The sequence below is a fragment of the Verticiella alkaliphila genome (assembly GCF_018904615.1).
GTDB lineage: Bacteria > Pseudomonadota > Gammaproteobacteria > Burkholderiales > Burkholderiaceae_B > Verticiella > Verticiella alkaliphila.
Genome location: NZ_JADCNH010000006.1, coordinates 115,344 through 172,151, shown reverse-complemented (window position 1 = coordinate 172,151; position 56,808 = coordinate 115,344). Strand labels below are relative to the sequence as shown.

The following is a 56,808-nucleotide window of genomic DNA, read 5'->3' as shown; positions in this document are numbered from 1 at the left end:
GATACGACAGCCCCCACAGGCCCAGGGCCAGCGTGGCATGGCTGGACGTGTCGCCACCAGCAATGCCGACGCGGCCCAACGGGGCACGTTCGGCCTGGCGGTGAACGACCTCTGCGATGAAATCCGCGCTCAGGCGCGCAGCGGTGGCTGCGGCGGTCGTATCCACGGCGGCCTCGGACGCGTCGCCGGTGTAGAGCAACACGTTCTGTCCCGCTTGCAGGCCGGCCAGGACGTCAGAGAGAAGCTCGGCGCGGTAGCTTGCCTCGGTCAGCCAGCGTTGCGGGTGGGCGGCCATGCGACGGTACCGGGTGGCGGCGTCGATCTGACGCGCCGTCACGGGAGACAGACTGCCGGCAAAGACGAAGACCGGCCCGCTGGCGGGCGCGAGTGCGTGAGATTCGGTTCGCGCACTGACGTGACCGGCGCGCGCCCGCAACGTCTGCGCCACTGCATGTACGACACTGCTGCCACCCACGGCCAAGAGCGAGCCCGCCGCCAGGCGCGCCGTCAACAGCCGCCCGATCACGTCGAGATCGTCGTCCGTCAGCGCGTCGAACAGCACCGGTTGCAGCGCGTCGGCGGGCAGGCGGGCCAACGCGGCGGCCAACGCCGCCTCCGGGTCTTCGCGGTACGCGGGGCAGTGCACGGCTGCGATGGGCGCGAGGCCAAGACGGCCGAAGTGCATCACCAGATCGGCCTCAAGCATCGGCGTCACCGGGTGACGGCTCATGGTGGGGTGCCGGTCGATGCGCCAGGTCTGGCCGTGCGCGCCCGCGCGGGCAAAGAGCTGTCCGAAGACGCAATGACGGCCGAGATTGGGCTGACCGCCGATGATGGGCACGAAGCGCTGCGCGACGTGCGGCGCGAGCGTCTCGATCGCCACGGCGATATTGCCCACCTGGGGGGCGCTGTCGAAGGTGGAGCACACCTTGTAGTGGAGTACCGGCACACCCAGGCCTTCGAAGAAACGGCCAACGGGCGCGAGCGCCGCGCGCATCGCCTCGGGCGACATGGCGCGCGCGCTGCCGGCGATGCCGATGGCGTCCAGCGGCCCGGCGCGCCAGCGTGGCGGCATCGGGCACGTCCAGGAACAGCAGGCTGCGCAGCCTTGCGCGGCCAGGGTGGCGAGCGTGTCCGTGGCGCCGGTGAAGTCGTCGCCGTACCAGCCGAAGACCGGCTTGCGCGTGTCGGGCATGATCAGTCCTTGCGGGCGGGCTTGCCGTGCGCCGCCGTCTTGCCAAAGAAGTCCAGGGCGCGCGCGAGCTCGGGTGCCTGGCTGGCCGCCTCGTTCACCGAGATGCCGTCGGCCGCGGCCTGCCAGGCCTGGCGGATACTCGTCACGCCGGCAGCCGCGCCGTCCGGATGGGCGAGGATGCCGCCGCCCGCCATGAACATCACGTCGTCGCGGCCCGCGGCATCCCACGTCGCCTGCACGGTGCCGGCCCACTGACCGGAGGACACGATGGGCATCACGACATCGTCGGAATCCTCGCCCAGCGGGCGATAGCAATCGGCGATGGCCGCCTCGACTTCGGCATCGGGCTGGGCGAATTTGCCCTGCAGACCGTGCACGTGCATGTGATCCACGCCGCCCAATCGCCACAGCGTCTGGTAGGCCTCCACCGAGATGCCCAGCAGCGGATGACGCGAGAGCGCGCCATAGCCGTTGCGGTGCCCGTGGATCGCGAGCGGAGTGTGGCGGCGCAATGTCTGCAGCCCGGCATGCCCGATCCAGTTCAGGCTCGCCATGACGCAGCTGCCGCCCTCGCGCGCGACCAAGTCGGCATGACGACGCATGGCATCGACTTCATCGGTGATGTTGAAGGCATACATCACCTGCTTGCCCGTGCGCTCGGCGTGCTCCCGGATCACGCGCATCACGGCCGGTACGCGGTCCGCCATCGGCGCATGCACGGAATCCGCGCTGACTTCGTCGTCCTTGATGACGTCGATGCCGGCGGCACACAGCTGGGCCACCAGCGCCGCCGTCTCCGCCGTGGTGAGGCCCACACTGGGCTTGATGATGGTGCCGACGAGTGCGCCGCGGCGCACACCGGTGGCCGCGCGGGTGCCCTCGATGCCCACCTTGGGCAGATCGAACTGGCGGCGGTAGCCGTCCGGCACGCGCACGGATTCCAGACGCAGCCCGGTCACTTCGCCCAGATCGTAGAGATTGCCGCACACCGTGGCCACGAGCGTAGGCAGGTTGGCGCGGGTGTTGGCCGTGGGAAACTGCAGGGTGACGCGGGCGCGATGCCAGGGCCCCCTGTTGCCCAGGCGCTCGAGCAGCGCGTTGGACAGGGACGGCGTATTGACCGTCTCCAGGTGTTCGACCGCGAGCGTCGAGGCACGGGCGCGGGCCCGTACATCGTCCGTTTCACCCGCGACGCGGGTGAACGTGCCGCAGGATTGCTCGCCCGCGATCACCTCGGCCACCTTGGCCGGATCGTGCGGAGTTTCGATGAGGTAGGTGGCTTCGAAGTGATCGGGACTCATGGCAGGGACCTGGGCGAGCGGGGCAGGGCACCGCCCGAAAGCGATGCCGGTGCCCGTTTACAGCGTGGAAAGATCGGGGAAAGGGCGCACAGGATCGCTGCCGTCCCACCCTTGCGAGGCCGCGCGGATGCGACGAAAGAGCTCGCCCTTGGGGCCCGCCACCTCGGAGAGCTCCACCACGGCGCCGGGGTGGTACTCCGTGTCGAAGTAGCAGAAGCGGCCGTTGCGACCGACTTCGCCACTCATCACGACGTGCAGGCCGTGGCTTTCCGCCTTGGCGAGCGCGTTGTCGTAGTCCTCCGTCCAGTAGGCGACGTGCTGCAGCCCGGTGCGCCCGGCGCGCAGGAAATCGCGGTACATGGAAGGCACGTCGTTGCGACACTGGATCAGCTCGACCTGCACGTCGCCCGAGTTGGCGAGCGCCACCGAGTTGTGCGGTACGTGGGTCTCGCCGCGGTAGCGGTAGTTCTCGATCGGCACCTGGGGGTTGTAGAACCAGGGGCCGACGCCCAGGGTCTTGCTCCAGTACGCCATCGCCGCTTCGATGTCCGGCACGACGTAACCCAGTTGGCGGATCTCGCCAAAAATTCTGCTCATGATGTGTTCCTGTGGGGCCGCCGTGCTTACTTCGCGCCCTGGACGATCTCGTCCGGGATCGGCACGCCGGCGTACTTCATGTGGATCTCGTTCAACTTGCCATTGGCAAGGTTCTTCTTGACCCATTCATCGACCCAGCCCTTGAGTTCAGGCTCGTTCTTGCGCAGCGCGATGCCGAGCTTGTAGGACTCGATCACGAACTTCACTTCGAATTCGCGGGCGGGATTGCGGTTGGCGATGGCCTGGATGATGGGCGGGGTGATCGCCACGATGTCCGCCTGGCCGCTCGCGGCCGCGGTGATCGAGGCCGCCTCGTCATCGAAGCGCACCACCTTGGCGTCGGGCGCGCGGGCAGAGATGAGCTTGTCCTGCGGGCCGCCGCGCGTCACGGCCACGGATTTGCCGGCCAGATCGGCCATGTTCTTGATCTCGAGGCTCTTGGGGGCGCCCACCGCCGCCTGGATGGCGCCGTAGGGAATCGAGAAGTCGACGGCCCTGGCGCGCTCTTCGGTGATCGACAGCGACGAGATCACCAGATCTGCCTTGTTCGACAGCAGGTTCGGGATACGGCCGGAGTTCGTGGTCTGCACGATCTCGAGCTTCACGCCCAGGTCTTGCGCGAGCAGCCGGGCGGCTTCGACGTCCGAGCCGATGGGCTGCATCTTGTCGTCGACGTAGCCGTAGAAGGGCGCGCCCAGATCGATGGCGACGCGGATGGTGCCGGCCTTCTTGATGTCGGCGAGCTCGGCCGAGGCGCCGGTGGAGAAGGCGCCCAGGGCAGCGGCGAGGAGAGTAGGCAGCAGGGTCTTGCGCAGGTTCATGGAAGTCTCCGTTCTTGTGGGTGTCAGTGCATCAGGGACTGCGTTCTAGGGTCGAGCGATCAGAGGCCGCCGGCGAGGAAGGCTTGCAGTTCCTCGGTCTGCGGATGGCGCAGCATGTCGCCCGTGCCGGTTTCCCAGACACGGCCTTCATGCATGAAGATGATGGTGTCGGCCACCTTGCTCGCGAACTCCATCTCGTGGGTCACGAGCACCATGGTCATGCCGTCGGCGGCGAGCTTTTCGATCACGCGCAGCACTTCGCCGGTCAATTGCGGATCGAGTGCCGAGGTCACCTCGTCGAACAGCATGACCTTGGGCTCCATGGCCAGTGAGCGCGCGATCGCCACGCGTTGCTGTTGGCCGCCCGAGAGCTGCTCGGGATAGGACTTGGCCTTGTCCGCCAGGCCCACTTGCGTCAACGTGCGCATGGCGATCGCGTGCGCATCGGCGCGGCGCATCTTCTTCACCACGGTGGGCGCGAGCATGATGTTCTCTTCCACCGTCAGGTGCGGGAAGAGGTTGTAGCTCTGGAAGACGATGCCGACATCCTGGCGCAGCACGCGCAGGTCGATCTGCGGATCGTGCAGCGCATGGCCGCAGACGTTGATGCTGCCGCTGTCGATCACCTCCAGGCGATCCATGCAGCGCAACGCGGTGCTCTTGCCCGAGCCGCTACGACCGATGATGGCCGTGACCTGGCCCTTGGCAATGGAAAAGGACACGCCCTTGAGCACGGCGTTGCTGCCGAATCGCTTGTGGACGTCCTTGAGTTCAACGACGGTGGACATGGAGAAGGCTCCTTCAGGCGTCGGCCGGCTGGCGGGTGGCGAAGTGCAGGCGATGCTCGAGCTTGCGGCTCCAGACCGACAGCGGATAGCACATGGCGAAATACAGGACGGCGATCAGCACGTACACGAGGAACGGCTGGAAGATCGAGTTGTTGATGAGCTGGCCGGCACGCACGAGCTCGACGAAGCCCACGATCGAGGCGAGCGAGGTGTTCTTCACGATCTGCACCATGAAGCCCACCGTGGAGGGCGTGGCGATGCGCACGGCCTGCGGCAGGATCACGTAGCGCAGGCGCTGGGTGCGGGTGAGCGCCAGGCATTCGGCCGCTTCCCATTGCGTCTTGGCGACCGATTCGATGCAGCCACGCCAGATCTCGCCCAGATAGGCGCTCACGTAGATGATCATCGAGATGCTGGCCGCGGCGATGCCCGGCAGCGAAAAGCCGAAGATGCTCAGCCCGAAGTACGACAGGAAGAGCAGCACGAGCAGCGGCGTGCCCTGCACGATCTGCACGTAGCCCAGCGCGATCCAGCGGATGGCCCTGACGGGGCTCACGCGGGCCAAGGCCACGACGCCGCCCGCCAGGCCGCCACCCACGAAGGCGATCAGTGACAAGGCGATGGTCCAGACGGCTCCCTGCAGGAGGAAGAGCCAGTGATCGAGGGTGAATCCGGAGTTGATCATGGTGTCAGCCTGCGGTCTTGAGCCGGCGCCGGCGGGTGAAGATGAGTTGCCCGAAGGCCCACAGGCCCAGGCGCATCAGCAGCGAGAGCGCCAGATACGCCACGGCGACCACGATGTAGGCCTCGAACGGGCGGAAGGTATCGGCCTGCACGTGGGCCGCCACCGCGGTGAGCTCTTCCACCGAGATCTGCGAGGTCACGGAGGACGCCAGCATCAGCAGCACGAACTGGCTCGTGAGCGCGGGATAGACGTTCTCCATGGCCGGCCGAAGGATCACGTGCCAGTACGCCTGTGCCTTGGTCAGACCCAGGCACTCCGCGGCTTCCACCTGGCCCTTGTGGATCGAATCCATGCCGGCGCGCATGATCTCGCAGCTGTAGGCGGCCACGTTGATGACCAGGGCGAGGAGGGCGGCAGAGAACGCCGACACCTTCCAGCCCAGCGTGGCCAGCCCGAAGAACACCAGGAAGATCTGCACCAGCAGCGGCGTGTTGCGGATGATCTCCACATAGAAGCCGCAGGCGCGGGCGATGAGGCCGGTGCCGCTGCGCCGGCCGATGGCCAAGAGCGTGCCGCAGATGAAGCCGATGATGGTGGCCGGAAAGGACAGCTGGATCGTGAGCCACGCGCCTTCCAGGAACTGCGGCCATTGCGCCAGCACCGTGGCGAAGTCGAATTGATACGTCATGCGGGGATCTACGCGGCGCGGCCAGGCACAGACGCCGCGCGGGGCGCGGGCAGCGGGACATACCCGAATGCAAGCAGGGGCAACGTCATGGCACAGTCTCCGTTCCGCCTCGTGAAGCTGAGGGGAAATGTTCTAGGTATGATGGAATTTGCAGGTGAATGATGGTGCAAATTCACTGTGATAGTATCCGCCCACTCCCATCGATGTCGATAACCAGAAATGATGGAATTTGAGTGATGAAGAAGGCCCCTCGCATTCACGATCTGGCTCACGAGGCCGGCGTCTCGGTCGCCACGGTGGACCGCGTGCTGAACCGCCGGCCCGGCGTGCGCGAGGTCACCGTGCAGCGTGTACTGGCCGCCGCGCGGCGCATGGATTACCCGATCCTGGAAGATGCCCCGGTCGAGCGCGCAGCGCCCTTGCGCGTGACGGTGCTCCTGCCGGCCGGCACCAATCGCGTCATCCAGATGTTTGGCGATGCCATCGATTATTCGCAGGATCAGTTCGCAGCGATGGGCGTGCGCTGCCGATGGGAGGCCATCGAAGGCTTCAATCCGCATGCCCTGGCCGAGAGCCTCCTGAAGCTGCGTGGAAAGACCGATGGCGTGGCCTTCATGGCCGTCGAACACCCTGTCGTGCGCGAGGCCGTCAATGCGCTAGCCGGGTGCGGTATTCCCACCGTGACGCTGATCTCGGACCTGAGCGGCTCCGAGCGCGGCGCCTATGTGGGTCTGGACAACGTCGCCGCCGGACGGTTGGCCGGGTTTCTGTTGGCCCGCCTCACCGGTGGCGCCAAAGGCAAGTTCGCCCGCATCGCCGGCAGCCTCACATACCGCGCCCACAGCGAGCGCGAGTTCGGCTTCACGTGCGTGATGGAAGAGCTGGGCCTGGCACGCAACGTGATCGGCGTGCGCGAAGGGCGAGATGATGCCGATACCAACGCCAAGCTGACACGCAGCCTGCTGGAACAGCATCCCGATCTGCTGGGCATCTACAACATCGGCGGTGGCGCCGAAGGTGTAGGGCAGGCATTACGGGAGGCGCGTCACGGACAGCGGGTGGTGTTCATCGGGCACGGGCTGACCTCGGATATTCGCGGGCTTCTGATCGACGGCACGATGGACGCTGCGATCGTCCTGGATCCGCAATCGGCCGTGATGAGCTGCGTCAGGATCCTGGGGCAGTTGCGGGAGGGGGGCGAAGGGGCGGGGCGGGTGAAGCCAGTGAATAGCGTGGTGATCTTCAAGGAAAACCTGCCGTAGATCGGCTCCTCAGGCCGCTCGCCGCTCACCAGGTTTCGGCTTTCCGTGCTTTCCGACCCTTCCAGGTCGAGCGCCAGATCCTTTCTTGGCTCATATGTCCCTTCTGATCGCTGTCGTTCTCTGCGTGTTCCTGCACACGTTCTCCATGGCCCTGGCGGGTGTCGCGATGGGCGTGACGCTGCGCGAGGTATCCATCGGCTTTGGGCCCACGCTCTTTCGTGCGGGCCGGTTGCGGGTAAGGCTCTTGCCGCTTGGCGGTTCCGTGCAGTTCAAGGATTCGCAGGTGGCCGCGCAGGAGCGACGCGCTGCCGCGGCATGGGCGCGCGATGCCCTGGATGAGAAGGAGAGCCATCTCGAGAAGCCGGACATCGAGGTGCCGGTGCTGGAGGCATCCGATAGCGGGGAGCCGGAGGACGGCGCCCTGGTTCTGGAAGCTTCGGATCTCGAGGGTGCGTTGGATCAGCGCCACGCCATTGTTCAGGGCCTGATCGGCCTCGCCGGATGTGCGGCACTGGTGATGCTGGCCGTGGCGATCTGGCAGGGAGCAGGCTTGCACGCGGTAGTTGCCGGATTCGGGCAGATCGTGGCGGGTGCCATCTCGCCACTCGATGAAGCGCAAGGCCTGATCGCACAGGCCGAGCAAGCGCTGGTCGGGCTGCCGTTGCTCGGCGTCCTGGGGTGGGTGGCAGCGAAGTTGGCGGCGTTCAATCTGCTGCCACTGCCGGCAGCCAATGGCGGGTTCGTCCTGGCCGCGCTGGGACGTGCGCTAGGCATCCAGCGGTACTGGCCGAGCGGGCTGACGATGCTTCTGCTGTTCGTCTACGTGGCTATCGCCATGTCGTGGCTGGTGGCGTTCGGCTCGTACTGGCTATCGTGATGTCATCCTGTTGCCGTCGAGCTGCTGAAGCCCGGGTTGCTCGTCGGCGACAAGGTCCGATGGATCTGCGTCGGCGTTAGCTCACCCCGCCGCGCCTTCGCCGCCCGGCGGGCGTTGCAGCATCGGTCGGTGAAAGATCTCGCCCAGGCCCGCGTAGAAGGGCCCGCCCAACCGCGCGATGGGTCGCAGCTTCTCGGCATCTACGCGCCGGCCATCGAAGACCTCGTGCGACAGATGGAAGGCCACCACTTCACCGATGTAGAGGGTGTTCACCCCACGGCCCAGCACGACGGCCTGGTCGAGCCGGCATTCCATGTGGATCGGGCTGGCCGCGAGTCGGGGCGCGCGCACATGGCGGCTCGGTAGCAGTTCGAGGCCAAGCGCTTCGGCCTCGCTCACGTGGGGTGGGTACTCTTCAGCGCTGCGGTGCGCGAGTTCCATCGTGGACTCGGTGGCCACATTGACCACGAACTCGCGCGTGAGCGCGATATTGCGCGCCGTGTCCTTGATGGCGCCATCGCTTGGGCGCAATGCGATGTTTACCGCCAGCATCGGAGGGCTGGTGGCGACGTAGTTATAGGAGCTGAAGGGTGCCGCGTTGACGCGACCGTCGGTGTCGATGGTGGTGATCCACGCCACCGGCCGGGGCACGACGCTGCCGACGAGCAGGCGATAGGCGGTCTCAGTGTCGAGCTGCGCGCCGTCCACGCAGGAGAATTGGGGTTCTGCCATAGGTCTTCGTCGTCCAGGGCGGGTACGACCCGCAGGGCTGAGGACTCATTCTAGGCGCTCTGCAGCGGCGTCACCATGATGACGGCCGCATACCTGATATGGTGTTGTTTGCGCAGACGGCCGCCATCGCCGTCTGCGCACCGCCCTTCCTCACACCACCCAGAGCCCGCCATCCGCAAACTGCGCGGCCACCACGTCGCTGTTCTGCACCCAGGCGGCGATCAGTTCGACCTGGCTGTGATTGGCCAGATAGGCTTCCCAGAACACCGGCGCACCCGCCGCGTCGCCATCGACGCCGGATTGCGCGTAGAGCGCCGCGACGAACTGCGCGTCGTTCAAGCCATCGAAGCGTTCCTTGAACTCAGCCGAATCGGCGAAGGCTTGCGCCAGGCCGCCGTCGTCCAGATCCTGCGCCACCCACCACTGCAGGCCGCCGAGATCGCTGGGGCGGTCAAAGAGCGTCTGGTAGAGCAGGGCTACCTGTACCACCGACGCAACGCTGTCGTGCGGCAGCGCGAGATCGACCGTGCCGTCGCTGAACTCGCCGCGGTCGATGCGGAACCACTGATCGACGTCGCCAGTGGCAGTGTCGATCACCTGCAGTTGGCCGCTTGCACCCAGGCGGAACTCGTACGCGCTCAGGCTGCCGTTGTAGACGGCGGTGTCGATGCCGTCGCCGCCCACGAGCGTGTCGTTGCCAGTGCCGGGCTCGAAGCGGTTGTCGCCCGCGTTGGCAAACCAGTCGTTTTCCTGTGCGAGGGTGCCTGTGGCGATCACGACGCCGTCGGCGAGCACGGCGGTGCGGTGTTCGTCGCTCAGGGCGATGGACTGCAGGACGTCGGCCCGGCTTGCGCCGTCGGACAAGGTCTGCGTCCAGTACGTGAGGCCCTGCGCATCGGGTGCGCGACCCAGGGCGTTCTGGTAGACGGCCGCCACGAAGGCGACGTCTGTCGTTGTCTCGCCTTGCGTGGCTATCCACTCGGCGGACTTCAGGAAGCTGCGCACCATCGCGTCCACGGGCAGGTCATCGCTCGCCCAGTAATCCAGCCCGCCCAGATCCGGGGTGCGTCCGAAGGCGGCGTGATAGATGAGGGTCAAAGATGCGAGCTTGGCCGTGTGCGCGGCGAGGAACGACAGACCCGAGGCGGAGGTGTCGAGTTCGGCCAGCGTCACCGTCTCGAAGACGCCGGGGTTGAACAGTGCGGTCTCATGGCGAGCCGATAGCGTGCCGTCGGCCGCCAGGTGGAACTCCCAGGCGCCCTGGCTGCTGCGTCCGCCCTGCATCAGGTCGTTGCCCGCCCCGCCCATCAGATGATCGTTGCCGATACCACCGACAAGGATGTCGTCGCCATCGCCGCCATCGATGGTGTCGTCGCCGCCTGCGCTGCCAATGATGTCGTCGCCGCCGCCTCCGGCGAGGTAGTCGTCGTCGGCGCCCAGGAAGATGTTCTGCTGGGCGTCGTCGCCCACGACCCAGTTGCGGCCTTCGCCACCGCGGATCGTCGCGGCCCCCACGATGGCTGCGAAGTCGACGTTGTTGAGCTGTAGCTGGGTGCCTCGTGGCAACGCCGTGGTGTCGACGACCAGGCTGATGGCCGTGGGGTTGAGGCTTCCATCCGGCTGGGACAAGGAACTGCCGTTGATCTGCACGATGGGCGGCGTCGAGAACTCGGGCGCTGACGAGAACACGAGGCTGGTGTGCTGGAAGACGGTGGACGGCGGAAGGCTCCCCTGGAACGCCGTGCCTTGGTCCGCCATGCCGCCCGCCGCGGACGTGCTCTGCTCGATCCGGTGAACGAGATCGATCACCGCCTGGGTGTTGGTCAGCAGCGTGGTGGGGCCCGTGGCCTGGAGGCCGATGCCGGTGGGCAGGCCAACCGTCAGCGCGGTGCTCAAGCCGCCCGGTCCTGTCACGCCCAATGGGATGTCGACGACCCGGCCGTCGCCTGGGGTGCCGGGAATCAGGGGCACGGTCAGTACGGTGTTGATGAGGCCGGTGATGGGGTCGGGGGGAAGGGTTTCGACCGTGACCGGCACGCCATCGATCACGCCGGGCACGATCGGGTTCGTCGGCGGTATGGTCGTGCGGACATCGTATGCCGGTGACACGGCGCTGCCGCTGCCCGGATTGCCGGCCAGGTCGGTCACCGCCAGCAGGTTCACCGACACCAGATTGGCCGTCGCCGTCGTGTTGGCTGCAGGCGTGAACGTCGCTTGCCAGGTGACGCCGTCGTCGTTCGAGGTGAATTCGCTCAACGTGCCGTTGGGCGCAGTCACGGCGTCACGGGTGAAGCCGAGCACGGCTTCGCTGAACGTCACGGTCACCAGCGCCGTCTCGCCGGGTCGCAGGTCCACGTCCGAGAAGGTGACGGTGGCAGTCGGTGCTGCCGTGTCCACGGCATACACCCCGCTGTCGACACTCCCGACACCGGCGTTCCCGATCACCGTGGTGAGGCCGGCATAGTTCAAGGTCAGCACGTTGGCGATACTGGTTGTCCCCTGCGCAGGAGTCAGCGTCGCCGTCCACGTGATGCCGCCATCGTTGGTGTCGAAGTCGCTGAGCACGCCGTCAGGCGCGGTGACGTCGTTCGCCGTCAGGGCATCGATGGCGCTCTCGAAGACGAACGTCACGGTGGCCACCTCGCCAATCGTCAGTCCGGTATCGGAGATCTCGATGGGCTGAGCGAGCAGGGGCAGGGCGGTCTGCACCGCATAGCTCACGCTGGTGCCCTGACCCGCCCCGACGTTGCCGGCGGCATCGACGATGGCCGTGTAGTCCACCGTGAGCGCGTTCGCCGCTGCGGAGACGCCAGCGGCAGGGGTGAAAGTGGCCGTCCAGGTGATGCCGTCGGTCGACGCAAGGTTGGACAACTCGCCGTTGGGCGCGTCCACGGCGTCGAGCTCGAAGGTCGTGATCGCCTTGTTGAAGGTGAACGTGACCGTCGTGGTCTCGCCCGGGCGCAGATCGGCATCCAAGAGCATGACCAAGCCCGACAGTGCCGGAAGCAGTGTGTCCACCACGTAGTCGACGCTGCTCGTGCTGCCGACGCCGGCGTTGCCTGCCAGATCCTGGATGCCGCTCAGATTCAGCGTCAAGCTGCCGATCTGGTCGTTGACGTCCGCGTCGGGCGTCAACGTCGCCGTCCAGGTCAAGCCGCCGTCGAATGACATCGGCGCGGAGAGGGTGCCGAAGGGCACGCTCACATCATCGGCCGTGAAGCCCATGACGGCTTCACTGAAGGTGAACGTCACGGTCGCCATATCGCCACTCTTGAACGCATCGTCGGACAGCAGGATGGTGCCGGTGGGGCGAACGGTGTCGATGTCGTAGATCGCGCTGGTTTGCGTCCCTGCGCCCAGGTTCCCCGCGAGATCCGCGATGCCGACGAGGCTGATCGACATCACGTTGTCCACGCTCGTGACATTGGCCGTTGGCGTGAAGATGGCGGTGTGGGTGATGCCATCGTCCGTGTGCAGATCGCTCAGCGTGCCGTTGGCCGGCGTCACGTTGAAAAGGCTGAACCCGCTGACGGCTTCCGTGAACACGAACGTGACCGTGGTGCTCTGGCCCGCGATGAGCAACGGGTTGGCGAGGCTGGGCGGCAAGGCCAGACCGGGACGTTCCGTATCGATCGCGTAGTTCCCGCTGATGGCGGTGCCAGCACCGACATTGCCCGCACCGTTTGCAATGCCGGTGTAGTCGAGCGCGAGGACGTTCGCAGCGGCGGTGACGCCGGCGTCAGGCGTCAACGTCGCATACCACGTGATGTTGTCGTTCGTGCGCAGGTTGGTCAGTACGCCATTCGGCACGCTGACGTCAGCCACGGTGAACCCGACGACGGCCTCAGTGAAAACGAACGTCACCGTGGCGGCATCGTCAATTTTCAATGCCGTGTCGGAGATGGCGATAGGCTCTGCCAGGGTGGGTGCGGTCGTGTTCACGGCGTAGTTGCCGCTGGAGACAGAGCCGAGCCCGGCGTTGCCCGCAAGGTCGACGATAGCTGTCATGTCCAGGGTCAGCACATTCGTCGAATCGCTGATGCCCACCTCCGGCGTCAGCGTGGCAGTCCAGGTAATGCCGTCCTCGGACGCGAGATTGGACAGCGTGCCATTCGGGGTAGTCACACTCGCCAGGGTGAACTGCGCGATGGCCTCGACGAACGTGAACGTGACCGTTGCCGACTGGCCGGAGGCAAGGCTGGTTTGCGAGATCTCGATGTCTGCGGCCAGATCGGGGCGGACTGTGTCGACGTCATACGCGACGCTGGTCGCGGTGCCAACGCCGGTGTTCCCTGCCAAATCGGAGATGCCCGCGTAATTCAGCGTCAGCACGTTTCCGCTGGTCGATGCACCACCAGCAGGCGTCAGCGTGGCCGTCCATGTCTTGCCGCCGTCGGGTGACGTCAGCGACGACAGGCTGCCGTGGGGCACGGTCACGTCGGCCTCGGTAAAGCCTGCGACAGCCTCGCTGAACGTGAAAGTCACCGTGGCGGTGTCGCCGATGGCGAGCGTCACGTCGGAAATGGCGATGTCAGCCGCGAGCGTGGGGGCCGTTTGATCCACGCTATAGCTCTGGCCGCCGGTGTAGCCGCCCGCAAGCGCCTGGCCGCCGCGGTCGACGATCCCGGTGCCGCTCGCGTTCACGTCCAGGCGCAGTTCGCCATCGCCTTGAACGTTGATGACGGTGACGGTCCATTCGCGCCCGCTGCCCGTCACGGGGCCGATGCTGCCGGTCACACCGTCCGCCATCAGCGTGAAGTCCTGGGCGTCGACACCGGTAACGGACGTTGAGAACACCACGGTGTAGGTCAGCGTCGTAGCGTTGGTGAGTGTGTCGGTTGTGCGCTCGATACTGGTCACCGAGGGCGGCAGGGCATTGATCAGCACCCCGGCAGTCGAGCCGACCCCGTTGAGTTCCAGCAAGGCATCATTGCCCGCGGCGTCTCGGATGGAAGCGCCGTTCAGCGCGATGGCGCCAGGCACCTCGATGCCATTCAGGTCAACATCGCCCGCTTGGACGGTGTAGGTGAAGAAAAGGAGGTTGCCGCCAGAGCCCGTCACATACGAGGCGGACACGCTGCGTCCCAAGTCCAGCGCCAACTCGAGCGTCGGCGTTCCTTGCGTCGTGTCGACGGTCACCACTTCCGAGAGCCGGATAAAGAAATTGAGGTCCTGACCGATCTCGTAAGTAGCGAACGCCGGGACAATCACCGCACCGACCGTCGGCCCGGTCCGATCAACGGTATGGGCTTCTCCGGATGAGAACGTGTGGTGTCCCCAGTTGCCCTGCATGTCCAACGCGCCGAACGTGCCTCCCCGGTAGTCCAGCCGCAACGACCCGTCGCCTGTGATATCGGACACGGTCACGAGGTACGTGGCGCCGCTCCCTGTCACCGACGAGATCACGCCGTCGGCAGTGCCAGTCTTTGAGAGTTCAAATCCGTTGGTGCCCAGGCGCTGCACGTCCTCGGTGAAGGTGACGACATAGGCAATCGACGTCGCGTTGCCTGGCGCCGCGTCCGCCCGTTCGATGGATGTCACCCTGGGGTGCAGCGTATCGAACGGGATGGTCAGGATCGAGGAACCCTGGCCTGGATTCCCGGCGGCATCGGTGTACGAGCCACCCGGCACTTCGATGCTGCCCACGCCTTCACTGTCGTAGGCAGGGATGAAATTCGCGGTTCGCGTGGAACCGGACCCTTGGAGGGAGGTGAGCGTGCCGCCGCTCACTATGACGTCGCCCGCAAACTGATTCCAAGTGAATGTGCTACCAGGATCCTCGCTGAAGGTAAACGTAATCCTGGCCATGTCGCCTGCAGCCAGTGCGGCGCGATCACTCGTGATCGTCACCGTGGGGGCGGTGCGATCCAGCGCGATCGACAGTGCATCGCTCCGGAAACTCCGGGCCGTGCCGTCTTCGGACGTGATCTGGGCATAAACATTGTAGGTGTCGTCCCGCAACGAGTTGGCATCCAGGTTGGACACGGTCCACGTGCCGTTATTGACTGTCGCGGTGGCGGTGACATCACCCGCATCGAAAACGCCATTGCCGTTGGTGTCGATGTAGACCCTGACGGTGCTCGACGTATCTCCGAGTTCGCTCGTACCGCTGAACGTCAGCAGGCTGGCTGCGGTGACATTGTCGGAGTTGGAGCTGCCGCTGTCGCTTCCGGAGGCCAGGTCGAGATGACTGGCGGCGCCCGGCAAGACAAGGACAGTCAGCGTGCGATCAACCGATACCAGGCCGTCGCTCAGGCGGATCGTGACGTGATCCGTACCCGCGAACCCGGTGAGCGCCTGGTACGTGATCCCCCCGTTCGGCACGAGATCGCTTCCCCCCGACGGCGCGGATCCCGCTGCATAGTACACGACCCCGTACATGGGGCCGTCCACGACACTCCAGGTCAGGGTCTGGTCTGGATCGAGATCCGTAGCGTTCAAGTGCGTCGTGATGTCGGCAGCTATTCCGTTCTGATAGACGACGGAGACCCCACCCTGCGCGCTGAAGCTCGGTGCGTCATTCACCGACATGGAAACGATTGTCGTGGTGCTGTCCGTGGTGATGCCGATGCCGTCGGAAACACGGATCGTTAATACCGTGGTATCGGTCGCGCCGGGCGTGACGAGGTTTGCCGTGGGTTGGTAGACCAGGGCCCGAAGGGCGGCCTGCAAGCCTGCGGGCGTGCCGGCGCCGCTTTCATAGGTCAGGCCGCCATCGCTGGTCGAGAACCCCGCAGCCATCAAAGATGCTGCCGTGAAGCTCCCACGGCTCGCGGCGTCTAACGTAACCGTCACTGTGAGCGTGTCACCGTCCGGGTCGGTGAGGACGATGTTGGCGAATGGCGACAGCGTTCCGTTGTCGTTGACGGCCTGCGCGGCGACGGCGCCGCTGATAGTGGGCGGCGTGTTCTCGGCCATGGGAGTTCCGTGTGAGGCGCCGCAACCCGGCGGGTGCCTTCAGCGCTCTAGCGGCATGATTATGAAACTGAGATTCACGTTCAGCAACACACGTTCGTGCGATTGACGAGAATATTTACAGTATGTTATTGGACGGCCAGCGCGAGCTACTTGGCGGCCTCGTCTTCCCAGTGTGCTTTCAACACCGCGCACCCCTGCAAGATGTGTTCGCGCATCAGGAACTCGGCCCGCCCACTGTTGCGTTGCTGGATGGCGTCGAGAATTTGCGCGTGTTCGCAGTTGTAATGGTGGATCGTCAATCGAGGATTGGGATGAAAGGCGCGGAAGACGTCGTGCACGCGTGGTACCCGCCCGATGTGCCGGTGCGTCTGGTCGAGCAGCGCATTGCCCGCGTGGTTCATCAGAATGTCGTGAAAGCGCAGATTCACCTCGCGCCACTGGGCCACGGCGCGCGAATCGGGTTCCGTGTCCCGCGCCAGAATGGCGTTCACCTCGTCGATGCAGCCCTGCAATTCGCGCAAGCAGTCGTCCGGCAAGCCCCGCTGGGCGAGCGTGTTGCACACGTAGCCCTCCAGGATCGCGCGCATCTCATACGATTCATAGAGATCCCGCGCGCTGAACTGTCGCACGGCGAAGCCACGATTGCGCTCATAGGTCACCATCCCTTCGCGCTCGAGGGCGACCAGCGCTTCCCGCACGGGCGTACGTGAGGTCGAGAATCGCTGGGCCAGCTCGACCTCTCTGAGCCGCGCGCCAGGGCCCAGGCTGCCGTCCACGATCAGGCGACGCAGCCGCGCCAGTAGATCGTCCGTCTTGAGCGGCGTGACCGTCTTCTGACGGCTGACGGAGAAGTCTTCGAGCATGGCGGATCCTGAGACGGCGGCGCCTGGGATTTTAGGCGTTGAGGCGGGCAACGTGTCGGGCCGAGAGCGCGCGAGCGATGGCAGGGCCCAGGAGTACGACCACGAAGAGCCGCAGCGTCTGCAACGCGGTGATCGTAGCGAGATCGGCTTGTGCGCCTAACGCGATCACGGCAACCGAATCCAGGCCCCCTGGCGTGGTGGCGAGGTACGCGGTGACCGCGTCGATCGGCATCACCCGCGTGAGCACCCAGGCAGACACCGCGCACACCCCCATGAGCGCGACGATGCCGCAGGCCATGGCAGGCAGCGCATGCAGCAGCGGACGCGCAAGCTCGCGCCTGAATTTCAGGCCGATCGTCCAGCCGATGATGCCAAAGGCGCCAGCGAGCAGCACGCCATGGACCGCGATGGGCAGCACGCCGGTGACGTTCAGGAGGGCGCCCAGCAGCATGGGCACGAGAATGGCGCCGGCCATGATGCGCATCTTCACGCCGATGTATGCGCCGCCCGTCGCGACGGCAAGGGTGAGGAGCGTCTGGGTCATGTCGGCGGGACGCGGCGGGCCGAGACCCATCACCGGCAGCACCTCGGCCGGCGGGGCGGGCAGGACGACGCCCAGCAGCGCGTGCGAGATCACCGACCCCGAGCCGACTACGAGCGCCACGCGCAGGTACTGCATGACGGCGACCATGCGGGAATCGCCGCCGTATTGGTCGGCCATCGCCGCCATGGCCGGTGCGGCGCCGGGCAGCGTGCCCCAGGCGCCGGTGGTGCCAGGCAGAGGGCTGTAGCGCATCAAAGCCCAGCCGATCACCGTGGCCGCCGCCACGGTGGTGCCCACGGTGAGCAGCATCTGCCACCAGTGGCCCAGCACACTCATCAGCACACCGGCGTCCAGCGTGCTCGCCACGACGCAGCCGGTGAGCGCCTGGGCGAGATTGAAGGCGGGACGTGGCACGTCGATGCTGGCCCCGGCCATGCCCATGGCCATGGCCACGAGCATCGGCCCGACGAGGATGCCCGCACCGAAGTCCAGGCCGACGAGGATCCTGGCGAGCGCCCAGGAGGCGCCCAACAACACTGCCCATTGCCAGACCGGCCTGGTCGCTTGCACGTTGGATCAGGCCTCGACGCGTTGAAGATGTTCGATGACCTCAGCCGTGGGCATGACGTCGCCGTACTTCGCATTCATGTCGAAGAGGGCGGCCGCGTGCGGTGCGTCGTGACGATCGCCCACGCATTCGGCCGGGACGATCACGTGAAATCCATGCGAGACCGCGTCCACGGCGGTGGCCCGCACGCAACCACTCGTGGAGCATCCCGTGAGGATCACGGTGTCGTGGCCCATGGCGCGCAGCATGGTGCTCAACGGCGTGCCGAAAAACGCCGACGAATGATGCTTGGTGATCACGATGTCCTGGGGCTGCGGGGCGATCCGTTCATCGAATGCCACCAGCGGCTCGCCAGCCACGAAGCGGCGCAGCGAGGGCACCTTGCGCACGAACATGCCGCCCTGGCTGCCGGCAGCATCGTAGAGGACGTTGGTATAGATGACCGGCACACCCGCCTCACGGGCCGCCGCGTAGAGCGGGGCGCTCGCGATCACGGCGTCGACGACACCCTTGCCGTAGAAGGGCGCACCCGGTTGGGTATAGAAGTCGATGAAATCGATCGAGATGACCGCGGCGCTTTTGCCAAAGCCCGTGCGGGTGTCGAACAAGCCCGCGTAATTGGAATGTAGATCGTCAGTGAGAAAGGCCATGGTCTAGTGTTCCGTCGAGTCAGGAGAAAGCGAGCGCACAGGCTCGGGAAAGTGGCAGGCGACGAAGCCGCCGGCCGGTCGGGCTTGCAATACCGGTTCTTCGCGTTGGCACACCTCGGGCACGGCGCCCGGCGCTCCGCCTGCGAGGGCACGCGCTCGAAAGCACCGAGGGTGGAATCGACAGCCGGAGGGCAGTTGCGTGGCCGAGCCGATCTCGCCGATCGCGATGATCGGGCGGCGCGCCTGCGCGGCATCCGGATCGGGGTGCGGTACGGCCGAGAGCAGCGCTTCGGTATAGGGATGCGCAGGGTTGCCGTAGAGCGTGTCGCGATCGGCGAGCTCCACGATCTTGCCCAGGTAGAGGACGGCCACGCGGTCACTGACATGCCGCACCACCGCGAGATCGTGGGCGATGAACACGTAGCTCAGGCCGCGCTCGCGCTGCAGTGCCTTGAGCAGATTGATGATCTGAGCCTGGATCGAGACGTCCAGCGCGGAGACGGGCTCGTCCAGCACCAGCACCTTGGGGTTCAGCATGAGCGCGCGGGCGATGCCGATGCGCTGGCGCTGCCCGCCGGAGAACTGGTGGGGATACCGCTCGGCGTGATCGGGGTTCAGGCCCACACGAAGCATGGTTTCCCGAATGCGGGCCGAGGATTCCGGCGTCCATGTGCCATGCACTTTCAGCGGCTCGGCCAGCGTCGTGGCAATCGTTTTGCGCGGATCGAGCGAGCCGTAGGGGTCCTGGAACACCATCTGGATATCGCTGCGCATGGCGCGCACCTGCGCGGGCGACAAGGTGGTCAGTTCGCGCCCCTCGAGCTGGACCGAGCCCGCCGTCGGATCGATGAGCCGCAGCATCAGCCGCCCGAGCGTGCTCTTGCCGCTGCCACTCTCGCCGACCAGGCCAAGCGTCTCTCCCGTGCCCAGCGAGAAGGACACGCCATCCACCGCATGCACAGCGCGCCGGTTGCGCGAGAACAGCCCGCGCTTGGCCGCGAAGGTCTTGCGCAGGTCTTTCACCTGGAGAAGATCAGGGACAATGGCCATCAGGTGTCTCGCTTGAGGATGGGCAGCGTGCGCCAGTGCCAGCAGGCGCTGCGATGCTCGTTGTCGTCGGTTGCCTCGCTGCGCGGACGCGTGCTGGTGCAGTCCGCCCGGCCTTGGCGGTGAAAGCAGCGGGGAGCGAACGCACAGCCGGGTGGGAGGGCAGCCACGTTCGGTGGCTGGCCTTCGATGGCGGGCAGATCGTCGCCCGCCACGGAGTCCAGCCGCGGAATGCTGCGAAAGAGCGCGTGGGTGTAGGGGTGCTTGGCGCGGTGAAATATGTCGTCGCGCGAGCCGGATTCCACGACGCGCCCCGCATACATCACGGCCACGCGATCGGCGTAGCGCGCCACGAGGCCCAGGTCATGGGTGATGAGCACCACGCCCATGCCAGTCTCGCGTTGCAGGTCTGCGAGCAGATCCAGGATCTGGGCCTGCACCGTCACGTCCAGCGCGGTCGTGGGCTCGTCGGCGATCAACACCTTGGGTTTGAGCGCCACCGCCATCGCGATCAGCACGCGCTGGCGCATGCCGCCGGACAATTGATGCGGATAGTCGTCGATTCGGCGGATCGGATCCGGGATCTGCACGCGCGCGAGCAGCTCGATGGCGCGTTGGCGAGCCTCGCGTCGGCCGATGGGCAGATGCGCGCGCAACACTTCGATGAGCTGCTGGCCAATGGTGAAGACGGGATTCAGCGCGGTGAGCGGATCCTGGAACACCATGGAGATGACGCGTCCGCGCAGCGTGCGCAGTTGCGCCTGAGGCATGGAGGTCAGGCTGTGACCGTCCAGGATCACCTGGCCCGCCACCACCTTGCCTGGCGCGGCGACGAGGCCCAGGGCCGAGAGGAAGGTCATGGACTTGCCTGAACCGGATTCGCCCACCACCGCGAGGGTCTTGCCAGGTTCCACCCACAGCGAGACCTCGTCGATAACGGTCATCGGGCCGTCGTCGCCTGGGAAGGCTGTGGTGAGCCCGAAGACATCGAGCACGCGGTGCGGGGCGCGGGCGGCGATCGGCGAGGCTGCGGGGCGCGCGACGGAGAGAGCGACAGCGTTCATGGGCAGCCTCAGATCATCTTGGCGTTCGAGCTCTTGCGCATCTGGGGATCCAGCGTGTCGCGAAGGCCATCGCCCAGCAGGTTGAGCGCAATCACCATCAGGGCGATGCAGAAGCCGGCAGACAACGAGATCACCGGGTTGGATTGCAGAAAGCTCTGGCCGTCGGCAATGACGTTGCCCCAGGTGGGCGTGGGCGGCTGAACGCCCAGGCCCAGATAGCTCAGGCCGGCTTCGCCCAGAATGGCAGTGGCAGCACCCACCGTGGCCACGACGATGACGGGGGGCAGGCTGTTGGGGATCACGTGATAGAGCAGGATGCGCCAGCGCGTCATGCCCAGCGCGTGCGAGGCCTCGATGAACGGACGCGGCGCGATCGTGAGGACCACGGCGCGCATGACGGCAGCCACGCGCGGGGTGAAGGCAAGCGACACCGCGATGATCACGGACTCCAGGCTCGACCCGTAGGCCGCCACCAGCGCCAGCGCGAGCAGGAACCCGGGGAAGGCGAGCAGGATGTCGATGAGCGAGACGGTGAGCCGTTCGATCCAGCCGCCCAGGAAGCCGGCCATCGCACCGATTGTCATGCCCAGCAGCAACGACAGCGCCATGACGGATACGGCCACCTTCAATGAGATGCTGGTGCCGTGGATGAGCCGCGATAGGATGTCGCGGCCGTACTGATCCGTGCCGAGCAGATGCGAGGCCGAGGGCTGTGCGAGCGTGTTGGCCAGGTCTGTGTCGAGCGGCGAGTACGGTGCGATGAAGGGCGCGGTGAGCGCCACGAGTGCCATGAAGGCCAGGATCACGAAGCCCGTGAGAAAGCCAGGATGGCGAAAGTGCCGGACCCATTCCGGACGTCGACGACGGGGGGCGGGCACCGGGGCGGCGCTCAAGGCAGGGGTGGAGACAGCGGTTGGCATCAACGTTTCCTCATGCGGGGATCGACGATGGCGTAAGCCATGTCCAGCAATGTGTTGACCACGACGACGCCCACGGCCAGCACCAGAACCCCAGCCTGGACCAGCGGGTAATCGCGTGCAGAGACCGCCTTGAGAATCGTCGAGCCGACGCCCGGGCGACTGAAGACCACTTCGATCAGGATGGCGCTGCCCAGCGAGTGCGCGAAGGTCACGCCAATGATGGCGAGAATGGGGATGACGGCGTTCTTGAAGGCGAGCCGCCAGATGATGCGGCGCTCGGGCACGCCCATGGCCCGTGCCACGCGGATGTAGTCCTGCCCGATGATCTCGAGCATGGCAGACCGGGTGAGCCGCGTGATGTAGGCGGCGACGGACACCCCCAGCACCATGGCGGGCAGCGCCAGGTAGTAGAGCGTGGTCCCGAAGCCTCCCCCCGAGCTCGCGCCCAGTGCCGGGAACCACTGCAGTTCCTGCGCAAAGAGCAGGATGCTCGCCAGCCCCAGCCAGAACACGGGAAACGAGATGCCTGCGAGTGCGGCCAGCATCATCAGCGTGTCCGTCCAGGATCCCTGGCGCATGGCCGTGAGGATGCCCAGCGGCACGCCGATGATGACGGCGAGCACCATGCCAGCGCCAGCGAGCAAGAGCGAGTCGGGCAGGCTCGCGAGCACCTCTTCGACGGCCGGACGCCCGGTGATCACGGAGTTGCCGAGGTCGCCCGTCACGGCGCGCCCCAGATACCCGGCGTACTGCCAGAAGAGCGGCTGATCCAGCCCCATGCTGACGCGCAAGGCGTCCAGCGCCTGCTCGGTCGCGTAGTCCCCCAGCATGTACTGGGCGGGGTCGCCCGGGATGAGGCGAACCAGGAAGAATGCGACGGTGACGATCCCGAGCAGCGTGACCGCGAGCTGCATCACCTGGCGCAGGAGATAGCGCTCCATGCGATCAGCCCAGCGCCACGGGCGCGACGTTGACGGTGAAAAGCGAGTTCTGCACGAATCCCTTCACGCGCGGCCCGTGGGCAATGAAGAGGTGATCCGCGTAGAGCGGGATCACGGGCACGTCGGCCATTGTCTTCTTCAGGATCTCGCCATAGGCCACCTTGCGCGCCGTGTCGTCGGGCGCAGTCGCCGCTGCGGCGATGAGGTCCTCGATCCCGGCGTAGTGCGCGGTATTGAGCCCGGGCGGGAATGACGCCTTGGAGTACAGGGTGAGGATGGGGCTGTCCGGATCGGGGGCGCCGACCACACCCGTGATCGAGGTCGGAATCGTGCCCTTGGCGCGCGCCTGCAGGAAGGTGCCGCGCTCCAGGATCTGCAGCTTGCATTGAATGCCGACAGCCATCAGATCGCTGGCCATGGGCACGACGAGCTTGTCGTACGGCGCAGCAGCGGGGGTGACAAGCTCCAGCGTGAAGTTGCCGACGCCGGCTTCCTTGAGGAGCTCGCGCGCCTTCGCAGGATCGTAGTCGTAGCGCGGCACGTCCTCGCTGTATTCCGGGAACGACGATGTCAGGACATTGAAGGCCTCGCCCTTGGTGCCCTTGAAGAAACCTTGCAGCAGCGCTGGGCGATTGATGGCGTACGCGATGGCGCGGCGCACCCGCACGTCGTCCAGGGGCTTGACGGTGGTGTTGAGCACGAGATTGATCGTGTGGTTGGCGGGGCGGTCCAGCACCGTCACCTTGCCGCCTTGCTTCAAGCGGGCGATCACCTCGGGCTGCTGCAGGCTGAAGAACACGTCGATCTCGCCGTTCTCGAGCGCGATGGCCGAGGCCGTCTCGTCTCGGATGATGCGAAACACCACGCTGCCGACCTTGGGTGCGCCTTCGAAGTAGTCCGGATTGGCCGAAAGACTCACTTCCTGGCCGGGTGTCCACCGCTCGAAAACGAAGGGGCCGGTGCCAACAGGGTTGAGCCGCACCTTCTCGTCACCCATCTCCGTCACGGCCTTGCGGCTCACGATCCAGCCTTGATTGAACGCCGCCACCTTGTGCAGGAATCCGGCGTTGGGCGACTTCAGCGTGATCACCACCGTCTGTGGCGTGGGCGTCTCGATGCGCTCGATGGCCGCGAGCTGCCCGGCGTAGGCGCTGGCTGTCTTCGGGTCGAGCACACGCTCGAAAGAGAACTTGACGTCGTCCGCGGTGAAGGGGCCATGGCCCTTGTGGAAGGTAACGCCCTCGCGCAGCGTGAATGTGTAGACCTTTCCACCGTCGACCGTCCAGGCGCTGGCCAGGTCGGGGACGATGGCGTTGGACGCGGGGTCGTACTTCACCAGGCCGTTGAAGATGTGGCTGGCGACAGACTGGTTTTCGATCTGGAAGATCCGTGCGGGATCGAGGTTGCCGATATCCGAGGCGAGGCGTACACGGACCGTCGACGTGCTCTGTGCCTGTACCAGGCAAGACAGCCCCAGACTCATCACAGCGGCACTGCCACCTGCGAGCAGTGTGAATTGGCGGCGCGACATGCGCAGTGTGGAGTGAGGCTTGGTCATGCGTATTCCCCTGGTTGGTTGGGACATTTGTGCTACCGCACATTGCATGCAATTCTAAACACGAGTTGAAGAAAAGGTTAGGGGTTGACCCTATAAAAAATGCAAATTTCGTGATGAAGTAATGATGGTGCGTCGATCGCACTCGAAATGTGCAAGCATTTCCGCACAAATCTGGTGCTTTTTCGCACTGCAATGGATTTTCGCCCCATAAAATTGCATGCAATCAAGGCGTAGTGCGTCATCGCTGCGCGCGCATGCACCTCTTCAGGGAATGACTCATGTCCGACCTCGACATCTTTGAAAAGCAGGTATTTGGTCAACTGTTGGCCTACGGCAACAGATCCGCGGTGCTCGTCATCGACTTTCAGGAAGGCTTCACACGTGAAGACGGTTTTGGTGGCTACAACATCAACGCCGCCATCGACAACACGGTGTTGCTGCTCGCCACGGCGCGCCAGCATGGCGTGCCGGTGGCCCACGTCCGTTTCACCACACAGCCCGGCGGCTTCGACATCGGCCCCTTTGGCGACAAGGTGCCGCGCTTGCGCGAGCTCACGGCAGACAGCCCGGCGGCGCAGTTCGTGCCCAGCGTGGCGCCGATCGCTGGGGAATACGTGTCTCAGAAGCGCCACGCATCCGCTTTCTTTGGGACGACACTCGCGTCGTGGCTGATCTCGCGCAACGTCGACACGCTGTTGGTGGCAGGCTGCACCACGAGCGGCTGCGTGCGCGCGAGTACGGTGGACGCCTCCGCCTATGGCCTGCGCCCGATGGTGGTGGCCGACTGCGTGGGTGACCGTGCGCCGGGACCGCACGAGTCCAGCCTCTTCGACCTGGGCAAGAAGTACGCGAACATCATTTCGCTCGCCGAAGCGCAAAGGCATCTGAGCGCAGCGTCGACCCTGTCGGCAGCAGCGTGAGGAGCGCCGGTATGGAACCGCATGAACTGACGGCCTGGGCTGCCTCGCAGGCCATCCAGGCGGGAACGCTCACGAGCGAGGCGCTCGTTCGCTCCTGCCTGGAGCGGATCGACGCACGCGACGCGGATGTGCGCGCATGGTTGCACGTCGATCCCGCGTTCGCCCTGCGCTGGGCCAGAGAAGCCGACAAGCGGCCGACGCGCAGCCCCCTGCACGGGCTGCCGTTCGGCGTGAAGGACATGATCGACACGGCAGATCTGCCCACCACGTTCAACTCGCCGTTGTTTCAGGGCTACCAGCCGTCCCGTGACGCGGCCTGCGTCGCGATCCTGCGCTCGGCGGGCGCCGTCCTCCTCGGCAAGACCGACACGGTCGAGTTCGCGGTCGGCGGCCGCAAGGCGGCGACGCGGCACCCCCGCAACTTTGCCCACACGCCCGGCGGTTCGTCATCGGGCTCGGCGGCCGCGGTGGGGGATCGGCAGGTACCCCTCGCCCTGGGCACGCAGACGGGCGGCTCGCACATCCGGCCTGCTTCCTTCAATGGCATCTACGCCCTGAAGCCTACCTGGGGTGCCGTGAGCCGCGAAGGCGCGAAGCTTTATGCTGCGGGCCTGGACACGATCGGCTGGTTCGGCAGATGCGTGGAGGACCTGACGCTGATGGCACAGGCCTACCGCCTGAATGGGGCAAACGAGGACGCGGCTGCGGCCTTGCGTGACATTCGCGTGGGAGTGTGCCGGTCCCCGGTGTGGAAACACATCGAGCCGGCGGGCGAACAGGCGCTGGCGCTCGCGCAATCACGTCTGATCGCTGCAGGCGTGACGGTGGTCGATCTGGAACTACCCGCGGCGTTCGACGGCGTCCGTGATGCTCAGGATGCCATCATGCGCGGTGAGGGCAGGGCGGCCTTCCTCGATCTGGATCTTGCGCATGGCGAAGCCCTGCACGCCGACTTTCGCGCGCACGTGAGCAATGCGTACGGCTACTCGCCCGAGGCGCTCGTGGCGGCCTACGACACCGCAGACCTCGCGCGCGCGCAGTTCGCGGCTGTGTTGCAGGCGGCGAGCGTGGACGTCTTGCTCACGCCGGCGTCCCCGGGCGAAGCGCCCGAGGGCTTGCACACGACAGGCAATCACGTGTTCAACGCCATCTGGACATTGCTGCACGTGCCGTGCGTTGCGGTGCCCTGCACGACGGGGCCCGCCGGGCTGCCGGTGGGCGTGCAGCTCGTCGCGCCGCGCCATCGCGACGGGGCGTTGTTGCAGATGGCGCGCGCCTTGGCGCCGATCATCGACGCAGAGGGCGGTGCTCGCTGAACGAACCCAGTGACGGCGCGGCACCATGACGAAACCCCCCGCTGGCCAGCCAGACGGGGGGTTGACGCGGCTCGGCCTCGAGAGGCCGAACGGCGGATTTACTTCACGCGGCTGCGATACTCGTTGGTGCGCGTGTCGATTTCGATCTTGTCGCCGATGTCGCAGAAGAGCGGCACGGGCAGCTCGAAACCGGAGCTCAGCTTGGCGGGCTTCATGACCTTGCCGGAGGTGTCGCCACGGACGGCCGGCTCGGTGTAGGTGATCTCGCGCACGAGCGTGTTGGGCAGGTCCACCGAGATGGCGCGGCCTTCGTAGAACACGACTTCGGCCGGCATGCCTTCTTCGAGGTAGTTGAGGGCGTCGCCCATGCTCTCGGCTTCGATCTCGTACTGGTTGTACTCGGCATCCATGAAGACATACATGGGATCGCCGAAGTAGGAGTAGGTGCACTCCTTGCGCTCGAGCATCAGCACTTCGAACTTCTCGTCGGCCTTGTACACCGATTCGGTGCCGGAGGCGGTGAGAAGATTCTTCATCTTCAGCTTGACGACGGCGGCGTTGCGGCCGGACTTGTTGTATTCGGCCTTCTGCACCACGAGCGGCTCGCTGCCGACCATGATGACGTTGCCAACGCGCAGTTCCTGGGCAGTTTTCACGGAAAAAATCCTGAGCGGGAAAGAAAAGTTAACTCAGCATTCTAACCCGCCTTGTGCGAATCGACGATGGCCGCGGCGAGTTCCGGGATATCCGTGCTGAGGTGACCGCTCCAGTGTTGCATTGTCGCGACCCAGGGCGCCCACGCGGCCCCGGTCGCCGCTTGCCACGCCGCGGCCAGCGCGGTGGCGTCGGATTGATTCCAGGCCGCGTGCAGCGCGCGCACGGGCTCAGGCGGCGCGAGGCGATCCAGCCAGGCGTTGAGTTTGTCCAGATGCGCCGCGTCTTCCTGCGGATAGATGTGCCAGAGCAGCGGGCGCGCCGCCCATTGGGCGCGCACGAACGAATCCTCCCCACGCACGCCGTTGACGGTGCCGCACCACAGGAGGCGATCGAAATCCGCGTGGGGGAGAAACGGCAGGCGTAACGTGGTCACATGCCCCGTCCCGGGCTGGACGCCCGGCGCGCTGCCGCCCAGGAGTGCGATCACCGCCGGACGCGGCCCGGCAGCGATTACCTGTCGCCAATGCGCTACCGGGGCATCCGGGTAACAGAAGACGGGATAGAGATCGGTGTCGCCGCGCGCGATCGACGCGCTCGTTGCCGGGTCGATGCCGATGCGCGCGAGAAAGGCTTCGCGCGCCGAGGGATCCGCCTGGAGAGCGTCGCGTTCGGCCAGCAGGCCGGGCTCACGCAACAAGCCCCCGGTGCGGGATGTGAAACCCGGAAAAAAGAAGGTCTTGACGACGCCATTGCCCTGCGGCGAGGGCATGCCGTGGCAGCCCTCGGCCCAGTCCTCGGCCGTGAGGTATTCGAGGTTCAGCCAGCGGTGGCCCGGCGTGAGCGCCGCGCGATACGCGGGTGGCGGATCGCAGGCGAACGCCTCGATGACGACGTCGAGCGGCAAGCGTGCGGGGGCCGGGGCCGTCCACATCACGATCTCCACGCCGTCGAGCATGCGGGCACCGGCCGCGACCTCGGGAGCCAGGCGGCCGAAGCTCGCCAGGTCGTCCACCCAGAGACGCACGCGCCAGCCGTAGCCTTGGGCCAGGCGCCGCGCCAGGCGCCAGCACACGCCGATGTCGCCGAAATTGTCGACCACGCGGCAGAAGATGTCCGCGCCCATGCTCGCGCCTTCCCCGCGGCCAGGCGTCACGACTGCGGCGTCGGAGACGCAACCCCGCGCGTGCGCCTGGTGTGGCGTGCTGCCCAATTCATACCGCCTCTGCGACGAAGCGCTGTGCCGGCGTGGACACCTGGTCGCGGGCCGCGACGAGCGGAAGATCGCGCCCGCCGGGCGGCACTTGCGCCACCAGCGCGTACAGACAGCTCACGGCGTGGGACAGGGCATCCGGCACGGCGTCACCCTGCAGAACGCGCGCAAGCAGCACCGCGGAGAAGACGTCGCCCATGCCGTTGGGCATCGGCTCGCAATCGAGCAGTGGCGTCTGGACCTGCCAGGCGGCCTCGGCCGTGATGGCCAGCGTCGCCAGGCGATCGCCCGGCACGTCCGGCGTGCGCAGGCTCGTGATGACGATGACCCCTGGACCTGGACGGCCAGGACCCGTGCGCAGGAGCCCGCGCGCGCAGGCGACCGCATTCGCGATGCTCGTCAGCGCGCGGCCGGCAAGCCATTCGAACTCGAATTGGTTGGGCGTGATGATGTCAGCACGCGGCACGGCCCGGTCGCGCAGGAAATCCGGAATGCCCGGGCGCACGAACATGCCACGCCCCACGTCGCCCATGACGGGATCGCACAGGTAGCGCATGTCCGGGCGCTGGCGCCGGATCTCGGCTACGGCGTCGAGAATGGCCTCGCCGGTGGCCGCGTCGCCCAGATAGCCCGACAGCACGGCATCGCAGCGTGCCAGAACACCGCGCGCGGCCAGACCGTCCAGCACGTCGCGCACGTGGCTCGCCGGGAAGACCTGCCCCTTGAACTCGCCATACCCGGTGTGATTGGAGAACTGCACGGTATGGATCGGCACGGCTTCGATGCCGAGCAGCTGCAGCGCGGGCACAGCCGCCGCGTTGCCCACATGCCCCCAGGCCACGTGGGACTGGATAGTCAGAGCGATCGGCGCGGCGCTCATCGGCGTTGGTACTGCGTGGCGCCGAACATGGCTTCGCGCGCCTTGTCGTCATTCTCGATCGGCTTACGTTCGCTCGCCAGCACCGCCATGCCGCGCTGCACGGCCGCGCGTGCGGCGATGCCGTCGTACCACGCCTTCAGATGCGGAAAATCGTTGAGATCGATGCCTTGCCGCTCATGCGGCACCAGCCACGGATAGACCGCGATGTCCGCGATGCTGTAGTGCTCGCCGCCCAGGAAGGCGGACTTGGCCAGGCGCGTGTCGATGACGCCATAGAGGCGGCGCGCCTCGTTGGTGTAGCGGTCGATGGCGTACTGGATCTTCTCAGGTGCGTAGATCCGGAAGTGGTGGTTCTGCCCCAGCATCGGACCTACCCCGCCCATCTGGAACATCACCCACTGCAGGATGGTGAAGCGCTCGCTGTCGGTATTGCCCAGCAGCTGGCCCGTCTTGCTCGCCAGGTAGACCAGGATGGCGCCCGATTCGAACACCGCATACGGCTTGCCGTCCGGACCATTCGGATCGAGGATGGCCGGGATCTTGTTGTTCGGGCTGATCGAGAGGAAGTCCTTGGCGAACTGGTCACCCTTGCCGATGTTCACCGCATGGACGTTGTACGCGAGGCCGAGTTCTTCGAGCGCGATATGCACTTTCTGGCCATTGGGCGTGGGCCAGCTGTGCAGCTCGATCGGCGCGCCATGCGCGGCGGCAGACGTGGCGGACTTCTTGACGGACTTTTTGGCAGGCTTCGGGGCAGACTTCGATCGGGTCGTCATGGGCGTGAGCGGCGTGGGAGAGGGGTCGGCACAAAGCAGTCAGTGTATGCCCAAAGCCGCCCGTTCCGTGCCCGCTCGGTCGCGTCAAGCCGGCGTCTTGTCCTTGAATTCGCACAAGTCGGCAATCCCGCACTGTGGGCACTTGGGCTTGCGCGCCACACACACGTAGCGGCCATGCAGGATGAGCCAGTGGTGGGCGTCGTGCAGGAACTCGCGCGGCACGAACTTCAACAGGGCGTTCTCGACGGCGACCACGTCCTTGCCCGGTGCGATGCGGGTGCGATTGGATACCCGGAAGATGTGCGTATCCACGGCGATCGTGGGCTGGCCGAAGGCCGTGTTCAGCACGACGTTGGCTGTCTTGCGGCCCACGCCGGGCAGCGCTTCGAGCGATTCACGATCCTGCGGCACCTCGCCGCCGTGCTGCTCGATGAGGATGCGGCAGGTGGCCACCACGTTGCGGGCCTTGGTGCGGTAGAGCCCGATCGTCTTGATGGCGTCGGCCACGCCGTCCTCGCCCAAGGCCAACAGCGCCGCGGGGGTGCCGTGCCTGGCAAAGAGGGGGCGCGTGGCAAGATTCACCGATTTGTCCGTGGCCTGGGCCGACAGCAGCACGGCAATCAGCAGCTGGAACGGCGTACCGTATTCGAGTTCGGTGGTGGGGGTGGGATTGGCCGCACGCAATCGCTCGAAGATGGCGCGGCGCTTCTCGGCATTCATGGCTGGCGTCGCGCACGGGCGCGCGCCAACGCTGCCGCGATGGCGTCACGCTTGCGATCCTCGGCATCGGCGGGCGCGGCGTTGGCAGGTGCTGCCGCCGTGCGTGGCGCGGCGACGGGGCCGGCCGCAGCGCGGGCCTCGACGGGTACGCGAGCGAGTCGGCGTTGACGCCGTTGATGATGCATGCGCGCACGGGTGGCGTCGTCCGCCGTCCACGTGCGAGCGGGCAGCACCGGCTCCATCGTGATGCAATCGACCGGACAGGGCGGCACGCACAGGCCGCAGCCCGTACAGGCGTCGGTCAGCACGGCGTGCATGCGCTTGTTGCCACCGATGATGGCGTCGACGGGGCAGGCGCGAATGCACAGCATGCAGCCGATGCAATGCGCCTCGTCGATGCGCGCTACCGTCAACGGGGCGTCCGCGCCGCGTGTGCGATCGAAGGGCTGAAAGGGCTGGCCCAGCAGATCTGCCAGCGCCTGGGCACCGGCATCGCCGCCAGGCGGGCACCGATCCGTCCCAGCTACGCCATCGGCCAGGGCTTCGGCGTAGGGCAGGCAGCCGTCAAAGCCGCACTGCGTGCACTGGGTCTGGGGCAACACCGCATCCAGGCGCTGGATGCGTTCAAGACGCGACAGCGACATCAGGCAGCAGGCGCGTCGAACTTGCGCACGAATTCGCCCACCTTCGGGCAGATCGTCTCGCGCCAGCGGCGGCCCGAGAAGATGCCGTAGTGCCCGCACTTGGGTGCGATGTAGTGCTGCTTGCGGCTCTTGGGAATGCCGCTGCACAGGCGCTGCGCGGCTTCGGTCTGACCCAGGCCGGAGATGTCGTCGAGCTCACCTTCGATGGTGAAGAGCGCAACGGAGGTGATCGCGCCCGGATTGACCCGGTGGCCGTCGATGTCCCACGTGCCCTTGGCCAGGCGGTACTCCTGGAAGACTTCCTTGATCGTGTCGAGATAGTACTCGGCCGGCATGTCGAGCACGGCGTTGTACTCGTCGTAGAAGCGGCGATGCGATTCCGCATCTTCGTCGTCGCCCTGCACGAGATGCTGATAGAAGTCGTAGTGCGACTGCAGGTGGCGATCCGGGTTCATCGCGACGAAGCCGGTGTGCTGCAGGAAGCCCGGGTACACCTTGCGGCCGGCGCCAGGAAAGCGCGGCGGTACGCGATGAATGAGGTTGTTCTCGAACCACGCATACGACTTGGTGGACGCCAGGTTGTTGACCTCGGTGGGCGAGCAGCGCGGATCGATCGGGCCGCCCATCATGATCATCGAGCGCGGCAGCGCGGCGGGATCCGTCTCGGCCATGAGCGAGACCGCAGCCAGCACCGGCACCGTCGGCTGGCACACCGACATCACGTGGGTGTCCGGCCCCAGGTGGCGAATGAAATCCTGCACGTAGCGCACATAGTCCGCCAGGTGGAACGGCCCGGCAGACATCGGCACCATGCGGGCATCGACCCAGTCGGTGACATACACCTCGTGATTCGGGAGCAGGGCGCGCACGGTGTCGCGCAGCAGCGTGGCATGGTGGCCGGAGAGCGGCGCCACGACCAGGATGCGCGGATCCGCGGCGCGCGAGGGCGACAAGGTGCGCTTGAAGTGGATGAGCTTGCAGAAGGGCTTGTCCAGCACCACGTGCTCGGTGATGGCTGCCGGTACGCCATCCACGTCGGTGGTGTTCAGGCCCCACGCGGGCTTCTCGTAATCCTTGCCGAGGCGGTAGAGAAGCTCGTAGTTGGCCGCGATACGCCGCGACAACGGGGTGTAGGCGAACGGACTGAACGGATTGGAGAACAACTGCGCGCCGGCCTCGGCCAAGGCCACGTAGGGCGTGAGCCAGGTGCGCTGCATGTCGTGAATCTGGTAGAGCATGACGGCATCCCTTTCCATGTCGGGGTAAGACACGCACGCTGCAGGGCGGCGCGCGGTCATTCCGGCGACGTCGGCGTCGCGCGGATATTGCACTGCACCATTCTACTCCGTCCTACATCCTCGCGCCGCCCGGAATAACCCGGCTTTCTACCAGTAATTCTCGACGGCGAGATTTCCCGGGTTGCCCCGGCGCGGGGCGCGAAAGCCGCGATCCTGCACGCGCTGACGCAGGTCGGTCACCATCTCGGGGTTACCACATAGCATGACGCAGGCCCGGGCCGGGTCCAGGGGCAAGCCCACGGCGCGCTCGAGCTCGCCGTTGTCGAGCAGCGTGGTGATGCGCTGCGACAAGACGCCCGGCAGCGCTTCTCGGGTGACGACCGGCACGTAGTGCAGGCGTGTCGGATCTGCCTGAAGATACTCGCCGATGACCGGATGCTGCGCGAGGGCCGCGATCTGGTCCGCGTAGGCGAGCTCCTCGCGCGTGCGCACGCTGTGCACCAGGACGAGGGGGCCAAACGATTCCCACACCGGAAGATCCGCCAGGATGGACAGGAAGGGGGCGAGCCCGGTGCCCGAGGAGAGCATCCAGAGGCTGCGCGTGGCGGGCACGTCCTGCGCGAAGCGATCGGTGGTCAGAAAACCGTACGCCGTCTTGTCCACATAGAGCGTGTCGCCCGGCCGCAGGTGTTCGAGGGTGCTCGTGAACTGCCCGCCGTCGACCACGATGGAGAAGAACTCCAGGTGCTCGTCATAGGGTGCGGACACCATGGAGTAAGCGCGCCAGACGATCTCTTCGCTACCTTGGGGGCGAACACCCAGCCGCGCGAATTGACCGGCCACGAAGCGAAACCCGGGGTCGCGGGTACAGCGCAGCGAGAACAGCTTGCCGGGTACCCAGGTATGCAGCCAGGTGATCGTCTGGGCGGTGTACTTGTCCTCGCTCACATGACCTCGCTTACTTCTCCAGGTGCTCGAGCTTGCCGGGCACGTTGTTCCACTCGTCGGCGTCGTCCAGCGGCTTCTTCGTGCGGGTGATGGCAGGCCAGTCGCGGGAGAGCTCGGCGTTGATCTCGAGGAACTTCACCTGGTCCGCCGGCACATCTTCCTCGGCGAAGATGGCGTTGGCAGGGCACTCGGGAATGCAGACGGCACAGTCGATGCATTCGTCGGGATCGATCACGAGAAAGTTGGGGCCTTCCCGGAAACAGTCCACGGGACAGACGTCCACGCAATCAGTGAATTTGCACTTGATGCAGTTCTCGGTGACGACGTGAGTCATCTGGGCACTCCGGATCTTCGAGGGGGCTGGCGCAGGAATGCGCAAAGCCGGGTAGTTTACTGTGCCCGCGCCGGCATCGCAGGGGAAACCCTGCGCGGGACCGGGTAGAGCGCCCGCAGGGCGCGTGCCCGCGTGATGTGCGCAGGCCGCGCGAGCGGCATCACGCGCGGGGCAGGTGCTTGGCGAGCAATGCGGCAAAGCGCTCGAATGCCGCGTGCGCGCCCGCGATGACGTCATTGCCGTCCGTACGCGAGAGCGCGTCACTGTCGAGGGCCGTCACGAAGCGGCGCCACACGGCGCCGCGTCCCTCCGGGTAGGCCGCCAGATTGCGCGCGCCAAAGTCGGCCGACAGCCCGAGCCGGGCCTCGGCTTCCTTGAGCAGGAATGCCGCGCCGAGTGTCGAGCCCTCCGACACGTACAGCCAGCCCAGGGCAGGCGCGCCTTGCACCTGCGTCGTGGCGATCGCGTCGTCAGGCACCTCGCGCGCGAGGTCGGCCAGATCTGCCTGGGCAGCCGCCAGTCGGCCGCGCACGGCGAGATCCGGCACCTGCGCCTTGACGTACGCGTCGTCAAAGAGATGTTCCACGTCGCGCTGGAACACATACTGCGCAGCCACGAAGCCGGCAAACCGCTCGCGCGCCGCGAAGGGCTGCGCTTCGTGCATCTGCTGGTGCATGCGCTCATGCTGGGCCGCAGTCGCATCGCGCAGACGTTGCGACAGGCGGGTGGAGGTGTCGATGAGGGCAGGCATGGCAGGGCACGGAGACGGGAAAGCGAGCGTCTATTGTGGCGCATGTCGGCGCACTGCGCTCTGCCTGCCCGCTGACTGCGGTCTGCGCGCCCACCGGTCGGGCAAGTCGGTTGTGCTATGGTTCGCGAAAAGCCAAACCACGGCCTTCGCCGCAAGACGCAAGACGGGACATGCGCCAAACGCTCTCTACATTACGAAAGACGCTCGCCAACGGGCGCAAGCTTTCCATGCTCACGTGCTACGAGGCGAGTTTCGCCCAGGTCATGGATGCCGCGGGCATCGATTGTCTGCTCGTGGGCGATTCGCTCGGCATGGTCGTGCAAGGTCGGGATTCGACGCTCGCCGTGACGGTCGAGGACATCGCCTATCACACGGCGAACATCGCGCGCGGTTCCCGCAAGGCCTTCCTGCTCGCTGACATGCCCTTCGGCAGCTATCACGAGAGCCCAGCCCAGGCGATGCGCAGCGCTGTGCGCCTGATGCAGGCCGGCGCCCAGATGGTCAAGCTCGAGGGCGGCGCCGAGCTCGAAGGCATCGTGCGGCAGTTCGTCCACGCCGGCATCCCGGTGTGCGCTCACGTGGGGCTCCTGCCCCAGCATGTGCATGCCATCGGCGGCTTTCGTGTGCAAGGCAAGGCGCAGAGCGATGCGGATCGCATCCTGCACGATGCCCAGGTCCTGGAGGCCGCGGGTGCGGCCATGGTGCTCGTCGAAGGCGTGCCCGAGGGCCTCGGGCGGCGCATCGCCGAGACGAGCCACGCCATCACCATCGGCATCGGCGCCAGCGTGGCCTGCGACGGCCAGGTGCTGGTGATGCAGGACATGCTCGGGCTCAACGCCTCGCCGGCGCGCTTCGTGAAGGATTTCACGAAAGACCTGCCGGCAGGCGAGGGCGGCATCATCGAGCGCGCCTTCCGGCAGTACGCTGAGGAGGTGGCCGACGGGCGCTTTCCGGCCGCAGCCCATGTGTATGGGCTTTCCGGCGACGATGCCGCTGCCTACGGCGGCCAGCGCCCCGCGACACCGCCGGCGGCTTGAGCCCCGGCTGACGGCCGAGCGCCTTGCGGCGCGGCCCTGACGACATGATCATCACCTCGCTGCTCGACACCGACCTGTACAAATTCAGCATGATGCAGGTCGTGCTCCACCACTTTCCTGCCGCGCAGGTCGAATACCGCTACAAGTGCCGCAACGCCGGTGTGGATCTCGTGCCCTGCCTGGACGAGATCCGCGCCGAGATCCACGCGCTGTGCCAGCTGCGATTCACGCAGGACGAACTCGATTACCTGCGCAGCCTGCGCTTCATCAAAAGCGACTTCATCGACTTCCTGGGGCTCTTCCACCTGCCCGAGAAGTGCATCACCGTGATGCCCTCGGCCATCCCTGGCGAGCTCGACATCACCGTGAAGGGGGCGTGGCTGCACACGATCCTCTTCGAGATCCCGGTCCTGTCCATCATCAACGAGGTGTACTTCCGGCGCACCTGCGAGAACCCGGATTGGGACGAAGCCCGCGGGCGTCTCGCCGAGAAAATCCGCCTCGTGCGCGAAGACCCCGAGCTTGCGCAGTTCCGGGTGGCCGACTATGGCACGCGGCGCCGCTTCTCCAAGGCTTGGCACAGCGAGGTGATCGATACGCTCGTTGCCCACATGGGCGAGAATTTCGCCGGCACGAGCAACGTCTATTTCGCCATGACCCACGGCATCAAGCCGCTGGGCACGATGGGCCACGAGTATCTCCAGGCCTGCCAGGCACTGGGGCCGCGTCTGCGGGATTCCCAGGTCTTCGCCCTGGAAACGTGGGCCCGTGAGTATCGAGGCGATCTCGGGATCGCGCTGTCGGACGTGTACGGCATCGACGCCTTCCTGCGCGACTTCGACATGTACTTCTGCAAGCTCTTCGATGGCGCACGTCATGATTCCGGCGAGCCCTTCACCTGGGGCGAGCGCATGCTCGAGCACTATCGGCAGAACCGCGTCGACCCGCACACCAAGACCCTGGTGTTCTCGGATGGCCTGACGTTTCCGCTGGCCATCCAGCTCGCCAAGCGGTTCCTGGGCCGCTGCCAGGTCGCTTTCGGTATCGGGACGAACCTGACCAACGATGTGGGCTGCACGCCGCTGCAGATCGTGATGAAGATGGTGCGCTGCAATGGGCAGCCGGTGGCCAAGGTCTCGGACACGCCCGAAAAGACGATGTGCGACGACCCGGCCTACCTGGCCTACCTACGCCAGGTGTTCGACATCCGCTGACGGTGACGCGACGGGCTGCCGCCGTTGGGCGGCCTCGCCCACGCGCGAGAGCAAGGCCACGGGGAGCAGCCCGGCCAGCACGATGAGAAGCGCCGCCACGGCGCCGTCCTCGTAGGCCCCGCGCGCTGCCTCGGCGTAGAGCAGCGTGGCGAGCGTATCGACGTTCAGCGGGCGCAGCAGCAACGTGGCCGGCAACTCCTTCATGCAGTCCACGAAGACGAGCAGGGCGGCGGCGGCCAGCGCCGGGCGCAAGAGGGGCAGGTGCACGCGCCGCAGCAAGGCGCCGTCGCCGTGGCCCAATGTGCGTGCGGCGGCATCGAGCGACACCGGCACCCGCGATAGCCCCGCATCGACGCTGCCCGCCGGGATGGCGAGAAATCGCACCGCATAGGCGAGCACGATGGCCGCACCCGAGCCCAGGATCACGAGGCCCATCGAGACGCCGAACCAGTGCTCGGCGACATCCGCGATGAGGCCGTCCACGAGCATCAGCGGGCTCAACAGGCCGATCGCGAGCACGGTGCCCGGCACGGCATAGCCGAGCGAGGCGACACGCTGCAGCGCCCGGGCGGGGCGACCGGGCCGCACCCGCACGGCATAGGCCACGATGAGACCGCCCACCACGGTGAAGAGCGTCGCGGCCAGCGCGAGGCTGATCGTGGTGATCGTCCCCTTGAGAAGATAGGGCGAGAACCCGGCGAACTGCACGCGTTGCACGGCGGCGTGCACCAGATAGGCGACCGGGGCCACGAAGCCGATCCACACGGGCAGGCTACCGAGGACCAGCAGGACGAGGCCGCGCACGCCACGCACTGGAATCGGCTGCATGCGGCGCGGGGCGCTGGCCGTGGCCGCATAGCGCTGGCGCTTGCGTGCCCAGCGTTCGGCGACGACCAGGATGACCACCACCGAGATCATGGCGAGCGCCAGCTGCGCGGCCCCGGCCAGATCCGAGCGCGTGATCCAGGTGGTGTAGATCGCCACGGTGAGCGTGCGCACGCCCAGGAACTCGCTCGCCCCGACGTCGTTGAGGGCTTCCATCAGCGCGAGACTCGCCCCCACGGCAATGGCCGGGCGCGCCATGGGCAGCGCCACGCGGCGAAAGAGGGCCAGGGGGCGGGTGCCGAGCGTGCGAGCCGCCTCGACGAGGCTCGCGGCCTGCATCAGGAACACCGCGCGCACGGTGATGTAGACGTAGGGGTAGAGCACGAAGCCCAGGAGGACGATGCACCCCGTCATGGAGCGGATGTCCGGCAGGCGGAACTGACGCGGGCTGGTGTAGCCCAGCCACTCTCTCAACACGGTCTGCACGGGGCCGATGGGGTGCAGCAGATCCAGGTAGGCGTAGGCGATGATGTAGGTGGGCATCGCCAGCGGCAGCAGCAGCGCCCACGCGAGCGCGCGCCGGCCCGGAAAATCATACGCCGTGACGAGCCAGGCACAGGCCGTGCCGAGCGTGATCACGATCAGGCCCACGCCAGCGAGCAGCACGGAAGTGTCGCGCAGCGCCGCGGGCAGCACGGATTGCGCGAGGTGCAGCCAGTGGTTGAGAGACCCACCAGCTGCCGCGATCGCCAGCGCCCCGATGGGCGCGACCACGGCGATCGCGATGAGGGCAGAGCCAGGAAGCCAGAAGCCGGTCCTCCCGGCACGCCCGCGCATCAGTCGTCGAAGCCGACCTTGTCGACCAGCTGGCTGGCCTGGCGGCGGTGCGAGGCGATGTCCTTCAACGACAGGTTGTCGACCTTGAGTTCACCGAAGCTCTGGAGCAGCGGATCGACCGGTGCGCCCGGCTTGACCGGATACTCGTAGTTGGCGGCGGCGTAGATGCCCTGGGCTTCGTCCGAGACGAGGTACTCCAGGTACTGGACGGCGGCAGTCTTGTTGGGCGCGTGACGGGCCACGGCAGCACCGCTCACGTTCACGTGCGTGCCGCCCTTCTCGAACACGGGCTGAACCACCTTGAAGGCGTCGCCCCAGGTCTTTTGCTCGTCGCCGCTCTTGCCGCTCTTCATCTGGCCGGCGTAGTAGGCATTGGCCACCGCGATATCGCAGATGCCGCCCAGGATGTCGCGCGCGCCGTTGCGATCGCCACCCGCAGCCTTGCGGGCGAGGTTGGCCTTCATGCCGCGCAGCCACTCCTCGGTCTTGGCCTCGCCGTGATGGGCGATGTAGGCCGAGATGAGCGAGATGTTGTAAGGGTGCTGGCCCGAGCGGATGCACAGCTTGCCCTTCCACTTCGGATCGGCGAGCTCTTCGTACGTGAAGTTCGTGAGCTTCAGATCGTTGTCCGCGTAGAGCACGCGGCTGCGCAGCGACAGGGCGAACCACTCACCCTGCGGGTCACGCAGGTTGGCGGGAATCGCGGCGTTGAGCGTTTCGGAGGTGACGGGCTGGGTGACCTTCTGCTCGACCAAATCCACGAGGTTGCCGAAATCCACCGTCATCAGCACGTCCGCCGGCGAACGCTCGCCCTCGGCGGCCACACGCTCGGCCAGACCATCCTTCAAGGTGATCATGTTGACCTTGATGCCCGTCTTCTGCGTGAAGGCTTCATTCAGCGGCTGGATGAGGCCGGGCTCGCGCGTGGTGTAGAGGTTCACCTCGGCGGCAGCGGCAGTGCCGGCGACGGCAAAGAAGCAGGCAGCGCCAAGAACGGCGCGGCGCAGGGCAAGGGGGGCGAACGAAGGCAAAGCCATGGCGTCTCCAGTCGGGGAGGGTAGGGCGCACACGCCCGGTCGGGCGAGCGCGGCGAAACAATACCTGAGAATGATACGTAGATACAGCACCATTTCGGACGTTGCGTGGACCACCATCGTCGGGCTGGGTTCCCGAGCCGCACGGCTCGAACAGGCCGGCCTTGCTAAAATGCGGGGTTTTTCCTGAATCCGAGCGCTCCCGCCACCGTGATCTCCACTTCGAATCTCACCATCCAGTTCGGCCCCAAGCCGCTTTTCGAGAACATCTCGGCCAAGTTCGGCGGCGGCAACCGCTATGGCCTCATCGGCGCCAATGGCAGCGGCAAGTCCACGCTGATGAAGATCATCGGCGGCGACCTGGAGCCCTCCTCGGGCAACGTGGCGCTGGATCCTGGCACGCGCCTGGGCAAGCTGCGCCAGGACCAGTTCGCTTTCGAGGACGTGCGCGTGCTGGACGTGGTGCTCATGGGTCACACAGAGATGTGGGAGGCCATGACCGAGCGCGACGCGATCTACGCGAACCCGGAAGCTTCCGAAGACGACTACATGCGCGCGGCCGAACTCGAGGCGAAGTTCGCCGAGTACGACGGCTACACCGCCGAATCGCGCGCGGGCGAACTGCTGCTCGGCCTGGAATTTCCGGTCGAGCAGCACACGCTGCCGATGCGCGAGATCGCCCCGGGCTGGAAGCTGCGCGTGCTGCTCGCGCAGGCGCTCTTCTCCAATCCGGACGTGCTGCTGCTGGACGAACCCACCAACAACCTGGACATCAACACGATCCGCTGGCTGGAAGGGGTGCTGAACCAGTACCGCTCGACGATGATCATCATCAGCCATGATCGTCACTTCCTGAACCAGGTCTGCACCCACATGGCCGATCTGGACTACGGCACGCTCACGGTGTATCCGGGCAGCTACGACGACTACATGCTGGCTTCGGTGCAGGCGCGCGAGCGTCAGTCGGCCCAGAACGCCAAGGCCAAGGAACGCGTGATCGAGCTGCAGGACTTCGTGCGCCGCTTCTCGGCGAACAAGTCCAAGGCCCGCCAGGCCACCTCGCGCCTGAAGCAGGTCGACAAGATCAAGTCGGAGATGGTCGAGGTCAAGCCGTCTTCGCGCCAGAATCCGTTCATCCGCTTCGAGCAGAACAAGGTCTTGCACCGCCAGGCCGTGGAGGTCGAAGGCGTGAAAAAGGCCTACGACGAGCCCGTGATCGGCAACTTCAACGCCATGGTCGAAGCCGGCGAGAAGATCGCCATCATCGGCGCCAACGGCGTGGGCAAGACCACGCTCCTGCGCATGCTGGCCGGCAATCTCGAGCCGGACGCGGGCAAGGTGAAGTGGTCCGAGAATGCCGACATCGGCTACATGGCGCAGGACGTCTCGGGCGAATTCCAGCGCGGCGAGGATCTCTTCGACTGGATGTCCTACTACTCGCAGCCGGGCGACGAAGACCAGGCCGTGCGTGCTGCGCTGGGCCGTCTGCTCTTCTCGAGCGATGACCTGCCCAAGAAGCCGTCGGTGCTCTCCGGGGGCGAGAAGAACCGCATGATGTTCGGCCGGCTCATGCTGGGCCGTCACAACGTGCTGCTGATGGACGAGCCCACGAACCACCTGGACATGGAATCCATCGAGTCGCTGCAGCTCGCGCTCGACAAGTTCGCTGGCACGCTGATCTTCGTGTCGCACGACCGCGAATTCGTCTCGGGCCTGGCCACGCGCATCTTCGAAGTGCTGCCGGGCGGTGAAGTCGTCGACTACCGCGGCAATTATGAGGATTACCTCACCTCGCGCGGCATCGAGGGCTGACACGCATGGCTCTCACCCCGCCCGCCGCCAACGCCAGCCTGCAGGACTGGCTCGCGTACCTGGAAGCCCTGCACGCCAAGCCGATCGATCTCGGCCTGGGTCGCGTGAAGGCGGTGGCCGAGCGCATGGCGCTCGCGCTGCCGTGCGCGAGCATCGTCGTCGCCGGCACCAACGGCAAAGGCTCGACCTGCGCCATGCTCGAGGGCATCCTGCTTGCCGCTGGCTACCGGGTGGGGATGTATACCTCGCCGCACCTGGTGGATTTCAACGAGCGCGCACGCCTGAACGGGCAGCTCGCCACGGATGCCCAGTTCACCGAACGCTTTGCGGCCGTCGAGGCGGCGCGCGGCGAGATCTCGCTCACGTACTTCGAATTCACCACGCTCGCGATCCTCTCGCTCTTTGCCGAGTCGTCGCTGGACGTGGCCATCCTGGAAGTGGGGCTGGGCGGCCGGCTGGACGCGGTCAACATCATCGATGCAGACTGCGCCATCGTGACCAGTGTGGATCTGGATCACATGGAGTATCTGGGCGACACGCGCGAGAAGATCGGCCTAGAGAAGGCGCACGTGTTCCGGGCAGGGCGCCCGGCCATCTGTGCCGATCCGTCGCCGCCGCAATCGCTCATCGACCACGCCGAAGCCATCGGCGCGGATCTACGGCTCTTCGGGCGTGACTTCAATTATTCGGGCGATCGCCAGCAGTGGAACTACGGCGGGCGGGCGCGCCGTCGCAATGCGCTCGCGTATCCCGCGCTGCGCGGTGCCAATCAGCTGCTCAACGCGTCTGGCGCCCTCGCTGCGCTCGAGGCGCTGGAACACCGTCTGCCGGTGCCCCAGCAAGCCGTGCGGCAAGGGCTGCTGCAAGCCACGCTGCCCGGCCGGTTCCAGATCGTGCCGGGCCAGCCCACCCTGATCCTGGACGTGGCGCACAACCCGCACGCGGCCGCCGTGCTCAGCCAGAATCTCGACAACATGGGGTTTTTTCCCTACACCCACGCGGTGTTCGGGATGCTGGGCGACAAGGACGTGGACACCGTCATCGAACGCATGAAGGATCGTGTCGATCACTGGTATTGCGTGGCGCTGCCGGGCCCGCGCGCCATGCCGGCTGAGGCTTTGGCCGAGCGGGTGCGCGCGGCCGGTGGTGGCGAGGGCAATGACCGATCGGTGACGGTGTGTGACAACCCGGCCGCAGGCCTGGCGGCAGCCCGTGGCAAGGCATCCGACGGTGATAGAATTGTCGTCTTTGGCTCGTTTCTGACTGTCGCTGGGGTCTTGTCGCATGGGGTTCTTTACGCGCAACCAAAAGGGTGACGAGGACGACGTCCCGTCGTCATCCCAAGCGGCCGAGACCGGCGCGTCCGGCCGGCGCCGCAACGCCGCCGCCCGCGAGGAGTCCGCTGCCGACGACTTGCGTCGGCGCGCTCGGCGGCGCCTGGTGGGCGCCATCGCGATGGTGCTCATCGCTGTCGTCGTCCTGCCGATGGTGCTGGATGGCGAAGGCACACCGCCGCCCGAGAACGTCCCGGTCGCCATTCCAAGCCAGAACACACCGTTTCAGCCGAACCTGACGGCCACGGCGCCCGTGGCGCCGCCGACGCCCATCGGCGCTGATGGCGCGCCCAGCGCCACGCCGGATCCGGCGCAGCCTGCGGGATCGCCGGATGCGGGCAGGGTCGGTCAGGATCACGGGGTGCCGGGCCAGAACGGCCAGGGCCGCGTCCCCGCCAGTATCGCCACGATCACGCCGTTGCCGGGTCAGGAAAACCGGCAGATGCCGCCGACGACGCCGACGACACCCGCGGAACCGAGGACGCCGCCGGCAAACACGCCGCCTGCCACGCCGTCACGCACGACGCCGCCCGCGCCGCCACCGACCACAGAGACGCGTCCGCAACCCAACGCCGCTGCGGCGCAGAAGGAAGCCGAAGCCGCCCGTGCACTGGCGTTGCTGCAGGGCAAGCCCGTGCCGCCCGCCAGCGCCAGCGGGGGTTCCAGTGCCGCTGCGGCCAGCAATTCCAGCCGTTTCGCAGTGCAAGTCGTCGCCGTGCGTTCCCGCGAAGGCGCCGATGCCCTCCTGCAGCGCTTGCGTGGCGCGGGTCTGACCGCCTATATTGAATCCATCAATACCCCGGACGGTCAGGTGCATCGCGTGAGACTCGGCCCGTTCAACTCCCGCAGCCAGGCCGAAAGTGCGCAAGCGAAGTTGCGCTCCGTGCCGGGCGGATACAGCGGTAGCCTGGTGCCCCTGTGACCGGTTTCGACTTCGTGGCGCTGGCCGTCGTGCTGGCTTCCACCGTGGTTGGCCTCGTGCGCGGCCTCGTGCGCGAAGTGTTGTCGCTCATTGCGTTCGCGGCTGCCTTCTTGGCAGCCGTCTGGTGGGCCCCTGGGTTTACGAGGCACTCACCCCATATATCGAGACAGGGCTGTTGCGCATGGCGGTCGCCTATTTGGGCGTCTTCTTCGCAGTCCTGCTGCTGGTCGGCATCATCAACGTCGCCTTGGGTACGCTCATTTCCTCGACGGGCCTGGCGCCCGCCGATCGCGGGCTCGGCATGGTCTTCGGGCTGGCGCGTGCGCTTCTGATCCTCGTGATCCTGGTGATCGCCGCGGGCTACACGCCGATGCCGCAAGAGGCCTGGTGGCGCCAGGCGCTGCTGTCCGGCCCGCTGGAGCAGGCCGTGGTGGCAGTCAAGGATCGCCTGCCGCCCGAGGCGGGCCAGTGGGTACCGTATCCCTACACGCCGCAGCCAGGTGCGCGGCCGTTGCCGGCGCCCGGGGCCATTCCCTCGCCGGGCATGCCGACGCTGCCGACCTTGCCGACGCCCGCCGCGCCGGCAGGGCAGGAGAAGGCGATTTGAAGGTGCCGTGGCATGTCGCCGCGGCGTGAGCAACAGAACCGGCCGTGCCCGACCTGGGCCGCCGGCGCATTCAGTGAAGCCCTGCCAACCGGCGGGGCATAGGGTCGAGAGCCATCCATGTGTGGAATCGTCGGTGTCGTGGCGCATGCGCCCGTCAATCAACTCATTTATGACAGCCTGCTGCTGCTGCAGCACCGTGGTCAGGATGCCGCCGGCATCGCCACGGCATGCGACAGCATGTTCAGCACCTACCGCGCGCGCGGCCAGGTGCGGGATGTCTTTCGCACGCGGAACATGCGCTCGCTGCCGGGCAATGCCGGCATCGGCCAGGTGCGTTACCCCACGGCCGGGTCCAGCGAGAACGAAGAGGAATCCCAGCCGCTGTACGTGAACGCGCCCTTTGGCATCACGTTCGCACACAACGGCAACCTCACAAATCACGAAGAGCTGCGTCGCGAACTCTTCCAGATCGACCGCCGCCACATCAATACCAATTCGGATTCCGAAGTGCTGCTCAACGTGTTCGCGCACGAGCTGCAGCGCGCCACGGCGGGCGGCTCGCTCGACGAGGAAGCCGTGTTCCGTGCCGTGGCCCAGGTCCACGAGCGGGTGCGCGGTGCCTACGCCGTCGTGGCGGTCATCGCCGGCTTCGGCATGGTGGCCTTCCGTGATCCGTTCGGCATCCGTCCGCTCGTCATGGGGCGCGCCATGTCGGACGCGGGGGCCGAGTGGATGGTGGCCTCCGAATCCGTCGCGCTGGAGGGCACCGGTTTCGCGTTCGAGCGCGATATCCAGCCGGGCGAAGCGGTGTGCTACACCTTCGAGGGTGTGGTCACGGCCCGGCAGTGTGCCCAGAACCCGCAGCTCAAGCCGTGTGTGTTCGAGTACGTGTATCTTGCCCGCCCGGATTCGCTGATGGACGGCGTCTCGGTCTATGGCGCGCGTCTGCGCATGGGTGAGTACCTCGCAGACAAGGTGGCCCGCCAGCTCAACGCCGGCGACATCGATGTCGTCATGCCGATTCCCGACTCCTCGCGTCCGGCGGCCATGCAGCTCGCCTCGCGCCTGAATCTCGACTATCGCGAAGGCTTCATCAAGAATCGCTACGTCGGCCGCACCTTCATCATGCCGGGCCAGGCGGTGCGCAAGAAATCCGTGCGCCAGAAGCTCAACGCGATCGGGGTGGAGTTCGCCGGCAAGAACGTGCTCATCGTCGACGACTCCATCGTGCGCGGCACCACCAGCGGCGAGATCGTCGACATGGCGCGGGCAGCGGGCGCGAACAAGGTGTACTTCGCCTCGGCAGCGCCTCCCGTGCGTTACCCTAACGTCTACGGCATCGACATGCCGACGCGTGGGGAACTGATCGCCCATGGCCGTACGGACGAGGAAGTGGCGCGGATCATCGGTGCCGATGCGCTGGTGTACCAGGATATCGAAGGCATGACGCGCGCCATCAGCGACATCAACCCTGCCTTGCGCGAGTTCGAAGCTTCGTGCTTCAACGGTCACTACATTACTGGCGACGTTACGCCGGAACTCCTCGGTCGCGTCGAGGACCGTCGCAATTCGGCATAAGAGCGCCGTTCGTTAGCTCTTTTGGTCATGAGCTCATGCCGCATCGTTGTTTAGTGCGGCAGGAGGCCTAGGCTAGAATGACCTGATCACGGCTCTGCGGCCGGCCCGGCAGTACGCCCGGCCGGCCGCGGCGCTTTACGGATTCGAGTCAAGCAGGCGTATCCATGTACAACTACACCCTCGCCGACCAGGCTCTGGTGGACCAGCGCGTTGCGCAGTTCCGTGACCAGACGCGCCGGTTTCTCAGCGGCGAACTGAGCGACGATGATTTCCGGCCGCTGCGCTTGCAGAACGGCCTGTACATCCAGCGTCACGCGCCCATGCTGCGCGTGGCGATCCCGTACGGCCTGCTGGCCAGCCGGCAGCTGCGCACCTTCGCCACGATCGCCCGCCGTTGGGATCGCGGCTATGGACACTTCAGCACGCGCCAGAACATCCAGTTCAACTGGCCTGAACTCAAGGACGTGCCGGACATCCTGGCCGAACTCGCCAAGGTGCAGATGCACGCCATCCAGACCAGTGGCAACTGCATCCGCAACACGACCACGGATCATTTCGCGGGCGTCGCGCCCGACGAACTCGTCGACCCGCTCGTCTGGTGCGAGGTGATCCGCCAGTGGTCCACGCTGCACCCGGAGTTTGCCTTCCTGCCGCGCAAGTTCAAGATCGCGGTGAGTGGCGCCACGCATGATCGCGCGGCAGTCGGCGTTCATGACATCGGCCTGCAGGCTGTGCACAACGACGCGGGCGAGCTCGGCTTTCGTGTGTGGATCGGCGGCGGTCTTGGCCGCACGCCCGTGCTGGGCAGTCTCATCAATCCCTTCGTGCCGTGGCAGCATCTGCTGAGCTACCTCGAAGCGGCGTTGCGCGTCTATAACCTGCATGGTCGGCGCGACAACAAGTACAAGGCCCGCATCAAGATTCTGGTGCGTGAGCTCAAGCCTGAGGTCTACGCGGATCAGGTGGCTGCGGAGTGGGCGCATCTGCGTGACGGCCCGACCACGCTCACGCAAGCCCACCTGGACGAGATCGCCGGCCGCTTTTCGCGCACGGTGTATGAACAGGGCCTTCCTGAGGTCGATCTGTCGGCCCAGACGGGTGCGGATCCGCGCTTTGCCCGTTGGGTGCGTACTTGCGTGCATCCGCACCGGGTGACCGGCTACAACGCCGTCACCGTCTCGCTCAAGGCCACGGGTGTGCCTCCCGGCGACATCACGGCCGACCAGATGGATCTCGTGGCGGACCTGGCTGATCAATACAGCCACGGCGAGATGCGTATCTCGCATGAACAGAACATCGTCTTTGCTGACGTGAAGCGCGACACGCTTCACGCGCTGTGGCAGGCGCTGGACGCGCAAGGTCTGGCCACGCCGAACATCGGCATGCTCACCAACATCATCTGCTGCCCGGGTGGCGATTTCTGCGCGCTCGCCAATGCCGTCGCCATTCCCGTCGCCGAGGCCATCCAGCGTCGCTTCGACAATCTGGATTACCTCTACGACGTGGGTGAGCTCGATCTGAACATCTCGGGTTGCATCAATTCCTGTGGCCACCATCACGTGGGTCACATCGGCATCCTCGGCGTCGACAAGGCGGGTGAGGAGTGGTACCAGGTCACGCTGGGCGGTCGTCAGAGCGCTGGTCCGGGCAAGGCGTTCGACGCCTCGGACGTCTTTGCCAAGGGCGGGGGTGGTGCTGCCATCGGCAAGATCATCGGTCGTTCCTTCTCGCGCGAGCAGGTGCCGGACGTGGTGGAGCAACTCGTGAAGACGTATCTCACCGTGCGCGACAGCGACGCCGAGCGCTTCATCGATGTGGTCGAGCGTGTGGGTCTCGATCCCTTCAAGGCAGACGTCTATGGCGACGCGCCGACGCGCCGCCGTGAGGAGGCGGAGAATGTCTGAAGCCATCATCGACAGCGGCACGCCCACGGTGGTGCAGGCCGAACGCATCCTGGCAGACGACTGGCAACGCTTCGTGCCTGCCGACTCGGGCGACGCGCTTCCTGCTGCCGGCACGAAGTGGCTGGTGCCCGTTGCGACGTGGCTTGCGCACGATGCCGCACTGCGCGCGCGTGGCGAGCCGGTGGGGATTCTCATCGCGCCGGCAGACGACGTCATGACGCTGGAAGGGCGTCTGGACGGCGTGTCGGTCGTGGCGGTGGATTTTCCTGCCTTCGCGGACGGTCGCGGCTTCAGCAGCGGTCGACTCTTGCGCACCCGCCTCGGTTGGACAGGCGAGCTGCGCGCGGTGGGCGACGTGTTGATCGACACCGTCTTCTATTTGTCGCGTTGTGGCTTTGACAGCTTTGCGGTCAAGCCCGGTCATGACCCGGCGCTTGCCCAGCAACAGCTGCAGGCCTTCAGTGTGAACTATCAGCCCAATTACCGGCAGCCTGCCGGCGAGGCGGCGTGATGTCCGGGCCCAGGGTCTACCTCGTGGGTGCGGGTCCCGGTGCAGCGGACCTGCTCACCGTGCGCGCGGCGCGTCTCATCGCGCAGGCGGACATCGTGTTGCACGACGCCCTGGTGCCGGCCGAGATCCTGGCCCTGGCCGAACGGGCGCGCATCGTGCCCGTGGGCAAGCGCAGCGGGCGTCCGTCCAGTGCGCAGTCCTTCATCAACAAGCAGCTCATCGATGCCGCCCGCCGCCACACGGTGGTGGTGCGTCTGAAGGGCGGCGATCCCATGCTGTTCGGTCGCGCGCAGGAGGAAATCGACGCGCTGGTCCATGCCGGCATCGCGGTCGAGATCGTGCCCGGGATCAGCGCGGCATTCGGGGCTGCCGCGAGCGTGCAGCAATCCCTCACCCAGCGCGGCGTGTCGCGCAGCGTCATGCTGCTCACGCCTGCCGTGGGCAAGGGAGAGACGGGTCACGACTGGGCAACGGCTGCCGTGGCCGCCGACACGGCTGTGCTGTACATGGCAGGCCGTCAGGCGGGCGCGATCGCGGCGGGGCTGCTCGTGGCCGGTGTGCCGGCCACGCGGCCTGCCGTCATTGTCGAGAACGCTACCCTGGGCACGCGCGAACGTGTCTTCGTGACCACCGTGGGGCAACTCGAGGCCGAGGCCGCGCGCCTGGGTGACGGACCGGCGCTCATCCTGCTGGGTGACGTCTTTTCGAGCCTGCAGCAGCGGGCGGATATCGCCGAGCACCTGGGGCTGGGGTCGCACCACCGCGCCGCCTGAGCCGGCCTGGCAGCCGCGCTGTCCAGGCCAGGCTCTCCGTTACGCCGCAGGTCGCCCGCGGCTGAGTCCGATCAGCGCCACCAGCGCCATCACCACGAACAGGATCAGCGTCCAGATCTCATAGCGCACGCCGAGCAGATCGACGGCGCTGTCGGCGCACGTCGCGTAGATGCCGAAGGCCTGCGGCAACAGCATGTCCAGACCGGACAGGGTGACCGCCTGATCCGCAAAGCTCAGATCGCACGTGAACGCGTGCGCGGCCACCGTGTGCTGATACCAGGCCGCGATGGCCCCGCCAATCCCGAGCAGGAAGCCCACCGCCAGGCACAGGCTCGCCAGGCCCCCGGATCGGCGGGCCAGCCAGCCGATGCCCGCCACGATCGCAATCGCGACGCAGATCATGCGCTGCAGGATGCACCAGGCGCAGGGCTGCATGCCTAGCACATGCTGCGAGAAGAGGGCGAACAGGAACGCGCCGGCACTCGCGAGGGCCAGGATGGCCAACGCACGGTCGCGGGTCAGAAAGGAGGTCACGGGGTCACCGCATCAGTTGGTTGAAAAGCTCGAAGACGCCATCCCACATGATCTGCACACCCAGGCAGAGCAGGATGAACGCGGTCATGCGCATGAACACCGCGGTGCCCGTCTCGCCCAGCGGACGCAGGAGCTGCAGGGCGAAGCGCAGGCAGACGAACACGGCCACGGCGATCACGGCCAGGGCCGGCAGCGCGCCGGCGATATGTACGGCCCGCAGTGACAGGCGAGGATCATGCAGGCTCGCGCCCACCGTGATGGCCGCGGCGATCGAGCCAGGGCCGCAGGCAATCGGGAAGGTGAGGGGGTAGAACGCCTGTCGCCGGGCCATCTCGGGCGTGTAGCCTTCTGCGAACTCGGCAGCCCGCTGCACGCCGGCATCGGTGGAGTTCAGCAGCCGCCAGGCAGTGGTGGCCACCAGCAGCCCGCCAGCGAGTCGCACCACCGGGAGCGAAATGCCGAAGAAGTTGAGCACGGGCGAGCCCGCGATCATGGCTGCACCGAGCAGCAGGAACACGTTGCGGGCGATGCGCGTGGCGAGTACTGCCCGCGTCGCCGTCGTTGCACCGCTGGTGAGCGACAGAAACACCGGTGCGGTGGCTGTCGGATTCAGGATGGGGAGGAGGGTGGCAAGGGCGAAGAGGAAGCTCTTGCCGAAACCGATCAGGTACGTCTCAATGGGCATGGCACCATCTCGCCCAGGGCGGGAAGGGGGTCGGGCAGGTCAGCAGACCGCATGTCAGGCGGGCGTGCCGAGCGGGTAGGGTAGGTCGGCAAGACGGATCGCAGGGCCATCGAGGGCGCCAAGCCGCAGATCCGCCTGCGTGGCGGCCTCGGCCGGTGCCTCGAAGAGCAGGCTCGCCGCGGTGCCGAGCACGGCGGCCGACACGACGCGCCCGATCGGCTCGCCCCCACGGACCGCATCGAAGACGTCCTGGCCCGCAACGGCGCCGATCGCATCCACGTGTCCGTGCAGCATGCGGCGCTTCTGCTTGCCCAGGTAGTGGCTTCGCGCAACGATCTCCTGCCCGGGATAGCAACCCTTGGTGAAACTCACACCGCCCAGCAGGTCGAGATTGACCATCTGCGGGGTGAAGAGTTCCTGAGCGGCCGCTTCGACCCACGGCAGGCCGGCAGCGATGTCCTGAGCATGCCAGCTCGCGAGGGCCTGCGGCGTGGGCTCGACCGCCGCGCCCGGGGCGATCACCCACCACCGGCCTGCGGGGCCGGTGTCCGCGCACGGCGCTGCGATCCATGTCGTGCCTTCGGGGGTAGTGAGGCGCTGCCAGGCGGACGTGGGCAGACCGGGGACCTGGGCGGCGAGAGCTGCCACCGCGTCAGGCGCGTCGGCCCACACGCCCGCGATGCCTGCCGCAGCGTCGGCCAGTACCACCTTGGCGCGCAAGACGAACATGCGCAGCCGCTTCACCACACCGGCCGCCGTGCTGGCCGGCAGCAGCGCCTGGACGCCGTCGCCACTGTCTCGCCACACGAGCAGGCTGCCAAGGATGCGCCCCTTGGCTGTGCAATACGCCGCCGGTCGAGCGGCATCCGGCGCGAGGCCCTGGACGTCCTGCGTGAGCTGCCCGTGCAGAAAGGGCACGGCATCCACGCCATTGGCAGTGACGAAGGAAAGGTCGGTGAGGGCAGCGGCCTGGACACCGGCGGGCAGCGACGGCAGAAAGGAGGCGTTCATGCGAGGGAATTCAGCAGGGAGGGGGAGCACAGCAGGTATGATACCGGGGCTGTCGACCCTGCACCCCGTTATGCTCCGTTTTCTGCTCAGATTGTTGCTGTTGCTTGCATTTGCTGCGGTTTTGACCGCCGCAGGCCTAACCTATTGGGTCGTGCGCCCCTTGCCCCTGCCGGCCGAGCGCGTCGATTTCAGCATTGCGCCCGGCAGTGGCATGCGCACGGTGGCCCGCACGTTGAACGAAGCGGGCATCGACGTGCAGCCAGATCTCTTCGTGGCGCTGTCACGCGGGTCCGGCCTGGATACCCAGGTCAAGGCTGGCGGCTATGAGGTGCGTCAGGGTGACAGCCTCTGGGACGTGCTGCAGCGCATGGCTGCGGGCGACGTGACCCACGCACGCATCACGTTCATCGAGGGTTGGACGTACCGTCAGGTCCGCGACGCCCTGGCGCGCCACCCCGATGTGGCGCAGACGTTGACCGACGTGGATGACGCCGCGTTGCTCGAGCGCCTGGGCGAGACCGAGACCCATCCCGAAGGGCTCTTCTATCCCGATACCTACAGCTTTGCCAAAGGCTCGTCGGATTTCGACATCCTGCGCCGTGCCTGGCAGGCGCAGCGCGAGCAGCTCGCGAGCGCCTGGGCCGAGCGCGATCCCGAGGTGCCGTGGAAGACGCCCTACGAGATGCTCATCATGGCCTCCATCGTCGAGAAGGAGACCGGACACTCGCCAGACCGCGCGAAGGTGGCGGGTGTCTTCGCGAACCGCCTGCGCATCAACATGCCGCTGCAGACGGACCCCACCGTGATCTACGGTATGGGCGAGAGCTACACCGGTACGCTCACGCGCAAGCACCTGCAGATCGATTCGCGCTGGAACACCTATACGCGTCCCGGCCTGCCGCCTACGCCCATCGCGAACCCCGGGCGTGCCTCGCTGCAGGCAGCGGCCCATCCTGAAGTGCACAAGTATTTCTATTTCGTCTCCCGGGGAGACGGCACCAGTGCCTTCTCGCCTGACCTGGCCACGCACAATCGCTACGTCTACCGCTACATCCGCGGCGGGGGTCAGCGATGAACCCAGTGCACGAAGGGCAAGCCGCGCGACGTCGCGGTCGGCTGCTCACGCTCGAGGGCGTGGACGGCGCCGGCAAGAGCACGCATGTGGACTGGGTGAGCGAGCGCCTGCGCGCTGCTGGCCTGGAGGTCGTGACCACCCGAGAGCCTGGGGGCACGCCGCTGGGCGAGCGGCTGCGTGAGCTTGTGCTGCACGAGGCGATGGGGCTGGAGACCGAAACGCTCTTGATGTTCGCTGCCCGATGCGAGCATCTGCGCACGGTCATCGAGCCGGCACTCGCGGCCGGCCAGTGGGTGGTGTGCGATCGCTTCACGGACGCCACCTATGCCTACCAGGGCGGCGGTCGGGAGCTTGGGGCGTCGCGCATCGCTCCGCTCGAGCAGTGGGTGCATGCGGGCTTGCAACCGGACCGGACCTGGCTCTTCGACGTGCCGCTCGAGGTGGCAAGGGAGCGTCTGGGTCGTGCGCGTACGCCAGATCGCTTCGAGCGCGAGAGCGACGCCTTCTTCGAGCGCACGCGCGCGAGCTATCACGCGCGTGTCGCGGCCGATCCGGCACGGTTCCTGGTGATCGACGGCGAGCTATCCATTGACGCCATTCGCCGGCTGCTGGATGCCGACATCGACAGGATGCGTCATGCAGGATGACGCCCCCGTCATGGACACGGGTATTCTGCCCTGGCATGTGGAGATCGCCCGCACCTGGCTCTCGTCGCGCGAACGATTTGCCCACGCCTGGCTGATCCACGGGGCGACCGGCATCGGCAAGCTGCAGTTTGCGCGCGCGTGCGCGAGCAGCATGCTGTGCGAGAACCCGCAGGGGCATCTCGCGTGTGGTGCGTGCGACGCCTGCCTGTGGCTGCGCCACGGCAATCATCCGGATTTCCGGGCGCTTCGCCCGGAGGCCATCGCCGCGACGGAAGGCCCCTTCGTTGCCGCCGAGGATGCGGCGCCGCGCAGCAAGACGCTGTCGCGCGACATCCGCATCGAACAGGTGCGCGCGCTCGAGACCTGGCTCAATACCGCCACCCATCGCGGCGGCGATCGCATCGTGCTCCTCTATCCGGCCGAGGCGTTGAACGCCGTGTCAGCCAACGCGCTGCTCAAGATCCTGGAGGAGCCGCCTGCGCATACGGTATTTCTGATCGTCGCGGATGCCCCCGATCGGCTGTTGCCCACGCTCGTGTCACGGTGTCGACGGCTGCCGCTCGCGCCCCCCGCGCCGGACGCCGCGCTGCAGTGGCTGCGCGCCGAGGGCGTGAAGGATGCCGCGGCGTATCTCGCCGCGGCGGGCGGCGCGCCACTGGCTGCCGCGCGTCTGGCCGAATCCGGCAGCGAAGCCTGCCCCGGCTGGCTGCGGCGCTGGTTGCAGGCGCTGGCCGCGGGCAGGGCAGGGGCTGTGGTGCCGGAACTCGTGACCGATCTGGAGAAGCAACCGGCGGAGCAATGGCTCGACGCCTTCCAGCGCGTGCTCACCGATCTCGCCTGCGTGCAGGCCGGCGCGCCCGCGCGCTACTACCCGGGTCTGGCAAACCTCCTGGCGGAAGCGGCCTCACGCGTCTCACGTGTGCAGGTCACGCAGACGGCCCGATGGCTGACCTCCCAGCAACGGGTGTCGCGCCACCCCCTCAATCCCGGCCTCTTCACCCATGCGGTGTTGCTGCGCGTGTCCGGGTTGGCGGCGGCATGAGCGCACAACGCACGACCGATGAGCGCGACACGGCAGATGCCGCCATGCGAGTGCTGCTCGTGGAAGACGAGCACGAGCTTGCCGCGTGGCTCATCCGTGCCTTGACCGAGAGCGGGTTCGTGATCGAACACGCGAGCAGCGCTGCCGCCGCGAGCCAGGCGCTCCTGGGTGGTACCTTCGCGGCCATCTTGCTGGATCTGCGTTTGCCGGATGGCGATGGCATGAGCCTTCTGGGCGACATCCGTCAGCGCAACGATCGCACGCCCATTCTCATCCTGACGGCGCAAGGCAGCCTGAGCGATCGCGTCCGCGGTCTGCGGCTGGGTGCAGACGACTTCCTGGTCAAGCCCTTCGCGCTCGCCGAACTGGAGGCGCGCCTGTCGGCCCTGATGCGGCGCAGCCACGGCGGCTCCTATCCGCGCCTGCGCTGCGGCTCGCTCATGTTCGATGATCAAGCCAAGGTATTCCTGCTCGATGATCGGGCGCTGGCAGTCACGCGTCGCGAGTACGCCGCGCTCATGATTCTTCTGCAGCACAGCGGCCGGCCGGTCTCGCGTCAGGATCTCTTCTCGCAGGTGTTCGAGAACGCCGACGACACGGGCCCGGAGGCCATCGAGGTCGTGGTGCATCGCCTGCGCAAGAAGCTCGGCGAAGCCGTGCGGATCGTGACGGTGCGCGGATTGGGCTACATGCTGGAGGCTGGCGCGGATGACGTGGCCTAGTCGCAGGCCGCGCCTGAAGACGACCTTGCTCGCCCTGCTGGTGCCGAGCGTGGTGGCGCTCCTCATGTTCGACATCTGGAGCGACTACCAGATGCTGCACCGGACCACCGACGATGCCTATGATCGGGCATTGCTCGGCCCGGCCCTGGCCTTGAGCAACAGCGCGACGCCCGCACCCGAGGGCGGCGTCCACCTCGACGTGCCGCAGCTGGCACTGGCCATGCTCGAATCCGCGCCCGGCCAGCGCGTCTACTATCGCGTCACCCTGGTGGACCTGCCGCGCCTGAAGGCGCCGCACGAACGACGTCCCGTCTGGCTCCAGCCCAACGTGGCTGAGCTTGAGTCGGCAACACTCACCACCGTCGCCGGCATGCGCGATCTGCCGCTGCCCAATGGCTGGCCAAGCGGGGTGGAGCCGATCTTCTACAACACGGCCTATCGCTCGGACCCGGTGCGGGTCGTGGCCCTGTCGCGTCCGCTCTCGCGGGCCGACGTCTGGGGCCCGCAGCTGCTCGTGCAGGTGGCCGAATCGACCGCTGCGCGCAGCGCACTGCAGCGCCAGGCCTGGGCCGACACGCTGCGCCGCAATGTGATCACCATCGCGGTGCTCATCGGCATGCTGCTCTTTGGCGTGTATCTCGGGCTGCGTCCCTTGAGCCGGTTGAGCGACGAAGTGCGCAGCCGCGTGCCAGGCGATCTCACGCCGCTGGACACGTCCAGCATCCCGGAGGAGATCGCACCGCTCGTGCGCGCCATCAATCACCACGTGCAGCGGCTGCGCACGCTGCTCGATGCCCAGGCGCAGTTCCTCGCCGATGCCTCCCACCAGTTGCGCACGCCGCTGGCCATCATGCGCACTCAGGTGGAGTACGCCTTGCGCGAGCCCGGTACGCCGCGCACGCGGCAGAGCCTGGATGCCATCCTCGCGCAACTCGAGCGCAGCGGGCGGCTCACGTCGCAATTGCTGGCGCTGGCACACGCCCGGCAAGCGCCTGCGATGTCGCCCAGCAGCGTCTTCGACGCTCGCCGGCTGGCCCACGAACTCACCGTGCAGCACTTGCCGCTCGCCTGGGCCAAGCACCAGGATCTGGGCTGGGACGAATCGGGTGAGGGCGGGCCGCTGCGCGTGCACGCCATGGAATCGGCCATCGTCGAAGCGGTGTCGAACATCCTGCACAACGCAATCCAGTACACGCCGGAAGGCGGCAGTATCACGGTGTCGGCGCGGGCGCGCGATGGGATGGCCGAGATCACGGTGCGTGACACCGGCCCCGGCATTCCTGCGCCGCTGCGCGAGAAGGCCTTCGAACGCTTCCGTCGGATCGGCACGTCGCAGGCGGATGGTGCGGGCCTGGGCCTGGCGATCGCCCGCACTTTCGTGACGCGGTGCAACGGCACGATCGAGCTTCGCGACGGCGATGAGAATGCCGAGGGTGGCCATGGCCTGGGTGTCGTCGTGCGACTGCGCCTCGCCTGACGCCTACAATACGGGTTTGCCCGCATCGGCGCACCGCGTCTGCCTGCCTCTCCATGTACATCGATTCGCATTGCCACCTCGACTTTCCCCAGTTGCGTGAACGCCTGCCCGAGATCCTCGCGCGCATGCAGGAGAACGACGTGCAGCAGGCCTTGTGCGTGAGCGTCAATCTGGATGACTGGCCGGGGCTCATGTCCCTGGTCGACGCCCAGCCCAGGCTGTGGGCCTCCGTGGGCGTGCACCCGGATTACGAGGACGTGGCCGAGCCCACCGTGGCGGATCTCGTGGCCAAGGCACGCAGTCATCCGCGCGTCGTGGCGATCGGTGAAACCGGGCTGGATTATTATCGGCTCGAAGGCAATCTGGAGTGGCAGCGCGAGCGCTTCCGGGTGCACATCCGCGCGGCGCGGGAAACGGGCTTGCCCCTCATCATTCACACGCGCGCCGCCTCCGAAGACACCCTGCGCATCATGGCAGAGGAGGGCGCGGCCGAGGTGGGCGGCGTCATGCATTGCTTCACGGAATCCCAGGCCGTGGCCGACGCCGCGATCGCCATGAACTTCATGATCTCGCTCTCGGGCATCGTGACGTTCAAGAGCGCGCGCGATCTTCATGCCCTGGCGGTGAACCTGCCGCTGGATCGCCTGCTGATCGAAACCGATTCGCCGTACCTGGCGCCAGTGCCGTATCGCGGCAAGACGAACGAGCCTGGCTTCGTGCGCCACGTGGCCGAGCACATTGCCACGCTGCGCGGCTGTACCGCACAGGCTATCGGCGATGCCACGACGGCGAACTTCCATCGTCTGTTCGCCAG

51 protein-coding genes and 1 pseudogene (2 of these 52 running past the window's edge) are annotated in these 56,808 nt (G+C 66.6%); 20 read left to right on the top strand and 32 right to left on the bottom strand.

The window, feature by feature from the left end; translation table 11 throughout:
* The 7 genes in view from IMZ29_RS06885 to IMZ29_RS06855 are tightly spaced (at most 59 nt apart) and all read right to left on the bottom strand, a layout consistent with a single transcriptional unit that may run on beyond the window.
* Positions 1–1,195, bottom strand: partial view of a four-carbon acid sugar kinase family protein gene (locus IMZ29_RS06885; protein ID WP_253206917.1) — the 5' portion only. Its footprint begins 146 nt before the window's first position; only the first 1,195 of its 1,341 coding nucleotides appear in the window; it begins with the start codon at positions 1,193–1,195; the stop codon falls past the left edge of the window.
* Between the two features lie 2 nt (positions 1,196–1,197).
* Positions 1,198–2,496, bottom strand: coding sequence for a ribulose-bisphosphate carboxylase large subunit family protein (locus IMZ29_RS06880; RefSeq protein ID WP_216182024.1), 1,299 nt, complete (start codon positions 2,494–2,496; stop codon positions 1,198–1,200).
* Between the two features lie 57 nt (positions 2,497–2,553).
* Entirely contained in the window at positions 2,554–3,093 is a 540-nt protein-coding gene (locus IMZ29_RS06875) for a VOC family protein (protein WP_216182022.1), read from the bottom strand.
* A 26-nt stretch (positions 3,094–3,119) separates the two neighbouring features.
* Complete coding sequence (locus IMZ29_RS06870) at positions 3,120–3,914, bottom strand: transporter substrate-binding domain-containing protein (protein WP_216182020.1); 795 nt, start codon at positions 3,912–3,914, stop codon at positions 3,120–3,122.
* A 59-nt stretch (positions 3,915–3,973) separates the two neighbouring features.
* Positions 3,974–4,702, bottom strand: a complete 729-nt coding sequence (locus tag IMZ29_RS06865) for an amino acid ABC transporter ATP-binding protein (protein ID WP_216182019.1) — start codon at positions 4,700–4,702, stop codon at positions 3,974–3,976.
* Positions 4,703–4,715: 13 nt separating this feature from the next.
* The gene (locus tag IMZ29_RS06860; protein WP_216182016.1) at positions 4,716–5,387 is read right to left on the bottom strand and encodes an amino acid ABC transporter permease; all 672 of its coding nucleotides are present in this window, start codon (positions 5,385–5,387) and stop codon (positions 4,716–4,718) included.
* A gap of 4 nt (positions 5,388–5,391) precedes the next feature.
* Positions 5,392–6,075: an amino acid ABC transporter permease gene (locus tag IMZ29_RS06855; protein WP_216182013.1), complete on the bottom strand. Its 684-nt coding sequence runs from the start codon at positions 6,073–6,075 to the stop codon at positions 5,392–5,394.
* Between the two features lie 236 nt (positions 6,076–6,311).
* Between IMZ29_RS06855 and IMZ29_RS06850 the strand changes: the two genes are divergently transcribed.
* Both IMZ29_RS06850 and IMZ29_RS06845 read left to right on the top strand, forming a co-directional pair.
* Positions 6,312–7,337 carry a LacI family DNA-binding transcriptional regulator gene (locus tag IMZ29_RS06850; RefSeq protein ID WP_216182010.1) on the top strand — a complete coding sequence of 342 codons (1,026 nt, stop codon included), beginning with the start codon at positions 6,312–6,314 and terminating at the stop codon, positions 7,335–7,337.
* A gap of 94 nt (positions 7,338–7,431) precedes the next feature.
* Positions 7,432–8,214 carry a site-2 protease family protein gene (locus IMZ29_RS06845; RefSeq protein ID WP_216182007.1) on the top strand — a complete coding sequence of 261 codons (783 nt, stop codon included), beginning with the start codon at positions 7,432–7,434 and terminating at the stop codon, positions 8,212–8,214.
* A gap of 81 nt (positions 8,215–8,295) precedes the next feature.
* On the opposite strand, the gene IMZ29_RS06840 is transcribed toward IMZ29_RS06845, so the two are convergent.
* The 10 genes from IMZ29_RS06840 to IMZ29_RS06795 form a co-directional block, all read right to left on the bottom strand.
* A complete protein-coding gene (locus tag IMZ29_RS06840; protein ID WP_216182005.1) occupies positions 8,296–8,946 on the bottom strand; it encodes a flavin reductase family protein in 651 nt (216 codons plus the stop codon).
* A gap of 150 nt (positions 8,947–9,096) precedes the next feature.
* On the bottom strand, positions 9,097–15,864 hold the full coding sequence (locus IMZ29_RS06835) for an Ig-like domain-containing protein (RefSeq protein WP_216182002.1): 6,768 nt from the start codon (positions 15,862–15,864) through the stop codon (positions 9,097–9,099).
* A gap of 146 nt (positions 15,865–16,010) precedes the next feature.
* On the bottom strand, positions 16,011–16,727 hold the full coding sequence (locus IMZ29_RS06830) for a GntR family transcriptional regulator (protein WP_216181999.1): 717 nt from the start codon (positions 16,725–16,727) through the stop codon (positions 16,011–16,013).
* 31 nt (positions 16,728–16,758) lie between these two features.
* Entirely contained in the window at positions 16,759–17,841 is a 1,083-nt protein-coding gene (locus tag IMZ29_RS06825) for an AbrB family transcriptional regulator (RefSeq protein WP_216181996.1), read from the bottom strand.
* Between the two features lie 6 nt (positions 17,842–17,847).
* Entirely contained in the window at positions 17,848–18,489 is a 642-nt protein-coding gene (locus IMZ29_RS06820; RefSeq protein WP_216181994.1) for an isochorismatase family protein, read from the bottom strand.
* Between the two features lie 3 nt (positions 18,490–18,492).
* Entirely contained in the window at positions 18,493–19,539 is a 1,047-nt protein-coding gene (locus IMZ29_RS06815; protein WP_216181991.1) for an ABC transporter ATP-binding protein, read from the bottom strand.
* The gene (locus IMZ29_RS06810) at positions 19,539–20,600 is read right to left on the bottom strand and encodes an ABC transporter ATP-binding protein (RefSeq protein WP_216181989.1); all 1,062 of its coding nucleotides are present in this window, start codon (positions 20,598–20,600) and stop codon (positions 19,539–19,541) included. The genes IMZ29_RS06815 and IMZ29_RS06810 overlap by 1 nt, the downstream gene beginning before the upstream one ends.
* 8 nt (positions 20,601–20,608) lie before the next feature.
* Complete coding sequence (locus tag IMZ29_RS06805) at positions 20,609–21,520, bottom strand: ABC transporter permease (RefSeq protein ID WP_216181987.1); 912 nt, start codon at positions 21,518–21,520, stop codon at positions 20,609–20,611.
* Positions 21,520–22,461 carry an ABC transporter permease gene (locus tag IMZ29_RS06800; RefSeq protein WP_216181985.1) on the bottom strand — a complete coding sequence of 314 codons (942 nt, stop codon included), beginning with the start codon at positions 22,459–22,461 and terminating at the stop codon, positions 21,520–21,522. Before IMZ29_RS06800 ends, IMZ29_RS06805 begins: the two co-directional genes overlap by 1 nt.
* A gap of 4 nt (positions 22,462–22,465) precedes the next feature.
* Positions 22,466–24,019, bottom strand: coding sequence for an ABC transporter substrate-binding protein (locus IMZ29_RS06795; RefSeq protein WP_253206916.1), 1,554 nt, complete (start codon positions 24,017–24,019; stop codon positions 22,466–22,468).
* A gap of 278 nt (positions 24,020–24,297) precedes the next feature.
* Here IMZ29_RS06795 and IMZ29_RS06790 point away from each other — a divergent pair, with 278 nt between their 5' ends.
* Positions 24,298–24,939 (top strand): isochorismatase family protein, encoded by a 642-nt coding sequence (locus IMZ29_RS06790; protein WP_216181983.1) that lies wholly within the window; start codon positions 24,298–24,300, stop codon positions 24,937–24,939.
* Between the two features lie 11 nt (positions 24,940–24,950).
* Entirely contained in the window at positions 24,951–26,255 is a 1,305-nt protein-coding gene (locus IMZ29_RS06785) for an amidase (protein WP_216181981.1), read from the top strand.
* Positions 26,256–26,353: 98 nt separating this feature from the next.
* On the opposite strand, the gene efp is transcribed toward IMZ29_RS06785, so the two are convergent.
* The 10 genes from efp to IMZ29_RS06735 form a co-directional block, all read right to left on the bottom strand.
* The gene (gene efp / locus IMZ29_RS06780; protein WP_216181979.1) at positions 26,354–26,911 is read right to left on the bottom strand and encodes an elongation factor P; all 558 of its coding nucleotides are present in this window, start codon (positions 26,909–26,911) and stop codon (positions 26,354–26,356) included.
* Positions 26,912–26,952: 41 nt separating this feature from the next.
* Positions 26,953–28,035, bottom strand: coding sequence for an elongation factor P maturation arginine rhamnosyltransferase EarP (earP, locus tag IMZ29_RS06775; protein ID WP_216181977.1), 1,083 nt, complete (start codon positions 28,033–28,035; stop codon positions 26,953–26,955).
* Positions 28,036–28,123: 88 nt separating this feature from the next.
* The gene (gene pdxY, locus IMZ29_RS06770) at positions 28,124–29,002 is read right to left on the bottom strand and encodes a pyridoxal kinase PdxY (RefSeq protein WP_216181975.1); all 879 of its coding nucleotides are present in this window, start codon (positions 29,000–29,002) and stop codon (positions 28,124–28,126) included.
* Entirely contained in the window at positions 28,999–29,778 is a 780-nt protein-coding gene (locus IMZ29_RS06765) for a glutathione binding-like protein (RefSeq protein ID WP_216181972.1), read from the bottom strand. The genes pdxY and IMZ29_RS06765 overlap by 4 nt, the downstream gene beginning before the upstream one ends.
* 84 nt (positions 29,779–29,862) lie before the next feature.
* Positions 29,863–30,498 carry an endonuclease III gene (gene nth / locus IMZ29_RS06760; protein WP_216181969.1) on the bottom strand — a complete coding sequence of 212 codons (636 nt, stop codon included), beginning with the start codon at positions 30,496–30,498 and terminating at the stop codon, positions 29,863–29,865.
* Positions 30,495–31,145, bottom strand: a complete 651-nt coding sequence (locus IMZ29_RS06755; RefSeq protein WP_371820146.1) for an RnfABCDGE type electron transport complex subunit B — start codon at positions 31,143–31,145, stop codon at positions 30,495–30,497. The genes nth and IMZ29_RS06755 overlap by 4 nt, the downstream gene beginning before the upstream one ends.
* On the bottom strand, positions 31,142–32,380 hold the full coding sequence (locus IMZ29_RS06750) for a polyhydroxyalkanoate depolymerase (protein WP_216181963.1): 1,239 nt from the start codon (positions 32,378–32,380) through the stop codon (positions 31,142–31,144). The genes IMZ29_RS06755 and IMZ29_RS06750 overlap by 4 nt, the downstream gene beginning before the upstream one ends.
* A 147-nt stretch (positions 32,381–32,527) precedes the next feature.
* Complete coding sequence (locus IMZ29_RS06745; RefSeq protein ID WP_216181960.1) at positions 32,528–33,328, bottom strand: ferredoxin--NADP reductase; 801 nt, start codon at positions 33,326–33,328, stop codon at positions 32,528–32,530.
* Between the two features lie 10 nt (positions 33,329–33,338).
* A complete protein-coding gene (gene fdxA / locus IMZ29_RS06740; RefSeq protein WP_216181957.1) occupies positions 33,339–33,662 on the bottom strand; it encodes a ferredoxin FdxA in 324 nt (107 codons plus the stop codon).
* Positions 33,663–33,822: 160 nt separating this feature from the next.
* Positions 33,823–34,413 (bottom strand): biliverdin-producing heme oxygenase, encoded by a 591-nt coding sequence (locus IMZ29_RS06735; protein WP_216181954.1) that lies wholly within the window; start codon positions 34,411–34,413, stop codon positions 33,823–33,825.
* A gap of 170 nt (positions 34,414–34,583) precedes the next feature.
* Between IMZ29_RS06735 and panB the strand changes: the two genes are divergently transcribed.
* Together panB and pncB are read left to right on the top strand one after the other, a co-directional pair.
* Positions 34,584–35,450 carry a 3-methyl-2-oxobutanoate hydroxymethyltransferase gene (gene panB, locus IMZ29_RS06730; RefSeq protein WP_216181951.1) on the top strand — a complete coding sequence of 289 codons (867 nt, stop codon included), beginning with the start codon at positions 34,584–34,586 and terminating at the stop codon, positions 35,448–35,450.
* 44 nt (positions 35,451–35,494) lie between these two features.
* Positions 35,495–36,664: a nicotinate phosphoribosyltransferase gene (gene pncB / locus IMZ29_RS06725; protein WP_216181949.1), complete on the top strand. Its 1,170-nt coding sequence runs from the start codon at positions 35,495–35,497 to the stop codon at positions 36,662–36,664.
* Here pncB and IMZ29_RS06720 read toward each other — a convergent pair.
* Together IMZ29_RS06720 and IMZ29_RS06715 are read right to left on the bottom strand one after the other, a co-directional pair.
* A complete protein-coding gene (locus tag IMZ29_RS06720; protein ID WP_216181947.1) occupies positions 36,638–38,326 on the bottom strand; it encodes an ABC transporter permease in 1,689 nt (562 codons plus the stop codon). The genes pncB and IMZ29_RS06720 overlap by 27 nt on opposite strands.
* On the bottom strand, positions 38,326–39,363 hold the full coding sequence (locus IMZ29_RS06715) for a Fe(3+) ABC transporter substrate-binding protein (RefSeq protein WP_216181945.1): 1,038 nt from the start codon (positions 39,361–39,363) through the stop codon (positions 38,326–38,328). Before IMZ29_RS06715 ends, IMZ29_RS06720 begins: the two co-directional genes overlap by 1 nt.
* Positions 39,364–39,570: 207 nt before the next feature.
* Here IMZ29_RS06715 and IMZ29_RS06710 point away from each other — a divergent pair, with 207 nt between their 5' ends.
* The 8 genes and pseudogenes from IMZ29_RS06710 (at position 39,571) to cobA (ending at position 48,801) form a co-directional block, all read left to right on the top strand.
* Positions 39,571–41,172: an ABC-F family ATPase gene (locus IMZ29_RS06710; RefSeq protein WP_216181943.1), complete on the top strand. Its 1,602-nt coding sequence runs from the start codon at positions 39,571–39,573 to the stop codon at positions 41,170–41,172.
* 5 nt (positions 41,173–41,177) lie between these two features.
* The gene (gene folC / locus IMZ29_RS06705) at positions 41,178–42,488 is read left to right on the top strand and encodes a bifunctional tetrahydrofolate synthase/dihydrofolate synthase (protein WP_216181942.1); all 1,311 of its coding nucleotides are present in this window, start codon (positions 41,178–41,180) and stop codon (positions 42,486–42,488) included.
* Complete coding sequence (locus tag IMZ29_RS06700) at positions 42,457–43,428, top strand: SPOR domain-containing protein (protein WP_216181940.1); 972 nt, start codon at positions 42,457–42,459, stop codon at positions 43,426–43,428. Before folC ends, IMZ29_RS06700 begins: the two co-directional genes overlap by 32 nt.
* A pseudogene (locus IMZ29_RS06695) lies at positions 43,425–43,909 on the top strand (CvpA family protein); the annotation flags it as partial. The gene IMZ29_RS06700 and the pseudogene IMZ29_RS06695, both read left to right, overlap by 4 nt.
* Positions 43,910–44,152: 243 nt before the next feature.
* The gene (gene purF / locus IMZ29_RS06690; RefSeq protein WP_216181937.1) at positions 44,153–45,613 is read left to right on the top strand and encodes an amidophosphoribosyltransferase; all 1,461 of its coding nucleotides are present in this window, start codon (positions 44,153–44,155) and stop codon (positions 45,611–45,613) included.
* Between the two features lie 164 nt (positions 45,614–45,777).
* Entirely contained in the window at positions 45,778–47,517 is a 1,740-nt protein-coding gene (locus IMZ29_RS06685) for a nitrite/sulfite reductase (protein ID WP_216181934.1), read from the top strand.
* Positions 47,510–48,028, top strand: coding sequence for a DUF934 domain-containing protein (locus IMZ29_RS06680; protein WP_216181931.1), 519 nt, complete (start codon positions 47,510–47,512; stop codon positions 48,026–48,028). The genes IMZ29_RS06685 and IMZ29_RS06680 overlap by 8 nt, the downstream gene beginning before the upstream one ends.
* On the top strand, positions 48,028–48,801 hold the full coding sequence (gene cobA, locus IMZ29_RS06675) for a uroporphyrinogen-III C-methyltransferase (protein ID WP_216181928.1): 774 nt from the start codon (positions 48,028–48,030) through the stop codon (positions 48,799–48,801). Before IMZ29_RS06680 ends, cobA begins: the two co-directional genes overlap by 1 nt.
* A 39-nt stretch (positions 48,802–48,840) precedes the next feature.
* On the opposite strand, the gene IMZ29_RS06670 is transcribed toward cobA, so the two are convergent.
* From IMZ29_RS06670 to ygfZ, 3 genes are read right to left on the bottom strand one after another with little or no spacing between them, the layout of a single operon-like run.
* A complete protein-coding gene (locus tag IMZ29_RS06670; RefSeq protein WP_371820143.1) occupies positions 48,841–49,335 on the bottom strand; it encodes a disulfide bond formation protein B in 495 nt (164 codons plus the stop codon).
* Positions 49,336–49,339: 4 nt separating this feature from the next.
* Positions 49,340–50,020 (bottom strand): MarC family protein, encoded by a 681-nt coding sequence (locus IMZ29_RS06665; protein WP_216181925.1) that lies wholly within the window; start codon positions 50,018–50,020, stop codon positions 49,340–49,342.
* 54 nt (positions 50,021–50,074) lie between these two features.
* Positions 50,075–51,031: a CAF17-like 4Fe-4S cluster assembly/insertion protein YgfZ gene (gene ygfZ, locus IMZ29_RS06660; RefSeq protein WP_216181922.1), complete on the bottom strand. Its 957-nt coding sequence runs from the start codon at positions 51,029–51,031 to the stop codon at positions 50,075–50,077.
* A gap of 37 nt (positions 51,032–51,068) precedes the next feature.
* Here ygfZ and mltG point away from each other — a divergent pair, with 37 nt between their 5' ends.
* The 6 genes in view from mltG to IMZ29_RS06630 are tightly spaced (at most 53 nt apart) and all read left to right on the top strand, a layout consistent with a single transcriptional unit that may run on beyond the window.
* Positions 51,069–52,106: an endolytic transglycosylase MltG gene (gene mltG / locus IMZ29_RS06655; RefSeq protein WP_371820142.1), complete on the top strand. Its 1,038-nt coding sequence runs from the start codon at positions 51,069–51,071 to the stop codon at positions 52,104–52,106.
* Positions 52,103–52,753 carry a dTMP kinase gene (gene tmk / locus IMZ29_RS06650; protein ID WP_216181916.1) on the top strand — a complete coding sequence of 217 codons (651 nt, stop codon included), beginning with the start codon at positions 52,103–52,105 and terminating at the stop codon, positions 52,751–52,753. Before mltG ends, tmk begins: the two co-directional genes overlap by 4 nt.
* Positions 52,743–53,795, top strand: a complete 1,053-nt coding sequence (gene holB / locus IMZ29_RS06645; RefSeq protein WP_253206915.1) for a DNA polymerase III subunit delta' — start codon at positions 52,743–52,745, stop codon at positions 53,793–53,795. Before tmk ends, holB begins: the two co-directional genes overlap by 11 nt.
* 44 nt (positions 53,796–53,839) lie before the next feature.
* Positions 53,840–54,517 carry a response regulator gene (locus IMZ29_RS06640; protein ID WP_216182049.1) on the top strand — a complete coding sequence of 226 codons (678 nt, stop codon included), beginning with the start codon at positions 53,840–53,842 and terminating at the stop codon, positions 54,515–54,517.
* The gene (locus IMZ29_RS06635) at positions 54,504–55,994 is read left to right on the top strand and encodes a sensor histidine kinase (protein WP_216181913.1); all 1,491 of its coding nucleotides are present in this window, start codon (positions 54,504–54,506) and stop codon (positions 55,992–55,994) included. Before IMZ29_RS06640 ends, IMZ29_RS06635 begins: the two co-directional genes overlap by 14 nt.
* Positions 55,995–56,047: 53 nt before the next feature.
* Positions 56,048–56,808, top strand: partial view of a TatD family hydrolase gene (locus IMZ29_RS06630; RefSeq protein ID WP_216181910.1) — the 5' portion only. Its footprint extends 19 nt past the window's final position; the window shows 761 of its 780 coding nt (coding positions 1–761); the start codon lies at positions 56,048–56,050; its stop codon lies off the right edge, out of view.

What these genes read in the sequence shown, in the direction of transcription:
- IMZ29_RS06880 (WP_216182024.1), bottom strand. Translation starts at nt 2,496, where the DNA reads ATGAGTCCCGATCACTTCGAAGCCACCTACCTCATCGAAACTCCGCAC.
- IMZ29_RS06875 (WP_216182022.1), bottom strand. Translation starts at nt 3,093, where the DNA reads ATGAGCAGAATTTTTGGCGAGATCCGCCAACTGGGTTACGTCGTGCCG.
- IMZ29_RS06870 (WP_216182020.1), bottom strand. Translation starts at nt 3,914, where the DNA reads ATGAACCTGCGCAAGACCCTGCTGCCTACTCTCCTCGCCGCTGCCCTG.
- IMZ29_RS06865 (WP_216182019.1), bottom strand. Translation starts at nt 4,702, where the DNA reads ATGTCCACCGTCGTTGAACTCAAGGACGTCCACAAGCGATTCGGCAGC.
- IMZ29_RS06860 (WP_216182016.1), bottom strand. Translation starts at nt 5,387, where the DNA reads ATGATCAACTCCGGATTCACCCTCGATCACTGGCTCTTCCTCCTGCAG.
- IMZ29_RS06855 (WP_216182013.1), bottom strand. Translation starts at nt 6,075, where the DNA reads ATGACGTATCAATTCGACTTCGCCACGGTGCTGGCGCAATGGCCGCAG.
- IMZ29_RS06850 (WP_216182010.1), top strand. Translation starts at nt 6,312, where the DNA reads ATGAAGAAGGCCCCTCGCATTCACGATCTGGCTCACGAGGCCGGCGTC.
- IMZ29_RS06845 (WP_216182007.1), top strand. Translation starts at nt 7,432, where the DNA reads ATGTCCCTTCTGATCGCTGTCGTTCTCTGCGTGTTCCTGCACACGTTC.
- IMZ29_RS06840 (WP_216182005.1), bottom strand. Translation starts at nt 8,946, where the DNA reads ATGGCAGAACCCCAATTCTCCTGCGTGGACGGCGCGCAGCTCGACACT.
- IMZ29_RS06835 (WP_216182002.1), bottom strand. Translation starts at nt 15,864, where the DNA reads ATGGCCGAGAACACGCCGCCCACTATCAGCGGCGCCGTCGCCGCGCAG.
- IMZ29_RS06830 (WP_216181999.1), bottom strand. Translation starts at nt 16,727, where the DNA reads ATGCTCGAAGACTTCTCCGTCAGCCGTCAGAAGACGGTCACGCCGCTC.
- IMZ29_RS06820 (WP_216181994.1), bottom strand. Translation starts at nt 18,489, where the DNA reads ATGGCCTTTCTCACTGACGATCTACATTCCAATTACGCGGGCTTGTTC.
- IMZ29_RS06815 (WP_216181991.1), bottom strand. Translation starts at nt 19,539, where the DNA reads ATGGCCATTGTCCCTGATCTTCTCCAGGTGAAAGACCTGCGCAAGACC.
- IMZ29_RS06810 (WP_216181989.1), bottom strand. Translation starts at nt 20,600, where the DNA reads ATGAACGCTGTCGCTCTCTCCGTCGCGCGCCCCGCAGCCTCGCCGATC.
- IMZ29_RS06805 (WP_216181987.1), bottom strand. Translation starts at nt 21,520, where the DNA reads ATGCCAACCGCTGTCTCCACCCCTGCCTTGAGCGCCGCCCCGGTGCCC.
- IMZ29_RS06800 (WP_216181985.1), bottom strand. Translation starts at nt 22,461, where the DNA reads ATGGAGCGCTATCTCCTGCGCCAGGTGATGCAGCTCGCGGTCACGCTG.
- IMZ29_RS06795 (WP_253206916.1), bottom strand. Translation starts at nt 24,019, where the DNA reads ATGACCAAGCCTCACTCCACACTGCGCATGTCGCGCCGCCAATTCACA.
- IMZ29_RS06790 (WP_216181983.1), top strand. Translation starts at nt 24,298, where the DNA reads ATGTCCGACCTCGACATCTTTGAAAAGCAGGTATTTGGTCAACTGTTG.
- IMZ29_RS06785 (WP_216181981.1), top strand. Translation starts at nt 24,951, where the DNA reads ATGGAACCGCATGAACTGACGGCCTGGGCTGCCTCGCAGGCCATCCAG.
- earP (WP_216181977.1), bottom strand. Translation starts at nt 28,035, where the DNA reads ATGGGCGCGGACATCTTCTGCCGCGTGGTCGACAATTTCGGCGACATC.
- pdxY (WP_216181975.1), bottom strand. Translation starts at nt 29,002, where the DNA reads ATGAGCGCCGCGCCGATCGCTCTGACTATCCAGTCCCACGTGGCCTGG.
- IMZ29_RS06765 (WP_216181972.1), bottom strand. Translation starts at nt 29,778, where the DNA reads ATGACGACCCGATCGAAGTCTGCCCCGAAGCCTGCCAAAAAGTCCGTC.
- nth (WP_216181969.1), bottom strand. Translation starts at nt 30,498, where the DNA reads ATGAATGCCGAGAAGCGCCGCGCCATCTTCGAGCGATTGCGTGCGGCC.
- IMZ29_RS06750 (WP_216181963.1), bottom strand. Translation starts at nt 32,380, where the DNA reads ATGCTCTACCAGATTCACGACATGCAGCGCACCTGGCTCACGCCCTAC.
- fdxA (WP_216181957.1), bottom strand. Translation starts at nt 33,662, where the DNA reads ATGACTCACGTCGTCACCGAGAACTGCATCAAGTGCAAATTCACTGAT.
- IMZ29_RS06735 (WP_216181954.1), bottom strand. Translation starts at nt 34,413, where the DNA reads ATGCCTGCCCTCATCGACACCTCCACCCGCCTGTCGCAACGTCTGCGC.
- panB (WP_216181951.1), top strand. Translation starts at nt 34,584, where the DNA reads ATGCGCCAAACGCTCTCTACATTACGAAAGACGCTCGCCAACGGGCGC.
- pncB (WP_216181949.1), top strand. Translation starts at nt 35,495, where the DNA reads ATGATCATCACCTCGCTGCTCGACACCGACCTGTACAAATTCAGCATG.
- IMZ29_RS06720 (WP_216181947.1), bottom strand. Translation starts at nt 38,326, where the DNA reads ATGCGCGGGCGTGCCGGGAGGACCGGCTTCTGGCTTCCTGGCTCTGCC.
- IMZ29_RS06715 (WP_216181945.1), bottom strand. Translation starts at nt 39,363, where the DNA reads ATGGCTTTGCCTTCGTTCGCCCCCCTTGCCCTGCGCCGCGCCGTTCTT.
- folC (WP_216181942.1), top strand. Translation starts at nt 41,178, where the DNA reads ATGGCTCTCACCCCGCCCGCCGCCAACGCCAGCCTGCAGGACTGGCTC.
- IMZ29_RS06700 (WP_216181940.1), top strand. Translation starts at nt 42,457, where the DNA reads ATGGGGTTCTTTACGCGCAACCAAAAGGGTGACGAGGACGACGTCCCG.
- purF (WP_216181937.1), top strand. Translation starts at nt 44,153, where the DNA reads ATGTGTGGAATCGTCGGTGTCGTGGCGCATGCGCCCGTCAATCAACTC.
- IMZ29_RS06685 (WP_216181934.1), top strand. Translation starts at nt 45,778, where the DNA reads ATGTACAACTACACCCTCGCCGACCAGGCTCTGGTGGACCAGCGCGTT.
- IMZ29_RS06680 (WP_216181931.1), top strand. Translation starts at nt 47,510, where the DNA reads ATGTCTGAAGCCATCATCGACAGCGGCACGCCCACGGTGGTGCAGGCC.
- cobA (WP_216181928.1), top strand. Translation starts at nt 48,028, where the DNA reads ATGTCCGGGCCCAGGGTCTACCTCGTGGGTGCGGGTCCCGGTGCAGCG.
- IMZ29_RS06665 (WP_216181925.1), bottom strand. Translation starts at nt 50,020, where the DNA reads ATGCCCATTGAGACGTACCTGATCGGTTTCGGCAAGAGCTTCCTCTTC.
- ygfZ (WP_216181922.1), bottom strand. Translation starts at nt 51,031, where the DNA reads ATGAACGCCTCCTTTCTGCCGTCGCTGCCCGCCGGTGTCCAGGCCGCT.
- mltG (WP_371820142.1), top strand. Translation starts at nt 51,069, where the DNA reads ATGATACCGGGGCTGTCGACCCTGCACCCCGTTATGCTCCGTTTTCTG.
- tmk (WP_216181916.1), top strand. Translation starts at nt 52,103, where the DNA reads ATGAACCCAGTGCACGAAGGGCAAGCCGCGCGACGTCGCGGTCGGCTG.
- holB (WP_253206915.1), top strand. Translation starts at nt 52,743, where the DNA reads ATGCAGGATGACGCCCCCGTCATGGACACGGGTATTCTGCCCTGGCAT.
- IMZ29_RS06640 (WP_216182049.1), top strand. Translation starts at nt 53,840, where the DNA reads ATGCGAGTGCTGCTCGTGGAAGACGAGCACGAGCTTGCCGCGTGGCTC.
- IMZ29_RS06635 (WP_216181913.1), top strand. Translation starts at nt 54,504, where the DNA reads ATGACGTGGCCTAGTCGCAGGCCGCGCCTGAAGACGACCTTGCTCGCC.